Source organism: Acinetobacter sp. 3657 (genome assembly GCF_031456775.1).
GTDB lineage: Bacteria > Pseudomonadota > Gammaproteobacteria > Pseudomonadales > Moraxellaceae > Acinetobacter.
The window spans coordinates 57,672-98,101 of record NZ_JAVDVH010000011.1; the positions used below are offsets into that span (position 1 = coordinate 57,672).

A 40,430-nucleotide genomic window follows, 5' to 3' on the forward strand; every position below is an offset into this window, starting at 1 on the left:
AGCAACTCGTCATTTAAATGATTTCACCTTTGCTGGAAAAGGTATTTTAAATTATGTCTTTTTTACACTCGCAATCATCATTCCGATTTTTGTAATTTATGTCCTGATTTTATGTATTCGTACACCAATGGAAAAACGTAAATGGCTATGGCTAATTTTTATTTCATTGGGTTTTACCCGAATCTTATTTAATTGGACAAATGGACAATTTGTGTTTCAACCTTTTAGCTTTCAACTTCTTGGTGCAGGGTTTGAACAAACCAATACCTACAGTCCTCTTATTTTACAAATTGCGCTGCCCATTGGAGCTATAATCTTTCTCTATCGCCGCCGAGCATTGGCTGTTTCACAACCTAAAAAACAAGATATTTAACTTTGATTGAGTAGTCGTCATACAGAACTACTACTCTTTATTTACAGAGATTACCGCTATAATCTCAAGAGGATACATTTTACGATACTCAGCACCCCAAAAAAATTATGAACCAACATCAAAGGAATGTGATGTCTCGTTTTATTGCTTTTTTTACAATTTTTTTATGTTGTTCAGCACAGCATAGTTTTGCACAGCTCATTACATGGACGGATAATATCCCTAGTGCTTTGCAGCCCTTTCAAAATAAACCACAAATTTTGGCAGGCTATACGCAAAACCATATCTTTATCTATGGACATCCAGCTATAAAAACGGCTGTTCCAACCTTAAAAAGCAATCCACAACCCACAGCAAACTTTACTTCGGCTGCGATTATTGTTCCCGTGAACGCACAGCAAGTCGCTAAAACACTGACTGACTTTAATCAATATGTCGGTCTGTTCCCGACCCTCAAATCTGCAAAAAAATTAGCGCAATCAGGCAATACCACCCAAATGAAATATCGCGTGTCGATACCCACACCGATTCCTGTACTGAACTTTAATGAAGATGTCACCATGCAACATCAGCTTGCAGCCAACAGTATTTCAACGTTGGTAATTGATGCGCCCATTCCCTATGGGGTCGGTAAATTTGAATGGTTTGCATTGGATGAAAACAGAACCTTAATCACCCTGACGCAATGGAGTGATTTAAATCAACCACAAGGTTTTTTATTTAAAAAAATTCTGAATGCAATACCAGAAGTAAAACTTGGTATTCCGAGCAGTGGCAGTGCCTTTATTTTAGAGGCATTGAGAAATCGTTTTATTGGATCAAATAGCACGCCACTTGCTGCGGGTCAAATCCCAAGCCCTCAGCTCACAACTAGCCAATTGGCAAAAGTTGCTCAACTAAGTCAAGCCGCGCAGCAGCCTGTTAGCTTTCTACACGCACCGACGACGTTGCCTTATACACATGGGCGGGAGTCCATGAGATTTACCACGACCTATCAATTTTATAAACAGCCCCCTCAACAGCTACAAAAATGGCTTGTTCCAAGTGCTTATCAAGCGTTATTTCCACGTCAGATCAAAAAAGTCAGCACCACACCCCTCCAAAACCAAAGTCAGGAGGCGGATATTCACGTTAATGTCGGTCTGGGGGTTATTAGTATTCCATTTTCATTTAAATTGCATTTTAACTATCCACAAAGCACTGAAAATAATTTTCATGCCAATGGTGGAGATTTACGCTATATCAAAGGGCAAATGATCTTAAATGAAAACGATCAAGGATCTTTATTGAAAATGACCACAGCCATGAAAATCGACGAAAAAGCACCTTTTTTATTGAGAGCAATGCGCAGTCTCCCCTACCATGACACGTTGCCAGCAATTGGGGGCAATGCTGTGTTCGTACAGAAGATAAAAACTAAGATGTAGGATCTATTCACATAAAAAATAGGCACAAAAAAACCGCGATTAAGCGGTTTTTTCTATTGATCAAATTGGTGCGCTCAGAGAGATTCGAACTCCCGACCCCTTAGTTCGTAGCCAAGTGCTCTATCCAGCTGAGCTATGAGCGCATATTTGATGTTGGGCATTATACGCATTTTTCCCCAATTGATAAGTGCTTTTTCACGACTTCACTATCGTTTGGCTATAGATTCAGCAGCTACTGTGTTTTAAAAAGTGTTTTCTTGTTTATAACACTGGTCTTTCTATGTTGAATTTATGTAAATCCTTTGTATGTCATTCATATCTTTGTCATCGGGGCATACTTTTGGCGCTAAGCACTAGATCAGATTTTTTTCATTAAAATTCAGTATCGTATTAAAATTAATGAAGCCGACTTCAGTTCTATGAATTATGCAATTTTTATGAATAATCTGATTTAACTTATACGATATATGTAGAAATTCTAATAAATATTTGATCATCAAAAAGTAGATGGCTGATTTATATGATATTTACGATTTGTACGAATGTGATATATCAAGCAATATTGACACAATAATAACAACCAATAAATACTATTGCATAAGTTATGAGACAGGAGTCACATAATTATTAAGGTAAATAAAACAAAACTCCAATAATTATAGGTATATCGACATGTTATTTAAAAATATTTTATCACCCATTACAAGCATACTATCTCTTGGGAGTAGCAATAGCCAAGGAACGTCATCTTCTGTCAATACAGTATCGACAATAAAACAAGTTCATGTCGAAGAGAGTACAACCACAAATAATAGTAACAGTGGTACTCAAGTTGATGATGGCATATTCAATGGAATTGCAGCGGGTAATGGCGATCAGAACTACGGTGTTGGTGTGGGTAACGGTGATAGCCTAAACTTCACTTATCCATTCACAACGGCTTTTCATTCACTCGGAAATTCTTATTCTTGGCTTGGCGAAGCCTCACCAGTCACTTCCGTCAATACTTCAACCACCTCATCGTCAGTCCACGTTCAGGACAACGACACCACAGACAACAGTAATTTAGGCATCGCTGCTGGCAATGGCAGTAACGGTGGTTTCTTAAATGGTATCGGTTCAGGCAATGGCGAACATAACTACGGAATCGGCAATGGCAATGGTGATGACGTTAATGTCACCACGCCTGTCACCGTGCCATTTGAAGCATTAGGTAACTCGTTCGCTGCGATTGGTGGTGGAGATGTCAACTCTATCAACACCACGCCGACCAGCTCGACGACCGTGATCGAAGACAATGACACCACCAATAACAGTAATAGTGGTGTTGGTGCTACGGGTAACGGTAATGGTGGTGGTCTACTCAATGGCGTTGCTGCGGGTAATGGCGAACATAACTATGGTATCGGCAATGGTAACGGTGATGATGTGAATGTCACTGTGCCTTGGACAACCCCAGTACAAGCGGTAGGCAACTCAATTGCAGGCATTGGCGGCGGAGACGTCAACTCTATCAATACTGCACCAACCACCTCATCCACACATATTCAAGACAATGACACCACCAACAACAATAACAATGGGACTGGCACGGCGGGTAATGGTAATGGCGGCGGCTGGTTAAATGGTATTGGTGCGGGTAACGGCGAACAAAACTACGGCATCGGTAATGGCAACGGCGATGATGCCGATATCACCATGCCAGTCACAGCACCATTTCAAGCACTCGGCAATTCAGTCGCAGGCATTGGTGGTGGCGACGTAAACTCAGTGAATACTGCACCAACCACAACATCAAATGTGATTGAAGACAACGATACCACCAATAACAGTAACAATGGCGTCGGTGCTGCCGGTAATGGCAATGCAGGCGGATTACTCAATGGTGTTTCTGCTGGAAATGGCGAACACAACTATGGGATCGGCAATGGTAACGGTGATGATGCCAGTGTCGTTGCACCATGGACGACTCCTGTCCAAGTGTTAGGTAACTCATTCGCAGGAATCGGTGGTGGTGAAGTAAACTCCGTCAACACAGCACCAACCACAACCTCAAATGTCGTCCAAGACAATGACACCACCAATAACAGCAACAACGGTACAGGTGCAGACGGTAGTACTGGCAATGGCATCGGCGGCTGGGGCAATGGTCCAGCATCAGGCAATGGCGAACAAAACTACGGCATTGGTAACGGAAATGGCGACGATGTCGGCATCACCGCCCCAGTGACCTCACCATTTAATGTCCTCGGTAACTCATTTGGCGGTACAAGTGGTGGCGGTGTTTCATCCACCAATACAGCACCAACAAACACACTCAATCACGTCCAAGACAATGACAGCACCAACAACAGTAACAATGGCACAGGCGTTGATGGCGTAACTGGCAATGGTATCGGTGGACTATTGAATGGTGTAAGTGCGGGTAATGGTGACAAAAACTATGGTATTGGTAACGGCAACGGTACTGATGCAGATTGGACATCTCCAATCGTCACTCCAGTCAACGTGATGGGTAACAATGCTTCATGGTTTGGCAGTTCAGATCCAGATCAACCCACCAACACCTCAGTCAATAACGCATCAACCAACACCACCAATATTGTTGAAGACAATGACAGTATCAACAATAGTAATAGCGGTACAGGTACTTCGGGCAACGGCATTGGTGGCTGGGGCAATGGACCAGCATCGGGCAACGGCGAACAAAACTACGGTATCGGCAACGGCAACGGCGATGATGTTGGTATCGTGATGCCAATCACCACACCATTAAATGGTTTAGGTAACGATTTCTCATTCTTTGGCAACTCCCATAACGCATCGACCAATGATGCCTCTACAACCACCTCTAACTATGTGTTTGATAACGACAGCACCGACAACAGCAATAGTGGTACGGGTGTTGATGGTGGTGCGGGCAATGGTATTGGTGGTGGCTTACTGAATGGTGTCAGTGCTGGTAATGGTGAACACAACTATGGTATCGGCAATGGAAATGGCGATGATGCCAGTGTCGTTGCACCGATCACCATGCCAATCAATGGCTTAGGAAACTCCTTTGCAGTCTTTGGAGACTCGACCAACAACTCAGTCAATAATGGCTCAACCACCACAGTCAATTACATCGAAGACAACGACAGTATTGACAATAGCAATAGTGGTACAGGCGTAGGCGGTGCTTCAGGCAATGGTATCGGTGGCTTACTCAATGGCGTAGGTTCAGGCAATGGTGAACAAAACTACGGTATCGGCAATGGAAATGGCGATGATGCCGCTGTGGTTATGCCAATTACCTCGCCTGTCAATGCACTCGGCAACTCTTTCTCTGTGTTCGGAAACTCGACCTCTAACTCTGTCAATGACTCATCCACAACGGCTATCAATCATTTTGAAGACAATGACAGCACCAATAATAGCAATAGCGGTACTGGCCTCGTTGGTGATGGCAGTGCAGGTAATGGTATAGGTGGTTGGGGCAATGGTGTCGCAGCAGGTAATGGCGACCATAACTATGGTATCGGTAATGGTATTGGCAATGATGCTGCTGTGGTCGCACCAATCACCACCCCGATCAGTGCGAATGGTAATGCCTTCTCGATCTTTGGTGATGCAACATCTAACTCAGTCAATGACTCATCAACCACAACCAGTAACTATTTCCAAGACAACGACAGCATTGACAATAGCAACAGTGGCGGCGGTGTCGGTGGTTCATCTGGCAATGGTATTGGTGGTCTATTAAATGGTATCGGCGCAGGTAATGGCGAACATAATTATGGCATCGGCAATGGTATCGCCGATGATGCCGCTGTGGTTATGCCAATTACGACACCAGTCAGTGCCAATGGTAATGCCTTCTCGATCTTTGGCAACGCCACCTCTAATTCAACCAATGACTCATCAACCACAACCAGTAACTACTTCCAAGATAACGACACCACCAATAACAGCAATAGCGGTGGTGATGGATCAGGCAACGGTACAGGTGGTGGTATAGGTAATGGTATAGCTGCTGGCAACGGTGAGCATAACTACGGTATCGGCAATGGTATTGCTGATGATGCAAGCATTGTCGCACCAATAACAGTGCCAATTAGTGCCAACGGGAATGCCTTCTCCATCTTTGGCAATGCGACCTCAAACTCAACCAATAATTCATCGACCACAACCAACAACTACGTTCAAGACAACGACACAACCGACAACAGTAATGGCGGCGGCAATGGAACAGGTGGTGGCTCAGGTGGCGGTTTCCTAGGTCTAGGTGGCATGCTCAATGGTATTGGTTCAGGCAATGGCGAACATAACTACGGTATTGGCAATGGGAATGGCGACGATGCCAGTATTGTCATGCCAGTTGCAGTTCCAATTAACTTCTCAGGTAATGCAATATCTGTTTTTGGCACTGCCACATCGAACTCAACCAATAACTCATCAACCACAACCAAAAACCACGTCGAAGATAACGATTCAACCAACAACAGCAATGGTGCTGGCAATGGCTTCGGCACAGGTGCAGGTCTATTAGGTGGTCTGCTCAATGGTATTGGTGCAGGTAACGGTGAACATAATTACGGTATCGGTAATGGTAACGGTGATGATGCGAGCGTCGTTGCACCTATCACGATTCCGATTAACTTCTCAGGTAATGCAATCTCTGTATTAGATCTCAATAGCCTCAGTGAAGGCGACGTGCTCAGCCCTGTCACCAATGTCGTTGGTATTATTGCAGGTGATGGTAATGGTGGTACTGGTATTGTTGGCACAATTACTGGCATAGCTGGTGGTATTATCGGTGATCCTAATGCAGGTGGTGGTTTACTAAACCCAATCACCAATGTAGTCGGCGGCATCACTGGAATCATCGGTGGCGGTGACGGCGGTCCTCTGGGTGCAATCACTGGCATCATTGGTGGTATTACGGGTGGTGACGGTAGCCCTCTTGATCTAATCACAGGTGTCATCGGTGGTATTGGCGGCGGTGATGGCGGTCCTCTGGGTGCAATCACTGGCATCATTGGCGGTATTACGGGTGGCGACGGCAGCCCTCTTGATCTAATTACAGGTGTCATCGGTGGTATCACTGATGGCGACGGCAGCCCTCTTGATCTAATCACAGGCATCATCGGTGGTATTGGCGGCGGTGATGGTGGTCCTCTGGGTGCAATCACAGGCATCATCGGTGGTATTACTGGTGGTGACGGCAGCCCTCTTGATCTAATCACAGGTGTCATCGGTGGCGGTGATGGCGGTCCTCTTGGTCCAATCACTGGCATCATCGGCGGTATTACTGGTGGTGACGGTAGCCCTCTTGATCTAATCACAGGCATCATCGGTGGTATTGGCGGCGGTGACGGTGGTCCTCTTGGTGCAATCACAGGCATCATCGGTGGTATTACTGGCGGTGACGGCAGCCCTCTTGATCTGATCACAGGTGTCATCGGTGGTATTGGCGGTGGTGACGGCGGTCCATTAGGTCCAATCACAGGCATTATCGGTGGTATTACGGGTGGCGACGGTGGCAGCCCGCTCGATATCTTAACGGGTATTATTGGTGGCATTGCTGGTGGTGATCTTGGCAATAACCCTGTAACAGGTGTCATCCAAACGGGTATTGATATTCTTCAAGGCGTTGAAAGCCTCAAAACTGAAATCATCAATACAGGCATTAATACTGTCGCTGACACAATCATCGGCGTATTCCCTCAAGCAGAACATCCTGTCGGTGACCTCGCAAATCTTGGCACACTCACTTTTGAAACTTCTCGTGATACCGTCAACGGTACACTTGAAGCAATCTCTGATTTAGCTGGCGCTGATTTTGGTGGCGCGATGGGTAATGCTACTGGCGTAATCGGTACACTCATCAATAATGGTTCAACTGCTGCGGATATTATCCAACATGTTGTCGGTGAAGATCTGCTTGGTGGTGGCATCATCGGTGGTATTGGCGGTGGTGATGGCGGTCCGTTAGGTGCAATCACTGGCATCATAGGCGGTATTGGTGGCGGTGATGGCGGTCCTCTTGGTTCAATTACTGGCATTATTGGTGGTATCGGCGGCGGTATTGACGGCGGTCCATTAACGCCAATCACGAATATCCTCAGTGGCGATATCGTTGGAAACTTAAGTGATTTACTTTCAGTTAGTGTGGGTGACTGTGGTTGTAGCAGTAGTAATGGTGTAGATAGCATCTTGAATTCTGTTCTAGGCGCAACAACGTCTTCTCAAGGCTTCTCTCTTAGCAGTTCAGGTACAAACCTTACTGACCATCTTTCAGTTTCAAACATCAATCTCACTGAACAACTATTTGAAAGTACCAACCTTTTCTAATCCTGTTTAAATATAAAAAAACCGCTGATATTTCAGCGGTTTTTTTATATCAGACTGCTTTTATCAATCCCTTTTTCGCCCAATGGGAAAAGTACAAAGACATTAAATAATGATAAAAGAACGCTATGCATCCATTCAAAACGAAACAGTCTGATTTCATCAAAAATATATTTGAAAAAACGCAACCGATTGATAAGTTTTTTTAACATAAGAATAAAAAATCGTGATGAGAATTTACACACCCTCTTATAAAAAAATAGAATTAACCTATAAATAATTGATATATATTAATATTAAATAAGTAATAAATAACTGAAATATTTACTTTCAAACAAGCAACAAATTTCATAATTTTTTGATTCATTGAGCGGTAATCTCGGTAAATATTGCCCTTTATCATATCTTAATCAATTGATTTAGTAGGCTAAATCAAAAAATGACAAATTCTCAAGAGATTTCTACCATAAGACTTTTTGCCACAAAAAAATTAAAAACAAATAAATAAAATCAAATACTTAATCTATTTTAAACTCTTATTTAACAATTAAATCTGATCTTTATTGTACATTGACAAAATAATTGAAAAACATAACACTAAATTTGATTAATGAGACATAAATCACAGAATAACCGTAACCATTAATAAATAATTGAATCAAAACAACACAACTTCAAAAATATAGGTATCGTTATGCTTTTCAAAAGTCTTTTATCACCCATTAAAAGTATTACTTCAAATTTAACAGAGAGTAGTACATCGTCGGTTAGTAATTCAATCCTAGCCCCTCTTTCTCTTTCCACAATTACAAATATTCTATCTACAAATACTGTAACAAACACAATTAGTAGCTTAACTAGCAGCACAGATGGCGGTCCTCTTGGTTCAATTACTGGCGTTATCGGTGGTATTACAGGTGGTGGTGACGGTGGTCCACTAGGTCCAATCACAGGTATTATCGGCGGTATCACTGGTGGCGGTGATGGGGGTCCATTAGGTCCAATCACTGGAATCATCGGTGGTATTACTGGCGGTGGTGATGGGGGTCCTCTTGGTCCAATCACAGGCATTATCGGTGGTATTACGGGTGGTGATCTTGGCAATAACCCTGTAACGGGTGTCATCCAAACAGGTATCGATGTACTTCAAGGTGTTGAAAGCCTAAAAACTGAAATCATCAATACAGGTATCGACACTGTTGCTGGCACAATTATTGGGGCGTTCCCTCAAGCTGAACATCCTGTCGGTGACCTCGCAAATCTTGGCACGCTCACTTTTGAAACTTCTCGCGATACCGTCAACGGTACACTTGAAGCTATCTCTGATTTAGCTGGCGCTAATTTTGCTGGTGCGCTTGGTAATGCTACTGGTGTGATCGGTACACTCATTAATAATGGTTCAACTGCTGCTGATATTATCCAACATGTCATCGGTGAAGATCTGCTTGGTGGTGGAATTATTGATGGCATCACAGGTGGCATTGGCGGTGATGGTGGCCCATTAGGTGCAATCACAGGTATTATCGGTGGTATTACAGGCGGTGGTGATGGTGGTCCTTTAGGTGCAATCACAGGCATTATCGGTGGTATTACGGGTGGCGGTGATGGTGGTCCACTAGGTCCAATCACTGGAATCATCGGTGGTATTACAGGCGGTGGTGATGGTGGTCCTCTTGGTCCAATCACAGGCATTATCGGTGGTATTACGGGTGGTGATCTTGGCAACAACCCTGTAACGGGTGTCATCCAAACAGGTATCGATGTACTTCAAGGTGTTGAAAGCCTAAAAACTGAAATCATCAATACAGGTATCGACACTGTTGCTGGCACAATCATCGGTGTATTCCCTCAAGCAGAACATCCTGTCGGTGATCTCGCAAATCTTGGCACGCTCACTTTTGAAACTTCTCGCGATACCGTCAACGGTACACTTGAAGCTATCTCTGATTTAGCTGGCGCTAATTTTGCTGGTGCGCTTGGTAATGCTACTGGTGTGATCGGTACACTTATCAATAATGGTTCAACTGCTGCTGATATTATCCAACATGTCATCGGCGAAGATCTGCTTGGTGGTGGAATTATTGATGGCATCACAGGTGGCATTGGCGGTGATGGTGGTCCATTAGGTCCAATCACTGGCATTATCGGTGGTATTACTGGCGGTGATGGTGGTCCACTAGGTCCAATCACTGGCATTATCGGTGGTATTACAGGCGGTGGTGATGGTGGTCCTTTAGGTGCAATCACAGGCATTATCGGTGGTATTACGGGTGGCGGTGATGGTGGTCCACTAGGTGCAATCACAGGCATTATCGGTGGTATTACTGGTGGCGGTGATGGTGGTCCTTTAGGTGCAATTACAGGAATCATCGGTGGTATTACGGGCGGCGGTGATGGCGGTCCTCTTGGTCCAATCACAGGCATTATCGGCGGTATTACGGGTGGTGGTGATGGCGGTCCATTAGGTCCAATCACAGGCATTATCAGTGGTATTACGGGTGGTGATCTTGGCAATAACCCTGTAACGGGTGTCATCCAAACAGGTATCGATGTACTTCAAGGTGTTGAAAGCCTAAAAACTGAAATCATCAATACAGGTATCGACACTGTTGCTGGCACAATCATCGGTGTATTCCCTCAAGCAGAACATCCTGTCGGTGATCTCGCAAATCTTGGCACGCTCACTTTTGAAACTTCTCGCGATACCGTCAACGGTACACTTGAAGCAATCTCTGATTTAGCTGGCGCTAATTTTGCTGGTGCGCTTGGTAATGCTACTGGTGTTATCGGTACACTGATCAATAATGGTTCAACTGCTGCTGATATTATCCAACATGTCATCGGCGAAGATCTGCTTGGTGGTGGAATTATTGATGGCATCACAGGTGGTATTGGCGGTGACGGAGGTCCTCTTGGCCCTATCACAGGTATCATTGGTGGTATCACTGGTGGCGGTGATGGTGGTCCTTTAGGTGCAATCACAGGTATTATCGGCGGTATCACTGGTGGCGGTGATGGTGGTCCTTTAGGTGCAATCACAGGTATTATCGGCGGTATCACTGGTGGCGGTGATGGTGGCCCATTAGGTGCAATCACTGGCATTATCGGTGGTATTACAGGCGGTGGTGATGGTGGTCCTTTAGGTGCAATTACAGGAATCATCGGTGGTATTACTGGCGGCGGTGATGGCGGTCCACTAGGTCCAATCACAGGCATTATCGGTAGTATTACAGGTGGTGATCTTGGCAACAACCCTGTAACGGGTGTCATCCAAACAGGTATCGATGTACTTCAAGGTGTTGAAAGCCTAAAAACTGAAATCATCAATACAGGTATCGACACTGTTGCTGGCACAATTATCGGGGCGTTCCCTCAAGCAGAACATCCTGTCGGTGATCTCGCAAATCTTGGCACGCTCACTTTTGAAACTTCTCGCGATACCGTCAACGGTACACTTGAAGCAATCTCTGATTTAGCTGGCGCTAATTTTGCTGGTGCGCTTGGTAATGCTACTGGTGTTATCGGTACACTCATCAACAATGGTTCAACTGCTGCAGATATCATCCAACACGTCATTGGTGAGGATTTACTTGGCGGTGGCATTCTTGATGGCATCACCGGTGGTATTGGTGGTGACGGTGGTCCATTAGGTGCAATCACAGGTATCATCGGCGGTATTACAGGCGGTGGTGATGGTGGCCCATTAGGTCCAATCACAGGCATTATCGGTGGTATTACGGGTGGCGGTGATGGTGGTCCACTAGGTCCAATCACAGGCATTATCGGTGGTATTACCGGTGGCGGTGATGGCGGTCCTCTTGGTCCAATCACTGGCATTATCGGTGGTATTACGGGTGGTGATGGTGGTCCACTAGCTCCAATCACTGGCATTATCGGTGGTATTACGGGTGGTGGTGATGGCGGTCCATTAGGCCCAATCACAGGCATTATCGGTGGTATTACGGGTGGTGATCTTGGCAACAACCCTGTAACGGGTGTCATCCAAACAGGTATCGATGTACTTCAAGGTGTTGAAAGCCTAAAAACTGAAATCATCAATACAGGTATCGACACTGTTGCTGGCACAATCATCGGTGTATTCCCTCAAGCAGAACATCCTGTCGGTGATCTCGCAAATCTTGGCACGCTCACTTTTGAAACTTCTCGCGATACCGTCAACGGTACACTTGAAGCAATCTCTGATTTAGCTGGCGCTAATTTTGCTGGTGCGCTTGGTAATGCTACTGGTGTGATCGGTACACTTATCAATAATGGTTCAACTGCTGCTGATATTATCCAACATGTCATCGGCGAAGATCTGCTTGGTGGTGGAATTATTGATGGCATCACAGGTGGCATTGGCGGTGACGGCGGTCCTCTTGGTGCAATCACAGGTATCATCGGCGGTATTACAGGCGGTGGTGATGGTGGCCCATTAGGTCCAATCACAGGCATTATCGGTGGTATTACTGGTGGTGACGGTGGCAGCCCGCTCGATATCTTAACGGGTATTATTGGTGGCATTGCTGGTGGTGATCTTGGCAATAACCCTGTAACAGGTGTCATCCAAACCGGTATTGATATTCTTCAAGGTGTTGAAAGCCTCAAAACTGAAATCATCAATACAGGCATTAATACTGTCGCTGACACAATCATCGGTGTATTCCCTCAAGCAGAACATCCTGTCGGTGACCTCGCAAATCTTGGCGCGCTTACTTTTGAAACTTCTCGCGATACCGTCAACGGTACACTTGAAGCAATATCTGATTTAGCTGGCGCTGATTTTGGTGGCGCGATGGGTAATGCTACTGGCGTGATCGGTACACTCATCAATAATGGTTCAACTGCTGCTGATATTATCCAACATGTTGTCGGTGAAGATCTGCTTGGTGGTGGTATTGGCGGTGATGGTGGTCCTCTGGGTTCAATCACTGGTATCCTCAGTGGCGATATCGTTGGAAACCTAACTGGATTACTTTCAGTTAATGTCGGTGACTGTGGTTGTAGCAGCAGTAATGGTGTAGATAGCATCTTAGATTCTGTTCTAGGTGCAACAACGTCTTCTCAAGGTTTCTCTCTTAGCAGCTCAGGTACAAACCTTACTGACCATCTTTCTGTTTCAAATGTCAATCTCACTGAACAACTATTTGAAAGTACCAACCTTTTCTAATCCTGTTTTAAATACAAAAAACCGCTGATATTTCAGCGGTTTTTTTATATTAGATTTTTTTCACCCCCCAGATGGGAGAAAGACAAAAAAACTAAATAAAGAGGTCTAATAAAAAGTCATAAATAACATTTATGCTTAATAATAAATGCACCTTATTTAAGATAAATCCCAGCGAATATACTAGACTAAGGTCTAATATATTTATATTAAAAAATACATTAATGAGAAATCAAAATAAAGGCACAAATCACATCTTTATCATAAAACTAAATATCACCATCACCCTTATCAAAAAATTAAATGCCGACCTCACTTTAAATACAATAAAATCCACACTGAATAAGTTCACAGGCCATGCCTCGTGCATTAAATCTATTCTTTAGCGAAGGATTGCTTAGATGCCTACACTTAATCTTTGAGTGTAAGTATTTAATTATGAAAACACAGCTCAAGACTTATGCCACACGGATTTAAATTTATTGATTTCTTTAGAAATATTTTCGTTTAAACAGCATGGTCTATTTTATATTTCATTTATTTAAATGAGATGACGGTTGCTTATTCATAATTTTAAATTGTTAGGATGACATAAATGAAAATTAATTTTTTAATTGCCAGTATATTAAGCATCACCACCTGCTCAGCAATCGCTGCTCCAAAGATCTATGGCGAAATCGATGCCAGTCTCGACTACCTACCAGAAAACAATGCAACCAAATCTGATCGAGATGTATGGAAAGTAAACAGCAACAGCTCATTCCTCGGACTTAAAGGCGAAGAAAAATTAACCGAACGCCTCAGCGCTGTTTACCTAATCGAATGGGCATTTAATGCCGACGGTGATGGAACCGATTGGTCGCAACGTGATCGCTATGTTGGCTTAAAGGATGACAAATACGGAACACTTAAAGTCGGTAAGAACAACTCACCATTAAAAAAATTATCCAGCGCTGTTGATAGCTTCAATAACTACGTCCGCAACACAGCCGACATTACAAGTATCATGCCAGGTGAAAACCGCATCAATAATACTGTGGTATATGAATCCCCCAAATTTGCAGTTGGTAAAGAAGCCAATATTGAATTCAATGCTTTACTTGCAACAGGTGAAGCACAAGAGATCAAAAGCAATCAAGGTGGCGTAACTGTTGATGGTGGGGGCTTAGGTGATGCATGGTCAACATCAATCACCTATGCAGATCCAATCTTCTTGGCAGCGATTGCCTACGACAAAGCGATTCCAAGCAACTTTTTAGGACGCGGGTTCCTCAATGCAACAGATACACATACCGACATAGATAAAGTCTTTGCAGCAGCTAACACTTTACGTCTGACAGGGCGTATCAAACCAATCGATGGACTCGCTTTAAAAGCATTAATCCAAAAATCTGAGGTTGAAGAAGCAAAAGGCAATACTGTCGGCGCAAACAATATTGATGATTCCATAGGTTGGCTGGTCGGTGCAGAATATCGACTCCCAAACCTTGAGAAATGGAATCTAAAAGCACAATACAGTCAAAATTCGACCAGCTTTAAAAATGATGATGCAGACTATGATGCTAAGCAAATTATGGCAGGCGTAGATTACTCATTTAACAAGCAAGTAAAAGCCTATGGCTATACAGCCTATGCAACTTTCAAACAAGCAGATGCAAAAGATAAACAACCTGTTGTTGGTACTGGCTTAGAGTTTAAGTTCTAAGCTCCACCACAAATAAAAAGCCAAAATTGTATCAATTTTGGCTTTTTTAATACCTATTCATTATTTAAATCCATCAATAATTTTCAATAAATCAAATACAAAAATTTAATAATAAAACAGGCTTTAATCTTCGCTTATTCATCATCCTCAACCAATTATCACAAATCCATATCACGCACCGCTCAAACATTAATCATTCCCACCCATTTTTCAAAAAACATTCACCCTTATATTTAAAAATAAAATCATCGACTTATATCCCTCTATAATGATTTAGCAGCGCCTAGTATTTCTAAAATAAATAATCACTTTACATGTATTTTAAAAATGAATCATAACCTTAGATAAGATAATGATATTCTTTTTCTGTTTATTTTTTATGATAAACAACGGATTCCACCATTCAAATTCAAGCTATGCAAAAGTGGTAGAGAGTGCCGCAAGGTTTAAAATACCTCTCCCCCGTCTTTTAAAAATCTAGGCAACGAAGCCTATATAAAAATATGCACACCCAAAGTTTGCATATAAATATAACCGTTTATGGAGAAACACTTAAAATGTTAAAAGGCATTCTATTAACTGGTACTTTACTGACCTTAGGATTAGGTCTAACGGCATGCAGCAAAAATCAAGGCGAAGTCGGCGAACCTAAACGCCCAGAATGTATTGCACCAGCAAAACCAGGAGGTGGTTTTGACCTGACCTGTAAATTGGCACAAAATGCGTTTAAAGAAACCGAAATACTAAAATCCCCAATGCGTGTCACCTACATGCCGGGTGGTGTCGGTGCAGTTGCATACAATAAAATCGTCGCCAACGACCCTGCTAATGACAATGCCATTGTCGCTTTTTCCACAGGTTCGCTACTGAATCTCTCACAAGGAAAATTCGGTCAATATACTGAAAAAGATGTTCGTTGGTTAGCGATCGTAGGCACTGACTATGGCGTGGTTGCAGTCAATGCAGAATCTCCTTATAAAAACCTGAATGACCTCGTTGCCGCCCTTAAGAAAAATCCAAAATCCGTGAGCTTCGGTGCAGGTGGTAGTGTCGGTGGTCAAGATTGGATGCAAACCGCGATGCTCGCTAAAGCTGCTGGCGTGAATCCAAAAGAAATGACCTATATTGCGTTAGAAGGCGGTGGTGAAGCCGTCACATCTGTTTTAGGCAACCACATCCAAGTGGTTAGCGCAGGTGTTGCCGAAGTTATTCCTCATGTCAAATCAGGTAAGTTACGTGCACTTGCGGTATTTGCACCTGAGCGCCTACCAAATGCTTTGGCTGATATACCAACAGCAAAAGAACAAGGTTTCGACATCCAATGGCCTGTGGTTCGTGGCTACTATGTCGGCCCAAAAGTTAGTGACGAAGCCTATCAATGGTGGAAAACATCATTTGAAAAAATGATGCTTGATCCGAAGTTTGAAAAATCTCGCGAACAATTCGATTTACTCCCGCTTTCTATGACTGGAGAAGAGTTAGATAAATTTGTCATGCAGCAAACTAATCAACTCAGAGATTTATCAAAAGAGTTCGATCTCGTTACAAAATAACCCTTAAAGCGATTAGAGCATTTCAATCCTCACATTTTGCTATAGCGAAAAAACTCAGTATTGAAATGCTCCTGAATTTTAGTACAGAAAAGGAATTATTTATGTCCGCAGAAAGGATTTTTTCAGGGACTTTGGGACTCGTCAGTTTAGGTCTTCTTTATTTAGCTTGGGGCTATGTCGCCCCTTTTGCGTATGACCCTTTAGGGCCGCGCCCCTATCCCGTACTGCTCCTATTACTACTGATTATAAGTTGTTTTTATCTAACATTTAGACCTCAAAAATTGGCTGAATTCATTGATTTAGGCTACACACCTTCAATTCTAAAAAGAATCGGCTTATTGATGCTGTTTATGCTGATTTACGCGGTAACTTTTGAATTCTTAGGGTTTCCTATTGCGACCGCCATCATGTTTTTCCTTGTCGGCACCCTTTTTGGAGGAAGCATCAAAGCATCACTAATCTCAGGCATTGTCTTTGGTTGTCTTTTATACGGGTTATTTGACTACGTATTAGATGTACCACTGCCATTGGGATTTTTTAGTTAATCAAGGAAGAATAAATGGAAGTTTATGAATATTTAATGTACGGCTTTCAAGTCGCATTAACACCTCAAAACCTAATGATCGCGCTTATCGGTGCATTTATTGGAACAATTGTTGGACTATTACCCGGACTCGGCCCAATCAATGGTGTCGCATTACTGCTCCCGTTTGCTTATGCATTGGGCCTCCCACCTGAAAGTGCGCTAATCCTATTAGCAGCGGTCTATCTGGGCTGTGAATACGGAGGTCGTATTTCCGCGATTCTAATCAATGTGCCTGGTGATGCCGCCGCCATTATGTCGACGATGGATGGATATCCACTCGCTAAACAAGGTAAGGCAGGGATTGCGCTATCACTTTCAGCTATGAGCTCATTTATTGGCAGCTTAATCGCAATCACGGGAATCGTGTTATTTGCACCACTTTTAGCAAAATGGGCAATTGTCTTCGGGCCTGCTGAATATTTCGTTTTAATGGTATTCGCACTCACGTGTTTAAGTGGCTTAGTGGGCGACCAACCCATCAAAACAGCCATTGCAGCATTGATCGGTTTATTGTTTGCGACCGTAGGTGTTGATGCTGTTACTGGCGTGTATCGTTTTACCTTTGGTTCAGTCAATTTAAGCGACGGCGTACAATTTACAACAATTGTGATTGGTTTTTTCAGTATCAGCGAAATTCTAATCATGCTGGAAAAAACAACGGTTGGACAAAAAGCTTTAGGACAAGGCAAGCGCAGCTTATTCAACCTCAAAGAGTTTATGTTCACCTTAGGCACAACGATTCGCAGTTCTTTGCTTGGCTTTATTGTTGGTATTTTACCCGGTGCGGGTGCAACCATCGCCAGTGCAATGTCTTATACCAGCGAACGTAAACTCGCAGGAAAAGATGGCAAATTTGGTGAAGGTGATTTGCGCGGTATTGCAGCACCAGAAGCTGCCAATAACGCTTCGGCATGTGGTTCATTTATTCCGATGCTCACCCTAGGTGTACCCGGTTCAGGCACAACAGCAGTGATGTTGGGTGCTTTAACGCTTTATAACATCACCCCTGGTCCACAGTTATTCACCGAACAACCAACGATTGTTTGGGGACTGATTGCCTCATTGTTTGTGGTCAGTGTATTACTACTCATTATGAACATCTCATTGGTTCGCTTCTTTGCCAAGCTACTGAGTGTGCCAAACTTTATTTTACTTCCAGCCATCGCCGCAGTCAGCTTTGTGGGGGTATATGCCATCCACAGCACTGTCTTTGACCTTGTGTTCATGGTGATTCTGGGTATCTTTGGTTATATTTTACGTAAACTTAATTTCCCTTTATCAGCACTCATTCTCGGGTTCGTGTTGGGTGAACTTATGGAATCTAGCTTACGTCGCGCACTCTCCATTTCTCAAGGTGAATTATCCATCCTTTTTGATGGCTATATTACCAAGACCTTATGGATGTTGGCGGGTATTATGATTGTATTGCCGCTGATTCGTTGGTTACGCAATCGCCATAAAGCAATTTAATATTACCGACCAATCGTAGACTTCTTTTGATGAAAGAAGTCTCGTGATTACCTCATTACGATTGGTCTACTCTGCGATTACGCATTGTTCTAGCTTATGTGATCTCATTCAATGCAATATCTAAAGTATGCTTTGAGTCTAGCCATCGCCTTTCTTGGTGCTCACCTTGCACAGTGGTTGCACTTGCCCATCCCTTGGCTACTGGGATCACTGTTTATTACCGCTTTACTCAAAATCAATCACGCCCCAATCGAATGCCACAGTGCTGCACGCAGTATCGGTTTATCCATTATCGGACTGACTTTAGGTTTGTATTTCACGCCAGAAATGCTGCATCTGATTGCAAAAAATTGGCTCGCATTATTGATAGGTCTACTGTTCGCGTTAATGCTAGGTGGTATTGGCGCTGTCATCTTACAACGCTGGGGCAAAGTCGATTTTAAAACAGCTTGGTTTGCTTCCGCGATTGGCGGAGCGAATGAAATGTCGCATTTAGCAGAACATTATCAAGCTCAAGTCGACAAAGTTGCATCAGCACATACGTTACGCGTACTGATGGTGGTGGTGATTGTTCCGTTCGCCTATCAGTTTATGGGATGGCATGGCTTTGATGACCATCACATCGACCGTAATATGGAAATGAATTGGTTTGGTTTGGTCCTTTTGGTGATCTTATCTTATCTCGCCAGTCGTATTTTCCAGCACTACAAACTCCCCAACCCTTGGACCTTTGGCGCATTACTGATTGCTATTTTTTTTACCGCACAAAATATTCATCTCTCAGCTATACCAGATCCCATTGTACACTTGGGACAAGTTTTACTCGGCTGGTCACTTGGCAATAAATTTAAAGCTGGATTTTTTAAAACCGCACCACATTATCTGAGTATTGTCGCGCTCTGTAATCTTGGCGCATTGGTACTCACAGGCTTAGTTGCATACATCCTAATGCGATGGACAGATATTCCCCTACCGACACTTGGCTTAGGTCTCGCACCCGGTGGCGTCGCTGAAATGACTATTACTGCAAATGTATTACAACTAGGTGTGCCTTTGGTGACTGCATTTCATGTGGTGCGTATGGTTGGCGTATTGGGAACTGTAGGCTATTTATATCTTTTCTTTGAAAAAGTGCTGCAAAAGAAATGAAAGAAATCATCTTTTAAAAAATCAGACGACATTTATTGTTGATCACCGTTTAGTTCAAAAGTATTTGCTCAGAAAATTCGGGCACAAAAAAACCGCAATTAAGCGGTGTTTTTCATTAAGTTGGTGCGCTCAGAGAGATTCGAACTCCCGACCCCTTAGTTCGTAGCCAAGTGCTCTATCCAGCTGAGCTATGAGCGCATTACTTATGTGCCAATGTGGCATGTGTTACTTGTGCAATATTTACTTGGTGCGCTCAGAGAGATTCGAACTCCCGACCCCTTAGTTCGTAGCCAAGTGCTCTATCCAGCTGAGCTATGAGCGCATTAAGTAAAAAATGGCGGTGAGAGAGGGATTCGAACCCTCGGTACAGTTACCCGTACGCATCCTTAGCAGGGATGTGGTTTCAGCCACTCACCCATCTCACCGTAACACGAGCGCAATAATACAAACTAAAACTCCTTTACACAAGGGAAGATCCTGTTTTTTTCTGTTTTTTTATATCAATCAAATATTTTTTAAACGATTTTGGTATTTTTTCAGCATTTTTTGCCTCAACGCTTGTTAATATAGGCTTCTCTTTTATACAGATCCGTGGCGTAAACAGAAACTTGCAATCTTTGACGTGCAGTCGAAGTTTGAATGACTTATGCTAAAGCGATCTGCCAGATGTGAAATGAAACGATATGATTAAAAACTGGGGCGATCCCGAAGCAAAAGCAGAAGCCGAACGTTATGACAACCCGATTCCGAGCCGAACTCTTATTTTAACCACATTAGAACAATTACAAACTGCTCAATCACACGCTGAACTCGTCGAATGCTTTAATCTTCAAGATCAAAAAAGTATTGATGCATTAAACCATCGTTTAAGTGCGATGGTGCGTGATGGTCAGTTAATGAAGGATGGCTATAAATTTCAGCCAGCAACAGACCTCCCGAGCCATGAGGCAACGGTATATATCAATAGTAAAGGTCTAGGTACTGCCAATATCGCAGGGCAAAACGACATCCTCTTGGCTGAACGTGAATTACGATTGGTCTTTAATGGCGATCGCGTCAAGGTTCGTCAGACCTCCGTCGATCGTAAAGGCAAAGCTTGGGGTTTTATTAGCGAAGTAGTTCAACACCGCGTTAAACAGATTATTGGTAAAGTCATTGAACATGATGGTGAGTATTTTATTCAACCCAGTAATCCCAATCAGCACCAACCAATCACCTTAGAAAAAGAACTGATTGAACATGCCAATGCAAAAGTTGGTGACATGTTGCGTGTTGCAATTGATGACTATCCAACGCGTGAAGAGCTAGCAACGGGTCATGTGATTCAATCCATGGCAGACAAAGCTGATACCGAAATTATTATTCCTCAAACGATTTTAGAGTTTGGATTGCCTTACGAGTTTCCAGAAACGGTGATCAAAGAGGCTGAAAGCTTCAAAGAGCCGTCTGCACAAGACCATAAAGGACGTGTTGATCTGCGCGATCTGCCATTGGTTACCATTGATGGTGAAGATGCGCGTGACTTTGACGATGCCGTGTATGCGGAGAAACGTCCTGGTGGTGGCTATCGTGTGGTGGTGGCAATTGCAGATGTCAGTCATTATGTCCGTTTAGATTCAGCTTTGAATGAAGAAGCTGAAGACCGTGGGACATCAGTTTATTTCCCACACTTTGTTTTGCCTATGTTGCCTGAAGCATTGTCAAATGGACTGTGTTCTTTAAATCCGCACCTTGACCGTCTATGTATGGTCTGTGATTTAAAACTGTCTCGTGCAGGAAAAGTAACGGGTTACGAATTTTATCCTGCGGTAATGCACTCCAAAGCACGTTTGACTTATACCCAAGTCAGTGAATATTTTGATGGTACAACAGATGCGATTCCACAAGATAAAAGTATTCATAAATCACTGAACACCCTGTTCCAACTTTATCAAACCCTAAAAGGCTTACGTGCAGAACGTCATGCAATGGAATTTGAAACCATTGAAACCTACATGACTTTTGATGAGTTGGGTGGCATTAAAGAAATCTTGCCACGGACGCGCAATGTTGCACACAAACTGATTGAAGAATGTATGTTGCTCGCCAATGTCGCGGCGGCAGAATACGCTTTAGAACATGATATTCCGATGCTCTATCGTGTGCATGAAGCGCCAGAATTTTCACGTATTCAAAAAGTGCGTGATTTTGTGAAATTGCTCGGTTTACCATTCCCAGAACAACCCACCCAAGCAGATTATCAACGCGTAATCGAAGCGACCAAAGATCGTCTGGATGCACCAAGTATTCATGCGGTGTTATTGCGCTCAATGATGCAAGCATACTACGGCGCAAAAAACTCGGGCCACTACGGTTTGGCATATGAAGCGTATACGCATTTCACCTCACCAATTCGTCGTTACCCCGATTTATTACTTCATCGTGCCATTAAAACGCATTTGCAACAAAAGCCTCACACGCTTTCTGGTGCAGCCTTGGATGATGCAGGTGAGCATTTCTCTCAAACCGAACGTCGTGCCGATGAGGCTTCGCGTAGTGTAACGACTTGGTTGAAATGCCACTATATGCAACAGCATTTAGGCGATGAGTTTGTTGGCCTGATTAGTGCTGTGACTGAGTTTGGTTTATTTGTCACCCTCAAAGACTTGTATGTGGACGGTATGATCCATGTCAGCCAACTCGGTGAGGATTATTTCCTCTATGATCAAGCCAGCCAAAGTCTGGTCGGTCAAAACCGTGGTCAAGCCTTTAGTTTAGGTGATGAAGTCAAAATCAAAGTGGCTGGCGTGAACTTGGAAGAACGTAAAATCGACTTCCAACTGATTCAGCAATTGACACATTTGGGTCGTGTGATTCGTCAAAAAGCACCACGTACTGCTTCAAACAAAACCCTAACCACTGAAGAAGTATTTAGCAAAGCACCTATCATCGCTCAACTCAGTGAAGATGGTGAAAAGCCCGTTGCTAAAAAGAAGAATAAGGACAAAGCTAGTCCTTACGCAAAGAAACCAAGCAAAAAGAGCGCTTCTAAGCCTGAAAGTAAAGAAAAGGTGAAGAAGAAAGCAAAACCGAAAAAGAAAAAGTCCAATGCGAAGGTAAAGCAAGACGCTTAAATCAGGAATAGGAAGGCCAGTATGGGAAAAGTAATATGCGGTATATGTATATCCGTTGATGGTTTCGTTGCTGGCCTGAATATGACTGAAGATAAGCCTTTCGGTGAGTTACCTAATATTCATCAAAGTCTGTGTAAATGGTTGTTTGAACAATCTGCTCAGCATAAGAATGAAATTGACAGTTTAACCTCTGCTGGCGCTTTTATTATGGGACGTAATATGTTCGGCCCAAGTGGTGCAGAATATAATACATGGGCAGGTTGGTGGGGCGAAGAACCGCCATACCATGCTCCTGTATTTGTTCTTACCCACACTGCTCGGGAGGATCTAGCTTTGCAAGGTGGTACGACCTTTCATTTTGTGACTGATGGAATACAAAGTGCTCTGGAAAAAGCAAAAGCAGTCGCTGGTGAAAAAGATGTTGCAATTGCAGGTGGTGCCAATACCGTTAATCAGTATTTGAAAGCAGGTATTATTGATGAGTTATGGCTACATATCGTTCCAGTCATCGTCGGTCAAGGTCAACGTTTGTTCGACGATGTACCGCCAATAGATTTTGAAATACTGGAGCAAAGTGGCACAGATTTGGTAACACATATAAAATATCGCATCATAAAATAGCAAGAGATCACCAGACGTGAAGTTGTTTGGCAATTGAATCTCCCTTCTCAGCCACAACTAGAAGTTAACCTAATAAATTATACCTTCAACTTGATTTCTGATGTCATCACCCCTACATCTATAACTATGTTTAAAGATGATATGGCAAAAATAGAATGACACTACAGCAAGCAACGCTTCCAGTTCCTCAATTTGATCAAATTCAACTTGCCGACTTAAAACAACAGATTGAACAAAGCATTCAAAATGGTCAAAACTTCTTAACTCGCCTAAGTGAAGCCCCTCAAGATACCAAAACTCAATTGGCAACATTGACCGAAGTTGACCAGCTTGAAAATAACATGAGTGAAGCATGGGGAATTTTGTCGCATCTCAATGCAGTCATGAACAATCCTGAAACCCGTGAGGTATATCAATCGCTATTACCGAGTTTGAGCGAATACTACACACAACTTGGACAGCACGCGGCGCTCTATCAAACCTACCAACAGGTTCATGATAGCGTTGCGTTCCAAACCCTCGGCGAAGCACAAAAAAGTGCCATTAAACTGGCGCTACGCGACTTTAAACTTTCAGGTGTGGCACTCGAAGGCGAAGCAAAAAAACGCTATGCCGACATCTCAGCACGTCTATCTCAGCTTTCATCAGACTTTTCCAATCATGTCCTTGATGCAACCCAAGCTTACTTTAAACCTTTAAATGAAGCACAACTCAAAGGTCTGCCACAAAGTAGTATTGAATTACTGAAACAATATGGACAACAACGTGAGCTTGATCAGGCCGTTGCGACACTAGACTTCCCTGCTTATTTTGCGATTATGACTTATGCCGATGATCGAGCATTAAGAGAAGAGTTGTATAAGGCCTATGTAACACGTGCATCTGAGCAATCTGATAAAATCGAGTTTGACAACACGCCTGTCATGGAAGAAATCCTCAGCCTGCGTCAGGAAATGGCACAATTACTTGGTTTTAATAATTTTGCAGAATACTCACTTGCTAGCAAAATGGCGCCTGATGTTGAAACAGTCGATAAGTTCTTAGTTGATTTGGCTGAACATGCACGTGCGCCTGCATTGGCTGAAATTGCAGAACTTAAAAGCATTGCCCAACAAGATGGCGTTGATGAATTAAAACCGTGGGATGCAACCTATTATTCTGAAAAGCTGAAACAACAACAATTTAATTTATCTCAAGAAGCACTCAAACCGTATTTCCCTGCATCAAAAGTTGTTCAAGGTTTATTTCAGATCGTGCAACGCCTGTATGACATCCAAATCATCGAACGCCAAGCACCTGTTTGGCAAAATGATGTGCGTTATTTTGAAATTGAAGATCAAGGTCAAGTGATTGGTGGTTTCTACTTTGACTTATATGCCCGCAACGGTAAACGTGGTGGCGCATGGATGAGTGGTTTCCGTTCCCGTGCGCAAACCGCAACAGGATTACAAAAACCGGTCTGTTATATGGTATGTAATTTTACTCCACCGATTGGTGATCAACCTGCACTACTCACCCATGATGAAGTGATTACCCTATTCCATGAGTTTGGTCATGGCTTACATCACATGCTTACAGAAGTGGATAATATCTCAGTTGCAGGTACACACGGCGTGGCTTGGGATGCAGTTGAATTACCAAGTCAGTTTATGGAATTCTGGGCTTGGGACAATGAAAGTCTAGACGTGCTCAGTGAACATACTGAAACCAAGCAAACTTTACCGCAAGAATTGTTAGCTGCATTGTTGAACGCACGTTTCTTCCAATCAGGAATGCAAACCTTGCGTCAAATTGAGTTTGCCTTGTTTGATCTCACTATTCACCGTCAAGCGCCTGCATTAAACAGCCAGCAGATTCAGAATACCTTGGATGATATTCGCAGTAAATTTGCCGTTGTTCCAACTGTTGCCTATAACCGTTTTCAGCAAAGCTTTAGTCATATCTTCGCGGGTGGTTATGCAGCAGGTTATTACTCGTATAAATGGGCTGAAGTTTTAGCGAGTGATGCCTTTGATCGCTTCGAAAATGAAGGTATTTTTAATACCGAGACAGGAAAAGAGTTTCGACAGTTTATCCTAGCAGTTGGCGGAAAAGAGACTGCACTTGATGCGTTTCGCAATTTCCGAAAAAGAGAACCGAAAATAGATGCATTATTGCGTCATCAAGGTTGGACGAACGCTGATAAAACCGCTTAAACTACGTCATTATTGTTCACAGGGTGGTATTAACTGACATGAAAAGACAGTTCATCGCGGGTGCAAAATGCCCCAAATGTGGCGCGTTAGATCGTGTGGTTAAGATCACTACTGTGGATGACGAGTGGATTGAATGTATCGAATGTGCTTATAGCGAAAAACGGCCAACTCAAGTGGATGAACCTGAAATCGCAGAGCCAGATGAAATTGGGGTGATACAGTTCAAACCTCGTCATTTTGACTAGAAGGTTAAAAAAAATGACGTCACCAAGCCAAACCAAAAACACCAAGTTATTGTGGATGATCATTGCTGGCATTAGCATTATTGTGGTTTTGTTTTTTGCAATACAATGGTTTTTGACACAGAAGAATCTACAGCCCAGTACGAACTCAGACCAACCTATCGCTGAGGAAACAATTGCTTCACCAGATGAAGTAAGTAGCGCTGCCTCTGAGATCACTACAATGACGGAGAGCGAAGCTGCTGCACCGATTCAATTAGTACAAGAGTCATTAATAAAGGAACCATTACCGACCAATGACAGCTTAGCCAAAGAAGAAATCGCTAAATTAGATGATATTCACCATCAATTAAAAGATCAGCAAAAAGATTTAAAACAGCAACATGAAGATGTCGATGCTCTACTCAGGCTGAAAGAGGAACAAATTAAATTATTAGAGGCTCAAATTCAGCAAGCTCAATCATCTTAAAAGCGTTTTCGCGATCCCCATTTTGCTAGAATGTAAATCACCTTCTAGCATTGTTATTTTATGTCCAGTATCGGTCAGCGCTATCCAGTACCCATTGCCATTGCATGTCTCATGCTCTCTGCACTTTTATTCTCGGTGATGGGGATCTGTATTCGCTATGCATCCCATACCGTTGATAACTATACAATCGTCTTTTTCCGAAACATCGTTGGACTCATTCTGTTTGTCCCCTTTATCTTTCAACAAGGTTTTGGTTTTGTAAAAACAGAAAAACTATGGATGCATACATGGCGCAGTTTGATCGGGCTTGCAGCTATGTATGGGTTTTTCTATGCCATTGCACATCTAAAACTCTCCAACGCCATGGTATTTACTTATTCATCGCCCATTTTTATTCCACTCATCGCATGGTTATTTTTAAAAGAACGAATCACAGCAGCGATGCTTTGTGCTGCAGCGTTAGGATTGATTGGAGTTATTTTTGTTGCCAAACCTGATCAAGGCTTGCTGAACTGGATTGCAGTGATTGGGATGGGATCAAGTCTCTTTGCTGCACTGGCTTTTGTCACCGTACGAGCACTTACTCGGACAGAGCCACCTGAACGAATTGTGTTTTATTTCTGCTTGATTGGTTCATTCCTCTCGGTGATTCCGATGTTTTGGGTTTGGCGCCCATATCACCTCAAAGAGTTATTTTTCCTAATCAGTGCAGGTATCCTTGCCAATACCAGCCAAATCTTTATGTCACACGCTTATCGTCTTGCACCTGCTGGTCAGATTGCGCCAGTGAATTATATGGCGATCATTTTTGCTGGCATTTGGGGATTTTTTCTTTGGCAAGAAATCCCCGATATATATAGTTTGATTGGGTTTGCTTTTATTCTAGTGGCGATTTTGTTATGTAGCCCATTTATACAAAAAGACAAGAAGTGAAGTCTCAATCGCTAAGAATACTTCATTATTTTAGATAAACTAGTAACCAATACAAATTCGGAAAATTCAAGTCAATGAATATAAGAAATACTATTTTTGAAAATGAATCCCCTGAAATGATCTTAGCCTTCGAGAAAGCCCAAGAAAACTTTAAATACTTTTGGCGTGAACTTTATTGGGAATATCGAAGAATAGTTCCTGCTTTCGAGCTTGCTTACGTTAAATGTGCCTTTACACAAGAGCATATTGATTTTCCCGACTCCCCTTTAGTTGAGTATATGTGGATAAACCAAATTGATTTTGATGGAAATACTATTTCTGGTCATTTAATGAATCAACCAAACTATATCAAAAATACACAAGCAGGTGAAAAGGTAGAACGACCATTTGAAACGATCGTTGACTGGATGTTTTTAGCTCAAGATCAAGTCCATGGAGGCTTTACGATTCAAGAATATCGTAAGCAGTTAAATGACTCTGAGCAAAAAGAATATGATAATGCTTGGGGAATAAATTTTGGTAATCCTAATAAAACCTTATTGGTCTATGATCAAGAGATGCACCCTGAAAATTTAATTGAACATCCAATGTGTGAGAGTATGTTGGATAGTTTTCTAAACTTTATCCATACTAACCCAGCCGTTCTTCATGAAAGAGATGAACATGGCAATCAACTATTACACCGCGAAGTCATTGCAGGAAATTTTTTATTTGTTCAAGCGTTGCTAGAACATGATATAGATAAATTAGTTTTGAATAATCAATCAATGACCGCCTTAGACCTTGCTTGTAAAATGGGATGGGAACATATAAAAAAACTATTAGAGGAGCTTTAACCCACCTATAGCAACTAAATTATATACAGAAAATAAAAAAGCACCCGAAGGTGCTTTTTATTAATGAGTTACTTATTGGTACCAACCAAACAACTTAAAGTAATACGGTACGTACGCAATAATTAACATCGCAGGAACCATCACTAGTAACGGTAAGATCCAGCGCTCATAGCGATAGTAGAACGACAGATGCTTCACTTCTGCATCAGCGGCCATGACTTCATCATCACCAATCGCTTGTCGTGCCAATAAATGGTTCAAAGCAACAGGTGGCGTGACATAACCCAACTCAAAGCCAGTTAAAGCAATCATCCAGAAGTGGACAGGATCAATACCATACTGATAAGCCACAGGTGCAACAGTTGCGGAGATAAGAATGACCGCACCGAACGGATCCATGATCATACCGACCAAGACCATAAACACCACAACTAAGGAAATCACCACGAACATACTACTGATGTCACGCGGGAAAGCTTCCATGACCTCAATATGTTCGAGGAAACCACCGACACTGACCGAAAGCGCCATCAAAATAACTAATGCACCAATATGCCCAACGGTTTCTGTCGTTGAGGTATGTAATGCTTTGCCAAATGGAACACGACGTTCAGGATTACGTGGATCATCCGATGGATTCACTGGTGGTACTGATTGAGAACCATCTGATGGTGCTGTATAGGTATTTAAAGTACTGTCCCAATGCCCAACCGGTGCAAGTGGTGCAGGTTCTTTACGTAACTTATCAAACAATACCATCAACAATAGAATCACTGGCATCATGACAGGTGCAGTAAATTCATTTAACTCAGTTGATAACGCATGCTTATAGAACAACCAAATCAGCACAAAAATCACGATATACGGCGCTACAGGAACAAATGCACGCAGTGATTTTGGTAATGCAATTTTTGGAGGTGCAATACGGAATTTCTGCTCAGCAAAGAATAATGCAATCACCAAGAATAAGGTTGAAGTCAGTAAGAAGACATACATACCATGTTTATAAAGTAGGTCTGTTGTCACCTCTTTGTTTAAAGATGCCACAACCACAATTAATAAACACGGACGTAACACAACACCAAGCGAGCCTGAGAGCGCAGTTGCTGCTAATGCAAACTGACGACGACCACCTGCGTTCCAAACTTCTTTATAAATGATCGCACCCGCAGCAATAACGAAGATACCAGATGCACCGGTATACGCTGTTGGTAATGCAGCAGCAATCAAAATAAGCCAAGTTAAGGTTTCAGGTGCTAAGTTCCACGGACGTAAAATATTTAAGAATAAATCAACAATACGTGTTTGCTTAAGCAACATACCTGCCCAAATAAACAAGGCAAGATTTAAGAAAATATTTGCGAATTCAACCAACTGACCAAGGTAGATCCCTTGCCCCATCGGATAATCCATAAAGAAGGTGAATGCAATCCCCGTAATAATCGCCATATATGCATACAATGGGATACTGAGGAAGGCTAAACCAATATTTCCACCTTCACGTGTTGGTGGTGGTGACTTCACTAAATGGAATAAACTAATTAATGTAAGTACTCCAAATAGAATCATCCAGAGCCAATAAATAATATTCATTCCTGAGGCGAAAGGAACACCAGAATTCAGGACAGAATGATATTGGCTGTACACTGAGTAGGTGAGTAAACCATTACCCAACAACATCGCAGTGTTATAAATACGGAAATCAATTTTAGTCGCAGGACTACGTAAACCAATATGATGTGATTTTATCGTCGCACTGATTGCAGCAAATAAAACCATAATCACTAAAAATAAAGCGCGATTCTCGGAGCCAAATTTAAAAACACCAAAAAAGGATGTTTCAATATTTCGATAGGTCCGGACGCTTGGATTGGCCTCAATATGTGCCATTGCTTTATCATAGAATTGATATTTTTCTTCACACTGTTGCTTTGCTGCAAGCAATGACGAACGAACATCCGATTCTGATGCAGCACCAAACATACTGGCAAATTCATCCGCAGCATTGATCTTCATCTGCTCTTGAACTTGCGCATCGATATTTGGATTAGTATCACAGGTTGGCTTCGTCGGTTCAGCGCGTAGAAACGAATATTGCATACCAGTATTAGGATCGCCATATAAACGCTCCCCCATACGCAATAACTGACCATGAATCATCTCACCAGTACCAATAACGAGCGTCATTAATAGTAAGACGAGAACCACAAAGGTCGATATCCACTCTGTCCAGATATAACTCAGCAGACCTAATCCAGACTTTTTCTCTTGATCATTTTGCATGTCTATTCCAATTTATTGTTTTCAACATCCATCCAAAGATGTTGAATCATGCGATATCCATGGTTGATAGATAAATGAATTTACCCTTAGAATCACCAGTCCCTTTTAAACCGCTTAAATTTGCAGCAATCTTTTCCAAAAAAGAATGACTACAATCACTTTTTTATAGGTTGTTTTTATCAATTTGCCTGCGTTCTACCTTTCCTTTTTATCGATAAATAAGCTAAACCACTTAACACACCGCCAATCGCACCAATCAAATGTGCCTCCGTTAACACGGGGCTACCGATTAACTGAGCTGTGCCTGCTTGTCCAAAGGTATTTTCCCAAAGTAACTTTGCAGCAATCAAGACCAAAACCAATATGGCAAACTTACGTTCTTTCGGATACTGCAAATACACCAAACTCACCGCAGTATATAAACCATGCAGAACACCAGACAATCCAGCATAAGCATCAATATAAGGCAAATAAAAATAAAAAATCAGGCTGATAAATGGCGGTAGGATCAATAACAGAGCGCATAAATGTCGATTAAGTACGTGAGGGAAAATGAACGGCAAACATGCGAATGCCAACATATTCAATAAAAAATGCATCCATCCAACATGCACCCAATGCGCCGTCCATAAACGCCATAACTCAGTGAGTAAACTCGGTTTCCAATAAATAAAATGATCAGCAAAGACCTGTAAGCTCGCTGATATTGAAATACATACAGCGATCAAAATGACTTTCCGTATCCATATTTGATCTTTCATTTATCTACACCTCTTCAAAAACAGACCTTTTACGATGCACAAATCATAAATAATTTGTTCACTGAGAACTGTAAAAGGTCGTTTAATTCAAGTTACTCAACAGGTTTTCTGCTGGAACAGATCGTTATTCATCACCATCGAATAATGCATCTAATTCTGATGAACTTTGTTTTTCTTCATCCCAAAATGAAGATAAGCCCTCATCACTTGCTCGTACACCCGTATTTTCAGTCCAATAACGGTCTGCAATACCGCGCACCATCAAGCCAGCTATTTGGTCAACTAGTCTAAATTGAGGATTTGCTGGTTTGTCTTCACCTGAGGCAGCAGCATAAGAACGTAACGCATCACGCATTTTCGCATCATCACCGCTTGCTTGAGCGGCAACAGCATATAATGCATGCGCTAAACGAACACCTTTTTTCTCACCAATTTGCATTGACTCTTTCATGGTTGCATAAGGTTCAGGTTTTCCATCGCCAGCACCAGGTAATAAGGTCCAAATCACTGCACGGGTCGCCATTGGCGCACCCCAATATTTTTCATTATCCAAACAGGCCATGCCGCGCTCAACAATCCCTGCGATATCTTTAGGTACGTTGACTGAACCACCAGAATTAATATCATTGGTCATTGCTTGCAAGCCATTTACCATCCCTAGCAAATACACCGTTTGATCTAGATCATTACGCATAGTTGGGCAGGAGTCGCCTAATTTATATTTATATTTCGTTTCCCAGCGGTTTGCGAAAAGCTGATAACTGGTATATTGACGTTGAGCCGCAATCGCTGCCCAACGTTTTTGTTCGATACGCGCATCTTGTGCTTCAGTAATTTGTCCTGCTTTTGCTGCTCGCAAATAACGTAGTTCTGCTTCTAATGCTTGATTCTCAGCACAGACACCAGATGCTGTATACAACAATACCGCCATCCGCGTTGGATCAGCCCCCATCTCTTTGGTCGACATCACAGCCGGCGTTAAAGCGTTCCCTGAGTTACACACCATTTCAGCATCATCCATTGCTAAAATTGGCGGTACAATATGCCTTTCACCAAAACCTAGAGCAACATTTGCCCCAGTTTTAATCACATATGAACACCCTGTTAACATTGATGTTGTTAAAAACGCAACCGCCACGCCCTGTCCAACTTTATGCAGTCTAGACATACTTCCTGTCCTCTAATTAATTTATTTTCCTTTTAATCGTACCTTATCAGATGCCATACTCGAGTTAAAGAGTAATTGCTCTAATTTTGACATAGATATCTTGACACACTTCACAGAACAATGAATTGACAGATATTTGGGAATACAGGAATTTCAGGCAAAAAAAAGTAGCATTGCGACGGTTCAGCACATGCTACTTATTAACTGGTAATATCGTGAAACTTTTTACATTTTAGTTTTGTTGAAAATAATCCTTAAGTAACGTTCCAGCTCTTCCTACAACAATCGCCATAACGATTGCAATTACTAGAAACATCCACATTGAAATCTCCATAGAGACCTCCTACACTTTGTGTGTCTACTTTTGATAGACACTAGATTGGCGCTCGTCATCAATGTTCATGGGAGTATGATCTATTGATGACACCTTCAATCTCTTTCTCTTGTTCACTCCAATCTTAGATTGATGTGACTCAAGAAGTTCCCTGAGTAAAGTTCCTGCTCTTCCTACTACAATTGCAAAAATGACTGCAATCACCAGAAACGACCATGTTGGAATTTCCATCATTTTGGACCTCCACCATACTTTACGTTGGTGTTTGTACTTTAACCAAAACGCATCCAACTTGATCGGCATATTGTCGGACAATCATAATTTTCAGGATATTTTAGAGTATTTAATCTAACAATTTAGAACACACAAGTGATAAAAACACATAAGATATTGAATAGTATTATTTTATTTAAAACACACGACCATGGAGTTGTCTAACAATCAAGCAAGTTTTGCCAGTATTTTCAGGTTTTTCCACTGTAAAACTGACAATTGATCCCACCAAATGATACATGGGGGATGCAAAGGATCATAAAAATAGATCACGATATAGCATTGGTGATCAATAATCTGTCGGATTTTTCTATGTTGAATCGAGTGAGGCAAATGACGAAAACAAAAAGACCATTCTTGACCGTCTAAATATTCAAAGCGTTGTATTTGAGGTTTTTTTTGAAATACAAACCAAGCAACCGCCATGATAACAATGCTGAGTAACCATAACGGTATAGAGAGCAATCGATATAATAAACATATAATGATAATAAAAATAAAGAGTTGCAAAACAATAGCAAAGCGACTGTATTGCAACTCAAAAACACGGTTAGCCATGTACATAGTGTTTTAATTTCAAAATGAAGTCCTTCAACTCGGTGCGCGGTGGCTCACCTACCTCCATAAACCAATCTAGCAAATCAGGATCTTCTTGATCGACCAACTCTGCAAATAATGCTTTTTCCGCGACATCTGCACTGAGATAGTAATTTTTAACATAAGGGTCAAAATACACATCGATTTCTTTTAATCCCCGACGTGCACGATAAATTACCTTACGTTCTTCCAGTGTCATTTCTTCAGACATGCTTTGTTCCACTACGCAACAATTTCCCCATAGTGTACTCGATCGTCCCATAAAGTTCGCAGAGATTTTTCTCAAGTGACCAAATACATCAATCAAATTGAGCATTGATCACATTGTTCAATATTTTCGATTTCTTGTATCGTGATAAGGATGATTTTTAAATCCAATAGACTAGGGAAAAAATAACAAATGCAATCAGGTGCTATTCGTCCAATTCCAAATATGTTACCGCGTAAACTATTTACTTCAGATCACGAAGCATTTCGCGAAACCGTCCGTAAGTTTTATGAAAAAGAAGTTGTTCCAAATATTGAAAAATATGAACAACAACAACATGTCGATCGTGATTTGTGGAATAAAGCAGGTGAACTTGGCTTACTCTGCACTACCATGCCTGAAGAATATGGTGGCTCGGGTGTAGATCGACTGTACAGCATGATTCTGATTGAAGAGCAAGCTTATGCAATGGACTCAAGCACAGGGTTCTCCTTGCACTCAGATATTGTTGCCAACTATATCAATAACTTTGGCAATGACGCGCAAAAACAACAATGGCTACCGAAAATGGCAACAGGTGAAGCCGTTACAGCGATTGCGATGACAGAACCAGGAACAGGTTCAGATTTACAAGCCGTTCGCACCACAGCCGTGCTTGATGGCGATGAATATGTGATTAATGGCTCTAAAATCTTTATTACCAACGGCTATCTCTGTGACATGGCTATTGTCGTCTGTAAAACAGGCAACAATGAAAAAGGTTCAGCCAACTTATCTCTGATTATTGTTGAAGCAGACCGCGCAGGTTTTAGTAAAGGTAAACCTTTAAATAAAATCGGCATGAAAGGTCAAGATACCTGTGAATTGTTCTTTGATGATGTACGTGTACCCAAAGAAAATCTTCTTGGTATGGAAGGTATGGGCTTCATGATGCTGATGAAAGAGCTTGCGTGGGAACGTATGCTGGTTGCGATCATTTGCCAAGCAGGTGCTGAAGCTGCCTTTGCTCATACAGTGCAATACACCAAAGACCGTAAAGCATTTGGCAAAGCAATTAGTACGTTTCAAAACACTCGTTTTAAACTGGCAGAGTTACGAACTGAAATTGATTTCTGTCGTACCTACCTAGATCGTTGCATGGAATTACAGCTAGAAGAAAACTTAGGGGTGGATGCAGCAGCAGCAGCTAAATACAAAATCTCTGACATGTTCTCAAAAGTTGTCGATGAATGCTTACAATTACATGGCGGTTATGGCTATATGCTGGAATATCCAATTGCACGTGCTTATATCGACAACCGTGCAAACCGTATCTATGCGGGTACCAATGAAATCATGAAAGAACTTATTTCACGTACCTTGTAATCCGAATCGACGCAAAAAAAGGAATAGTGCATCAGCACTATTCCTTTTTCATTTACTTTGGCTCAACCTTATCAGAAGGTTGACTAGATGTAGGATTCATCCGTGCCATTAATTGTTTTACCGTCGGATTTTCAATATGCTGCTGCATGGTCGTGTTCAAAGCAGTTCGTGCATGTTGTGTGGTAAAATGTGCAACCTCGCTCCCCACCTCACTTGCTTTTTTTGCCCAAACTTTTCCTTCAGTAGATTGATAAAAAGTTAATGCCGCTTGTAATTCTTTTTGACTAAACGTTTCGACATAGCGCTGAACAATAAATTGCTTTCTTTGCTCACTATTTAAGTTTTTAACTAAATCCACATAAAAGCTTTCTGGTATATCTTTCGGCAAACGCAGACGGATTTGCTCTAAAATCATCTTGTCGGTACTTTGTAGACCTTGCTCCGTTCCATCTATAGACACTAACTTTTGCGCAATCACTTCTTTTTGTTTGACATCACTTGCAAAAGAAAAAGTACTCAATAATAAAGTCCCCAAAATTAGTATTTGCTTCATCACACTTCCCTTGCTAATCAATTTTTTTAATGTGCTCAATATACTCGATATTTAAATTATTTAAAGAATATCCATTCAACATTTAAACAAAAAGCCCTATGCATTTGCATAGGGCTTGTTTACTTCAATTAAACCATTATGACACTAATTTTGGTTTACGATCTGCTTGCTCGTCACGTTTACTAAATTGTAAAACGCCATCATTAAATTTCGCATTTTTCAATTCTTTACGGTCAGCAAGGTAGTTGTTGGTTACTTTCCAAGGTGCACGACGACCTTGTTTAGGCATTACATCAGCAGCACGTGCGATATAACCTGATGATAAACTCCCCATTACAGTATCTTCCATTAAATCAGCTTGGTTACCCAAAGCAATGACTTCGTCAAAGCCATTCTGGTCCATGTGATTGAGCAAGCGACAAATGTAGTCAGCAGCAACATCCACTTTTAAAGTCCAAGATGCATTGATATAACCAATGATCATCGCCATATTCGGAACATCACTGACCATCACACCTTGATACAGCATATGATGAGAGGTATTCATTGGTTTACCATCTATCGAACCTTTCACACCACCTAGAATCTGAATTTCTAAACCTGTTGCAGAAATGACAATATCAGCGTCCAAGTGCTTACCAGACTTCAATAATACGCCATTCGCAGTGAACTTCTCAATTTGATCCGTTTCAACACTGGCTTGACCTTCACGCAGTGCTTTGAACAAATCACCATCAGGTACAACACATAAACGTTGATCCCAAGGATTGTAGCTAGGTGTAAAGTGTTTCATATCTACTTTCCCCTTAAGCTGTAATTCAATACCTTTCAACAATAAACGACGTACTGTTTTTGGATGTTTTAGTGCAAGTGCATAAATTGCACGTTGCATCCCGATATTACGTGCGCGCGTAAATTTATATGCAGTTTCTTCTGACATAAATTTACGGGTCTTTTCATAAATAAAGTCAATCGAAGGAATGCTTGCAATATACGAGGGTGAGCGCTGTAACATCGTGACATGCCCTGCTCCACCTTTCACCATTGAAGGAACGAGAGTAATAGCTGTTGCACCACTACCGATGATAACAACCTTCTTACCTTTATAATCTAAATTTTCTGGCCAATGCTGTGGATGGATCAATTGACCTTTAAAATCTTCTTGATGAGGAAATGTTGGTGCATAACCTTGATCATAATTGTAGTAGCCAGTACAACCCATTACAAAATTTGCTGACCAAGTTTGTTTTTTCTTGTTGCTGTCTTCTATTTCAACCAACCATTTTTTCTTAGCAGAATCATAGTTTGCAGAAAGGACACGATGACCAAAATGAATTTTTTCTTTTAACTTAAATTCGTTAATAACTTCAGCGAGGTAACCCTTGATTTCTGGACCACTTGCCAAAACTTTTTCTTTCGCCCATGGCTTAAAATTAAAACCAAACGTTGACATATCAGAGTCAGAGCGAATCCCTGGATAACGGAATAAATCCCAAGTTCCACCAAAACTTTCACGACGCTCTAAGATTTCAAAACTACGTTGTGGACAGTTTTTAGAAATATGCACAGCAGAGCCAATCCCAGAGATTCCTGCGCCAATAATTAGAACATCAACTTGCTTTTCCATTTTTTTTATACCTAGTAGAAACTATGAGTTTATTAAAGCACAAATTTGACAATACACAATGTCAAGTTTAGTCATTCATCGGTTTTTTTATATCAGTTCGGGACATTTTGCAGAAAAATTGAGGTTAAAACATTTTTGAGATTTACGATTGAATCTGAATTTTATAAAAATTATTAGCCTCGCTTATCTTATATAGTTGCCGTAAATATTTTAGCAGAGTAGTTTTAATGCAAATGAATAAAAATGAAATGATTAAGTATGGAACAATATCTCGCTCAGAAGCTTAGTACGCTGAAATATAGAGCGGTTTATAACAAAACAGATGCTTAAGTGTCAGCTGTATTTTGTTAGTTTTAGAAGTTCAATAGCAGCCATAATCTTCGGGTCTAGGAATGATAGTTTTAAACTCCCAAATGAATGAATTCTTCTTATCAAGGGGTAATACTCCTATTCCCGAGACTTTAGAACTTAAGGTATTAGAAGGCTTTTATGAACATGCTGATAGTATTGTCTTTGCTTTTTACAAAGACCGATTAGAACACTTGGACTATAATACCGTCATTAGTAGATATGGAGATCTAACTGGATTTGAAGCATCCGCAAATGGAATTCACATAGATGATTACATTGATAATCAAAACTTTACTACAAATGAGATAATAAACATTGGTTTTTCATTGGTTCAATTAGTACAAAATTTATGGAATAAGTTAAGAGATGATGAATGTAGTATTATCTTATCATCTGATTTAGAAAGTGAATTAGGGAGCAATGCATCACTTACTTTCCATAAAAAAAGAGCAAATGAAATATTAATGGATAGCCTAGATGGCTGTCTTCAAGCAGTATTCATTTGTGACAACAAGGACTCAATCACAATCTAGACTTAGATTAAATTTAGTTTCATTTCGCATGATGTACACAGCTTTATGCCATAGAATGCCGATATTTCTAAAACGAATCTTAAATACAGCCAATAAAAAAGGTTGGCTTTCGCCAACCTTTTTTGAACAACTGTTCTACACGTAGAAGTATTATTTTACTTCACGGTCAACGAGTTCAACGTAAGCCATCGGTGCAGCATCACCTGCACGGAAGCCCGCTTTAAGAACACGAAGATAACCGCCGTTACGTTCTTTGTAACGAGGGCCAAGAATGGTAAATAATTTACCAACAGTTGCTGCAGAGCGAGTACGAGCAAACGCTAAACGACGGTTTGCTACTGTATCGTTTTTAGCCAAAGTGATTAAAGGCTCAGCAACGCGGCGAAGTTCTTTCGCCTTAGGCAAAGTTGTTTTAATTAACTCATGCTCAACTAAAGCATTTGTTAAATTTTGGAACAACGCCTTACGGTGGCTGCTTGTACGGCCTAATTTCACACCACTATTACGATGACGCATGGTGATAGTCCTACTTAATTAACGGCTACGATAGGCAAAACGGTCATCCATACGGAGACTAGCTGGTGGCCAGTTCTCTAAACGCATGCCGAGTTGTAAACCTTTCGATGCCAAAACATCTTTGATCTCAGTTAACGATTTTTTACCTAAGTTTGGAGTTTTTAACAACTCAACTTCAGTACGTTGAACAAGATCACCAATGTAGTAAATATTTTCTGCCTTCAAACAGTTAGCAGAACGAACAGTTAGCTCGAGATCATCTACTGGACGAAGCAAGATTGGGTCAACTTCTTCGCGAGGTTCTTGAGCCACAGGTGTTTGATCTTTCTGAAGATCAACAAAAATTGCAATTTGTTGTTGCAAGATTGTTGCCGCTTTGCGGATTGCTTCTTCTGGATCAACAGTACCATTAGTTTCAAGATCGATCACTAGCTTATCAAGATCAGTACGTTGTTCTACACGAGCATTTTCAACTGTGTAAGACACGCGCTTAATCGGGCTATAAGAAGCATCTAACTGTAAACGACCTACAGGACGTGTTTCGCCTTCCGGGAAACGAGAGTCAGATGTTTCATAACCACGACCTTGAGAAACTTTAAGGCGCATTTTTAATGAACCAGAAGAACTCAAAGTACCAATTAAATGATCAGGGTTAACCACTTCAACATTATGAGGTAAACGAAGGTCAGCTGCTGTTACGTCACCTGCACCTTGTTTCTCTAATGTCAAATATGCTTCGTTTTGATCGAACAGCTTAATAGACAATCCTTTTAGGTTCAGCAAGAGCTCGACGATGTCCTGCTGCAAGCCTTCTAAAGTACTGTACTCGTGCTCGACGCCTTCTATTTCTACCTCTACCACAGCAGCGCCAGGCAGAGAAGACAATAGAATGCGACGTAAAGCATTACCTAGAGTGTGACCAAAGCCACGCTCTAAAGGTTCCAGAATCACTTTTGCCGAGGTCCCGCTCACCGCTTCGACCTTGATCGCTTGCGGAGTTAGAAACTCGTTTGCAGTACGCGTCATTTATTGCTACCTCAAGGATTATTTAGAATACAATTCTACAATCAAGCTTTCGTTGATTTCAGCAGGTAAATCAGAACGATCTGGTGCAGCTTTGAACGTACCTTCCAACTTAGAATGATCAATTTCCATCCAAGCAGGTGTACCACGTTGAGCAGCTAATTCAATTGCATTTTTGATACGCAATTGTTGCTTAGCACCTTCATGTACCGCAATTACATCACCAGCTTTTACTTGAATAGACGCAATGTTTACACGACGACCATTTAAAGTAATAGAACGGTGACTGACTAACTGACGAGCTTCTGAACGTGTAGAACCAAAACCCATGCGATAAACAACGTTATCAAGACGGCTTTCGAGCAATTTCAACAAGTTTTCACCTGTTGCGCCTTTCACACGAGCAGCTTCTTTATAGTAATTACTAAATTGACGTTCTAACACACCGTACATACGACGTACTTTTTGTTTTTCACGTAATTGTAGTGAATACTCAGATTGCTTACCACCACGAGCCGCACCATGTTGACCAGGTGCTTTATTGTGCTTTTTGGTTTTAACATCAAACGGTTTAACGCCTGATTTAAGTTGCAGGTCTGTCCCTTCGCGGCGAGAGAGTTTGCATTTTGGACCAATATAACGAGCCATGAATGTTTCTCCTTACAC

At 41.7% G+C, this 40,430-nt stretch carries 28 protein-coding genes and 4 tRNA genes (1 of these 32 only partly in view); 18 read left to right on the plus strand and 14 right to left on the minus strand.

The window, feature by feature from the left end:
• Together J2Y37_RS12275 and J2Y37_RS12280 are read left to right on the plus strand one after the other, a co-directional pair.
• A protein-coding gene (locus tag J2Y37_RS12275) for a hypothetical protein (protein WP_349033002.1) crosses the window boundary here: on the plus strand, window positions 1-373 show its 3' end. Its footprint begins 425 nt before the window's first position; 373 of the gene's 798 nt are visible here — the last part of the coding sequence; the start codon falls outside the window, past its left edge; the stop codon is at window positions 371-373.
• 131 nt (window positions 374-504) lie between these two features.
• The gene (locus tag J2Y37_RS12280) at window positions 505-1,800 is read left to right on the plus strand and encodes an SRPBCC family protein (RefSeq protein WP_349033003.1); all 1,296 of its coding nucleotides are present in this window, start codon (window positions 505-507) and stop codon (window positions 1,798-1,800) included.
• Between the two features lie 66 nt (window positions 1,801-1,866).
• Here J2Y37_RS12280 and J2Y37_RS12285 read toward each other — a convergent pair.
• Window positions 1,867-1,943 (minus strand) — tRNA-Arg (locus J2Y37_RS12285).
• 529 nt (window positions 1,944-2,472) lie between these two features.
• On the opposite strand from J2Y37_RS12285, the gene J2Y37_RS12290 reads away from it, so the two are divergent.
• The 7 genes from J2Y37_RS12290 to J2Y37_RS12320 all read left to right on the plus strand — a co-directional run bounded on the left by J2Y37_RS12290 (window position 2,473) and on the right by J2Y37_RS12320 (window position 19,763).
• Window positions 2,473-8,136, plus strand: a complete 5,664-nt coding sequence (locus tag J2Y37_RS12290) for a hypothetical protein (RefSeq protein WP_349033004.1) — start codon at window positions 2,473-2,475, stop codon at window positions 8,134-8,136.
• A 691-nt stretch (window positions 8,137-8,827) separates the two neighbouring features.
• On the plus strand, window positions 8,828-13,303 hold the full coding sequence (locus J2Y37_RS12295) for a hypothetical protein (RefSeq protein ID WP_349033005.1): 4,476 nt from the start codon (window positions 8,828-8,830) through the stop codon (window positions 13,301-13,303).
• Between the two features lie 592 nt (window positions 13,304-13,895).
• Window positions 13,896-15,005 carry a porin gene (locus tag J2Y37_RS12300; RefSeq protein WP_349033006.1) on the plus strand — a complete coding sequence of 370 codons (1,110 nt, stop codon included), beginning with the start codon at window positions 13,896-13,898 and terminating at the stop codon, window positions 15,003-15,005.
• 557 nt (window positions 15,006-15,562) lie between these two features.
• A complete protein-coding gene (locus J2Y37_RS12305) occupies window positions 15,563-16,558 on the plus strand; it encodes a tripartite tricarboxylate transporter substrate binding protein (RefSeq protein WP_349033007.1) in 996 nt (331 codons plus the stop codon).
• 101 nt (window positions 16,559-16,659) lie between these two features.
• A complete protein-coding gene (locus J2Y37_RS12310) occupies window positions 16,660-17,103 on the plus strand; it encodes a tripartite tricarboxylate transporter TctB family protein (RefSeq protein ID WP_349033008.1) in 444 nt (147 codons plus the stop codon).
• Window positions 17,104-17,117: 14 nt separating this feature from the next.
• Window positions 17,118-18,614 (plus strand): tripartite tricarboxylate transporter permease, encoded by a 1,497-nt coding sequence (locus tag J2Y37_RS12315; protein ID WP_005193662.1) that lies wholly within the window; start codon window positions 17,118-17,120, stop codon window positions 18,612-18,614.
• 111 nt (window positions 18,615-18,725) lie between these two features.
• The gene (locus J2Y37_RS12320; protein WP_349033009.1) at window positions 18,726-19,763 is read left to right on the plus strand and encodes an AbrB family transcriptional regulator; all 1,038 of its coding nucleotides are present in this window, start codon (window positions 18,726-18,728) and stop codon (window positions 19,761-19,763) included.
• Between the two features lie 121 nt (window positions 19,764-19,884).
• Here the strand turns inward: J2Y37_RS12320 and J2Y37_RS12325 are convergent.
• From J2Y37_RS12325 to J2Y37_RS12335, 3 genes are all read right to left on the minus strand, one after another.
• A tRNA-Arg gene (locus tag J2Y37_RS12325) sits at window positions 19,885-19,961 on the minus strand.
• A gap of 47 nt (window positions 19,962-20,008) precedes the next feature.
• Window positions 20,009-20,085 (minus strand) — tRNA-Arg (locus tag J2Y37_RS12330).
• Between the two features lie 13 nt (window positions 20,086-20,098).
• Window positions 20,099-20,188 (minus strand) — tRNA-Ser (locus tag J2Y37_RS12335).
• 258 nt (window positions 20,189-20,446) lie between these two features.
• Between J2Y37_RS12335 and rnr the strand changes: the two genes are divergently transcribed.
• The 7 genes from rnr to J2Y37_RS12370 all read left to right on the plus strand — a co-directional run bounded on the left by rnr (window position 20,447) and on the right by J2Y37_RS12370 (window position 28,172).
• Entirely contained in the window at window positions 20,447-22,876 is a 2,430-nt protein-coding gene (rnr, locus tag J2Y37_RS12340) for a ribonuclease R (RefSeq protein ID WP_349033010.1), read from the plus strand.
• Between the two features lie 21 nt (window positions 22,877-22,897).
• The gene (locus J2Y37_RS12345; RefSeq protein WP_349033011.1) at window positions 22,898-23,497 is read left to right on the plus strand and encodes a dihydrofolate reductase family protein; all 600 of its coding nucleotides are present in this window, start codon (window positions 22,898-22,900) and stop codon (window positions 23,495-23,497) included.
• A gap of 155 nt (window positions 23,498-23,652) precedes the next feature.
• Window positions 23,653-25,692, plus strand: coding sequence for a M3 family metallopeptidase (locus tag J2Y37_RS12350; protein WP_349033012.1), 2,040 nt, complete (start codon window positions 23,653-23,655; stop codon window positions 25,690-25,692).
• A gap of 38 nt (window positions 25,693-25,730) precedes the next feature.
• On the plus strand, window positions 25,731-25,937 hold the full coding sequence (locus tag J2Y37_RS12355; RefSeq protein ID WP_004672960.1) for a YheV family putative metal-binding protein: 207 nt from the start codon (window positions 25,731-25,733) through the stop codon (window positions 25,935-25,937).
• 13 nt (window positions 25,938-25,950) lie between these two features.
• Window positions 25,951-26,403, plus strand: coding sequence for a hypothetical protein (locus tag J2Y37_RS12360; RefSeq protein WP_241323637.1), 453 nt, complete (start codon window positions 25,951-25,953; stop codon window positions 26,401-26,403).
• Between the two features lie 60 nt (window positions 26,404-26,463).
• Window positions 26,464-27,336, plus strand: coding sequence for a DMT family transporter (locus tag J2Y37_RS12365; RefSeq protein WP_241323636.1), 873 nt, complete (start codon window positions 26,464-26,466; stop codon window positions 27,334-27,336).
• A 74-nt stretch (window positions 27,337-27,410) separates the two neighbouring features.
• On the plus strand, window positions 27,411-28,172 hold the full coding sequence (locus tag J2Y37_RS12370; RefSeq protein WP_349033013.1) for a DUF2314 domain-containing protein: 762 nt from the start codon (window positions 27,411-27,413) through the stop codon (window positions 28,170-28,172).
• A 72-nt stretch (window positions 28,173-28,244) separates the two neighbouring features.
• Here the strand turns inward: J2Y37_RS12370 and J2Y37_RS12375 are convergent, their stop codons facing one another.
• The 5 genes from J2Y37_RS12375 to J2Y37_RS12395 all read right to left on the minus strand — a co-directional run bounded on the left by J2Y37_RS12375 (window position 28,245) and on the right by J2Y37_RS12395 (window position 33,799).
• A complete protein-coding gene (locus tag J2Y37_RS12375) occupies window positions 28,245-30,455 on the minus strand; it encodes a TRAP transporter large permease subunit (RefSeq protein ID WP_349033014.1) in 2,211 nt (736 codons plus the stop codon).
• A gap of 179 nt (window positions 30,456-30,634) precedes the next feature.
• A complete protein-coding gene (rrtA, locus tag J2Y37_RS12380) occupies window positions 30,635-31,216 on the minus strand; it encodes a rhombosortase (protein WP_349033015.1) in 582 nt (193 codons plus the stop codon).
• Between the two features lie 124 nt (window positions 31,217-31,340).
• A complete protein-coding gene (locus J2Y37_RS12385) occupies window positions 31,341-32,384 on the minus strand; it encodes a hypothetical protein (RefSeq protein WP_004672967.1) in 1,044 nt (347 codons plus the stop codon).
• A gap of 358 nt (window positions 32,385-32,742) precedes the next feature.
• Window positions 32,743-32,952, minus strand: coding sequence for a hypothetical protein (locus J2Y37_RS12390; protein ID WP_349033016.1), 210 nt, complete (start codon window positions 32,950-32,952; stop codon window positions 32,743-32,745).
• Window positions 32,953-33,541: 589 nt separating this feature from the next.
• On the minus strand, window positions 33,542-33,799 hold the full coding sequence (locus J2Y37_RS12395; protein ID WP_121928834.1) for a succinate dehydrogenase assembly factor 2: 258 nt from the start codon (window positions 33,797-33,799) through the stop codon (window positions 33,542-33,544).
• 189 nt (window positions 33,800-33,988) lie between these two features.
• Between J2Y37_RS12395 and J2Y37_RS12400 the strand changes: the two genes are divergently transcribed.
• Complete coding sequence (locus tag J2Y37_RS12400; protein ID WP_004672975.1) at window positions 33,989-35,161, plus strand: acyl-CoA dehydrogenase family protein; 1,173 nt, start codon at window positions 33,989-33,991, stop codon at window positions 35,159-35,161.
• A 52-nt stretch (window positions 35,162-35,213) separates the two neighbouring features.
• On the opposite strand, the gene J2Y37_RS12405 is transcribed toward J2Y37_RS12400, so the two are convergent.
• Both J2Y37_RS12405 and J2Y37_RS12410 read right to left on the minus strand, forming a co-directional pair.
• Complete coding sequence (locus tag J2Y37_RS12405; protein WP_349033017.1) at window positions 35,214-35,714, minus strand: DUF2059 domain-containing protein; 501 nt, start codon at window positions 35,712-35,714, stop codon at window positions 35,214-35,216.
• A 136-nt stretch (window positions 35,715-35,850) separates the two neighbouring features.
• Entirely contained in the window at window positions 35,851-37,341 is a 1,491-nt protein-coding gene (locus J2Y37_RS12410; RefSeq protein ID WP_349033018.1) for an NAD(P)/FAD-dependent oxidoreductase, read from the minus strand.
• A 392-nt stretch (window positions 37,342-37,733) separates the two neighbouring features.
• Between J2Y37_RS12410 and J2Y37_RS12415 the strand changes: the two genes are divergently transcribed.
• On the plus strand, window positions 37,734-38,225 hold the full coding sequence (locus J2Y37_RS12415) for a hypothetical protein (RefSeq protein ID WP_349033019.1): 492 nt from the start codon (window positions 37,734-37,736) through the stop codon (window positions 38,223-38,225).
• Window positions 38,226-38,375: 150 nt separating this feature from the next.
• Here J2Y37_RS12415 and rplQ read toward each other — a convergent pair whose 3' ends face one another.
• The 3 genes from rplQ to rpsD are packed head-to-tail and all read right to left on the minus strand — an operon-like array spanning window position 38,376 to window position 40,412.
• Complete coding sequence (gene rplQ / locus J2Y37_RS12420; protein WP_004672979.1) at window positions 38,376-38,741, minus strand: 50S ribosomal protein L17; 366 nt, start codon at window positions 38,739-38,741, stop codon at window positions 38,376-38,378.
• Between the two features lie 18 nt (window positions 38,742-38,759).
• Entirely contained in the window at window positions 38,760-39,767 is a 1,008-nt protein-coding gene (gene rpoA / locus J2Y37_RS12425; RefSeq protein WP_004672981.1) for a DNA-directed RNA polymerase subunit alpha, read from the minus strand.
• A gap of 18 nt (window positions 39,768-39,785) precedes the next feature.
• The gene (rpsD, locus tag J2Y37_RS12430; RefSeq protein ID WP_004672983.1) at window positions 39,786-40,412 is read right to left on the minus strand and encodes a 30S ribosomal protein S4; all 627 of its coding nucleotides are present in this window, start codon (window positions 40,410-40,412) and stop codon (window positions 39,786-39,788) included.
• Between the last annotated feature and the right edge of the window lie 18 nt (window positions 40,413-40,430).

Bases quoted from the DNA above. Each gene is read 5' to 3' on its own strand.
- J2Y37_RS12310 (WP_349033008.1), top strand. From the start codon at position 16,660: ATGTCCGCAGAAAGGATTTTTTCAGGGACTTTGGGACTCGTCAGTTTA.
- J2Y37_RS12405 (WP_349033017.1), bottom strand. From the start codon at position 35,714: ATGAAGCAAATACTAATTTTGGGGACTTTATTATTGAGTACTTTTTCT.
- J2Y37_RS12415 (WP_349033019.1), top strand. From the start codon at position 37,734: ATGATAGTTTTAAACTCCCAAATGAATGAATTCTTCTTATCAAGGGGT.
- J2Y37_RS12360 (WP_241323637.1), top strand. From the start codon at position 25,951: ATGACGTCACCAAGCCAAACCAAAAACACCAAGTTATTGTGGATGATC.
- J2Y37_RS12375 (WP_349033014.1), bottom strand. From the start codon at position 30,455: ATGCAAAATGATCAAGAGAAAAAGTCTGGATTAGGTCTGCTGAGTTAT.
- rpsD (WP_004672983.1), bottom strand. From the start codon at position 40,412: ATGGCTCGTTATATTGGTCCAAAATGCAAACTCTCTCGCCGCGAAGGG.
- rpoA (WP_004672981.1), bottom strand. From the start codon at position 39,767: ATGACGCGTACTGCAAACGAGTTTCTAACTCCGCAAGCGATCAAGGTC.
- J2Y37_RS12385 (WP_004672967.1), bottom strand. From the start codon at position 32,384: ATGTCTAGACTGCATAAAGTTGGACAGGGCGTGGCGGTTGCGTTTTTA.
- J2Y37_RS12365 (WP_241323636.1), top strand. From the start codon at position 26,464: ATGTCCAGTATCGGTCAGCGCTATCCAGTACCCATTGCCATTGCATGT.
- J2Y37_RS12320 (WP_349033009.1), top strand. From the start codon at position 18,726: ATGCAATATCTAAAGTATGCTTTGAGTCTAGCCATCGCCTTTCTTGGT.
- J2Y37_RS12315 (WP_005193662.1), top strand. From the start codon at position 17,118: ATGGAAGTTTATGAATATTTAATGTACGGCTTTCAAGTCGCATTAACA.
- J2Y37_RS12305 (WP_349033007.1), top strand. From the start codon at position 15,563: ATGTTAAAAGGCATTCTATTAACTGGTACTTTACTGACCTTAGGATTA.
- rnr (WP_349033010.1), top strand. From the start codon at position 20,447: ATGATTAAAAACTGGGGCGATCCCGAAGCAAAAGCAGAAGCCGAACGT.
- J2Y37_RS12290 (WP_349033004.1), top strand. From the start codon at position 2,473: ATGTTATTTAAAAATATTTTATCACCCATTACAAGCATACTATCTCTT.
- J2Y37_RS12345 (WP_349033011.1), top strand. From the start codon at position 22,898: ATGGGAAAAGTAATATGCGGTATATGTATATCCGTTGATGGTTTCGTT.
- J2Y37_RS12280 (WP_349033003.1), top strand. From the start codon at position 505: ATGTCTCGTTTTATTGCTTTTTTTACAATTTTTTTATGTTGTTCAGCA.
- J2Y37_RS12410 (WP_349033018.1), bottom strand. From the start codon at position 37,341: ATGGAAAAGCAAGTTGATGTTCTAATTATTGGCGCAGGAATCTCTGGG.
- J2Y37_RS12400 (WP_004672975.1), top strand. From the start codon at position 33,989: ATGCAATCAGGTGCTATTCGTCCAATTCCAAATATGTTACCGCGTAAA.
- J2Y37_RS12350 (WP_349033012.1), top strand. From the start codon at position 23,653: ATGACACTACAGCAAGCAACGCTTCCAGTTCCTCAATTTGATCAAATT.
- J2Y37_RS12295 (WP_349033005.1), top strand. From the start codon at position 8,828: ATGCTTTTCAAAAGTCTTTTATCACCCATTAAAAGTATTACTTCAAAT.
- rplQ (WP_004672979.1), bottom strand. From the start codon at position 38,741: ATGCGTCATCGTAATAGTGGTGTGAAATTAGGCCGTACAAGCAGCCAC.
- J2Y37_RS12370 (WP_349033013.1), top strand. From the start codon at position 27,411: ATGAATATAAGAAATACTATTTTTGAAAATGAATCCCCTGAAATGATC.
- J2Y37_RS12300 (WP_349033006.1), top strand. From the start codon at position 13,896: ATGAAAATTAATTTTTTAATTGCCAGTATATTAAGCATCACCACCTGC.
- rrtA (WP_349033015.1), bottom strand. From the start codon at position 31,216: ATGAAAGATCAAATATGGATACGGAAAGTCATTTTGATCGCTGTATGT.
- J2Y37_RS12355 (WP_004672960.1), top strand. From the start codon at position 25,731: ATGAAAAGACAGTTCATCGCGGGTGCAAAATGCCCCAAATGTGGCGCG.
- J2Y37_RS12390 (WP_349033016.1), bottom strand. From the start codon at position 32,952: ATGATGGAAATTCCAACATGGTCGTTTCTGGTGATTGCAGTCATTTTT.
- J2Y37_RS12395 (WP_121928834.1), bottom strand. From the start codon at position 33,799: ATGTCTGAAGAAATGACACTGGAAGAACGTAAGGTAATTTATCGTGCA.